Raw genomic sequence first — 57,671 nt, forward strand, 5'->3', positions numbered from 1 at the left:
AAAACCCAATCTCCCGGTTTTATCACGCTCATGATCTTCTCCAGCCTGTTACTGCCAATAAAACTGCCCAGGGATAATCCCGACTCCGCATGATTGGCAATGGCCACCCCCGGCTTGAAAAAACGAGTGATCATCTGGCCCCACGAAGCCCATGGTTCCTCCTCCTGGTTTACCACGGTGGAGTTTCCTGCCAGGAAAACTGTGATCTGGTCATCGACTTTTTCAATCTCCAGGGCGCTGACAGCGGTTGCTAAATCAAACTCCAGGCTAAGCTTATTGTCCCAGTCAAGCTTGGTGAGTTCCCTTGTTTTGAGCCTTACCTCTTTCTCCCCGTCAATCCTTCTGTCTTTAATGTGGACGATAAAGGTTTTCGTTACAAACTGTCCCCGTTCCGTCTGCAGGTCTTCCACCATCAGGCGCCGCGATTCGGCTTTTATGGTTGTTCTTGTTTCTCCTTTTTGGTCACCCAGTGTAACGGTTACTTTGTAATTACCCTCCGGCACTTTGGCAGAAAAATAGAAAGGCTGATCACCGGTCACAAAATCGCTCTTAAGCGGATCGCTCCCGCCACGATCTACATGCTGTACACTGGTGCCAAAGTCAAATCCGTATCCGCTTTCTTCTGTGTAAACATCCCTTGAGGAAACCCCAGTGTATCCTTTTGCTACTCCTCCGGTACCAAAATCAAACTTATAGGATGTCTTCTGCGCAAAGGTTCCATTGACGGAAAGGGTTAGCGCCAGCACAAACACAACAAAATTTTTAACTCTTCTCATTCTATAGTAATAATGCTAAGGTGCAGGATTTGCATAGAGATTAACAGGATGAATGAAAGGGGTGCGACCTTAGACTGGTAGGCACAGAAGGCCCTGCTGGGAACGGTAATGCCTTCCGGTGGATTTTCAGTAGATATCACTTGCCCAAACAAAGGGGAACTAGGGTTAGTGGCTACAAACTCTCTCACAAAAATGTGATTGGCATTCCTGATTATCATTGTCCCAGTCACTTTCCCAGATTGTGTTACTGAAGTATTGTGTACATTCTCTGGGCTTTAGTGAGTAAATAATATTTTTTTAATGTATAAAACTATACAAACTTAGCTGTCCTGTACTGTCCTGCCACACCTTCATCAAGAACAGCAGAATACTATATTCATATATAAATACTTGTAAACAGCTTTTTTCTTCCACTCCAGACGAACGCAATTACACCTACAAGACCAAAGCGTGTGGTCTATCAAATCTACCTTTTAAGGTAAGTGCAGTATAGATTGTATAGGCAGAAATTGTGGCTAATTTTATTTAGATTAATTCTAAATAATTTCTCTTTCTCAATTTTCTGCTCTAGCTTTACGCCACTAAATAACTCTAAACGGCTTTAAAGCTTTGAATGCACCCTTAACATTAGTAATTGGTATTCTGGCATTTATCTGTTTCTCCAACAGACTCTGGAGCCAAGGTCTGGATGGGGCGAGTGTTTATGGAAAAGTAAGCGCTACCTCCGGCGATGCCCTGGTTGGCGTTACGGTAATGCTGAAGAATACAGGCATTGGTGCCGTAACCAATACAGAAGGCCGCTTCCAAATCAGCAATATACCGGCAGGTAGTTATGTGTTGCAGGTGTCGTTTGTAGGCTTTGAAGCGCAGGAAAAAACACTGCAGCTAAAGGCAGCACAAAAAGCAGAGGTAGATATAAACCTGAAGGAAGATATTGCTCTGCTCAATGAAGTAGAAGTGACGGGTAAATCCCTTGTTCGTGAGGTAAATGAACAGCCTTTTACAGTAACCGCAATTTCTGCCAAAGACCTTTACAACAGCACTTCCGATGCCAGGGATGTACTAAACCGGGTATCAGGCGTAAGGATTCTTGAAGAAGGTGGGCTGGGATCTAACCTGAGCTTTACCCTGAATGGCTTTTCCGGAGACCAGGTGAAATTTTTTCTGGATGGCATTCCGATGGATAATTTTGGTTCTTCGCTTAGCATTGGCAACCTTCCCATTAATACCATTGAGAGAATTGAGGTGTATAAGGGCGTGGTTCCGGTTTGGCTGGGTACCGATGCCCTGGGTGGCGCCGTAAACATCATTACCAACCAAAAGAACAATTTCCTGGATGCCTCCTATTCCTTTGGCTCCTTTAATACACACCGGGCATCGCTTGGTGGGGCATACACCAACCATAACAATGGCTTTACCTTCAGAGGCAGCCTTAATTACAACTACTCCGACAACAACTACAAAGTATGGGTACCCATTGTAGCTGGCAGCAATGTGGATGGATGGACGGAAGTGGAAAGATTTCATGACCGCTACCAATCCGGCTTTGTAAAGCTTGAAACCGGCTGGGTAGACCGGAAGTGGGCCGATAACCTCCTGATTGGCATTATAGCCTCTGCTAACGACCAACAGGTGCAAACAGGGACTACGATGGCTCGTGCTTATGGTGGCCTTACCCGCAACAGCCAAACCCTGGTGCCCACGCTGCGCTACAGCAAAGACAATCTTTTTATAAAAGGATTGAATGTTAGCCTTTACAGCGCCTATAACAATACTAAGTCTGTTATAGCAGATACACTGAAGGGCGTTACCTATAACTGGTTAGGAGAAGCTATCTATACTCCCGGCTCTACCAACGGAGAATACATCAGCGCCAGAACCTTTACTACCATGACGGATGACGAGTTCACCAGCCAGTTAAATACAGGCTATGTTATCACGCCCAAACATTCACTGGCGTTTAACTACTCCCTCTCCTATTTTAAAAGAGAAATCTTTGACAGGGAGCACCCCGACAAACCAGAAAATCAGTTCCCCAGGTCGCTTACCAAACAGGTTGTAGGGCTTGCCTATAAGTTTGACCCCAGTAAAAAGTGGAGCACTACCCTTTTTGGCAAGCTTTTTTTGCAGAAAGCAGAAACCAGCAAACAGTTTGATTTTGCGCTGCCCACCCAACGGACCGAAGCCATAGAAGTAACAAGAAACAATGTTGGTTATGGATTTGCCAGTACGTACTTCCTGCTCCCCAAGCTTCAGCTAAAAGCATCTTACGAGCATACGTATCGGATGCCCCTGGCTACTGAATTTTTTGGCAATGGTTTGTTTACCCAGGCAAATCCTGATCTGGGCCCTGAACAAAGCAACAACCTGAATATTGGGGCAGCCTATCAGTTTACCTTGCGGGGAGATCACCACATTAACCTGGAAAGCAGCTTTATTTACCGCAACTCAGAAGACCTGATTTACCAGGTGGTGCAGGTAGCCAGCCCTGAAACCTATTTCGATAATTTAGATGAAACCCGAACGTTGGGAGTGGAAGGCAGCATTCAGTATCTGTGGCGGGAAACCCTGCGCCTGGGCGGCAACATCACCTATCAGAATATTACAGACCAGGCCGACTTTATTTATAACGAGTCATATACCGGCACCGGGTACCAGAGAAATTTCCAAAAAGGCTACCGTCTACCTAATACACCTTATCTGTTTGCCAATGCCAACGCAGGCCTTAGTTTCAAAGATGTTGGGCTGCAGGAATCAGCCTTAAACCTCAATTATTACTACAATTTTGTAGAACAGTACTTCTTAAGCTGGGCTGAGCTGGGTTCCACTAACAACAAAAAAGTGATTCCCAGACAGGCATCGCATAACCTGGAGCTCTCTTACAGTTTAAACGAGGGCAAATACAATGTTGCCCTGGAGTGCCGTAACCTCACCGATGCCAGGCTTTACGATAGGTACTATTTACAGAAGCCCGGGCGTGCCTTTTATGTCAAGCTAAGATATGTTCTCTGATCATAAGTAAATATCAATACTCAACACACCCCTAATACAACCACTATGTTTTCAATAAATTTAAAGCAGCTGTCACTGCCCCTCCTGAGCCTCTTTGCTGCCACTGTTTTTACCTCCTGCGATAATGATGACGATACACCATCACCAGCTGCAGGCGAAAGTCCATTTGTACTATCCCTTGCCGTACAGGGAAGCGACAATACTTATACCTATTATACCGTACCCTTTGAGGATGTGATGAGTGGTACGCTCTCTGCCGTAGGCCAGGGCATAGAACAACCTGGTTATTTTGATTTCAGGCAAATTGACAACACTATTTACAGCCTTGGTGGTTTAGGCGATGTAAATGTGGTAGGAATTACCCAAAATGAAAGCGGTGACCTCACCCAAATAGGCGATGTGTCTTTTGCCAACAGCCTTGCCGACATTGTAAAAGCCGACGATAATACACTTGTAGCCCTCGAGTTGTCTTCCACTTCAGATGTGGTACGCTTCCACACCATCGACGCCAACACTGTAAGGGTTACCAGCACCAAACAGCATCCGGTTTCAGATATTACCGATCTTAGCGCTCCCTCTTACTCAGGCATGCAGGTCAGTGGCGACCACTTATTTGTAAGCTACTACATCAGCGATCCCACCACTTATGATACCCCTTATACCGATGAAGCAGTGGTGGCGGTTTATTCTTATCCTGAGCTGGAATTTCTGCAGGTGATAGAAGATACCCGTACCGGACCTATCGGTGGCTTCAACACAAAAACAGGTCTCATCCAAGATGAGCAGGGCGATGTTTATGCCGTTTCACATTCCAATCCTGCTAATGGTTACAGCCAGACAACCAAAGACGGTGGTATTCTGCGTATTAACAGCGGTGAAATGGAGTTCGATCAGGACTATTTCTTTGATGTGGAAGAAGTTACCGGCGGAAAAAATATCTCCCACCTGATGTATTTAGGCAATGGAAAAGCTTTTGCGGAAATCAATACGGCTGACAATGCCAACCAGGCCAGGTGGAGTGACGGCCCCCTGCGTTCAGCTATCGTAGATCTTTATGCCAAAACAGTGACCTATATCGATGGGCTCCCTGAGCATTCTGGAAGCGGTCGCAGACTGGCAGCGCTTCATGATGGAAACTACGTGTACATTACTGTTCCGGAAGCTACGGCCACTTATGTATATAGAATAGATGTGGCGAACCACACAGCTACTAAAGGTGCAGAAGTAGAAGCCAATTTTGTAGCAGGGTTCTTTAAATTGTAATAACCTCCTCCAGACCTTCACTACCAGCCATATCTTCATAAGATATCGCTGGTAGTGCTTCTGTTTAAACTACCTCCCAGAATCCTATGAAAAGCAAAGACAGGAACAGGAAGAGCACTTTAAGACGATTGAATGACTGGCTACACCTCTGGTTGGGCCTGGTTTCAGGAATAGTGGTATTTATTGTCAGCATCACAGGCTGTTTTTATGCTTTTCAACAGGAAATTAGTGATGCCTTAGAGCCCTGGCGCTTTGTGGAAGTGCAGGACAAACCCTTTGTACCCCCCAGCCAGCTGCTGGATACTGCGCAGTTGTACATGCCGGGCAAAACACCTACCGGCCTTACCTACAGCAATGCAGAAGGTGCCGCCGCCGTTGGCTTTAGCTCCTTCGAAAATGGCAAGCGCAGCTTTACAGCCATATTCATGAATCCTTATACTGGAGAATTCCTGTATAAACAGCAAATGCTCGGGAATGGCGAGTTTAACTTTTTCCGCTTTATCATTGATGGGCACCGTGCCCTGTGGTTACCTTACGATATTGGCCGTCCTGTTGTAGGCGTGTGTACGCTTATATTTGTGGTGTTGCTGATCACAGGCCTGGTAATGTGGTGGCCCGAAAAGTGGAACAAAGCCAACTATAAGAAAAGCTTTAAAATTAAGTGGAACGGCAGTTTTAAGCGCATTAACTATGACCTGCACAATGTACTGGGCTTTTACAGCCTGATACTGGCTTTTGTACTTGCTGTTACCGGCCTGGTATGGAGCTTTGAGTGGTTTGCCGATTCTCTGTATTATGTTACTTCAGGTGGCGAGCTTAAACCAGGGCATCACCATCCGCATTCCGATACAACAAAAGCAGGGGGGCTGGCAAATAGTACTGTACCGGTGCTCGATCAGGCCTGGTACAAAACCCTGGCACAGGAACCCAACGCACAGGGCATGTACATGACACCCACACTGGAAGATAAAGAGGATGCCATTGAAATAATCGCCTACCAGGATATGGGATCCTGGTATAACCACAATACCTACTACTACGATCAGTATACCCTGGAGCTATACCGTGCACAGGGAGACAGGTTTTCAGAAGCCAGTTTTGCCGACCAGTTGGACATGCTCAATTACGACATCCACATTGGCGCTGCCTTAGGCTTCCCGGGCAAAGTGCTCGCTTTCTTTATCAGCCTTATTTGTGCCAGCCTGCCTGTTACAGGATTTTTGGTATGGTGGAATAAAAAGAAAAAGTCAAAGAAAGAGAAGGCCACACCTGCGCGCAGCCAGACCCCATTTAACAAGCAGACAACAGAAGCCAAGAAAGTGTATCTCAAAGTTTAGTGAGTAGGTGCTTTCAAGCTGCTTTACTGTTCCTCATTCTTTCCATGCTTCTTTTGTAAAATACGATCAGGAAAAAGCATAAAAAAAGTCCATGAAGCTGAGTTGTTCACTACAGCTTCATGGACATAAAACATCTCAACATTCCTGTTTTTAGCTAACAAATTCCATGAATACTTTTGGATCTAAAAATGATGAATTTTGCACCCGACAAAGGTTCTTTTAGGCGGGGGGTATTCGTCAGACACAGCCTAATGCAACTGAAAAGCCGGATTCAAAATAACTCACTAAACACTTTTAAATAGTCCCTGACCTGGCCGTTATGGACTTGCGCTGACAAGGCCTTGGCAGGCTTACGGCTAATTTTTCGGGCAAGGGAAGTACTGATTTCTGCGATCAGGTGTTCCGGCAGATCTGTTTTATACTTATGCAGCAGAAAGCCTCTGATTTCATCTTCCATTCCGGAACGAAACTGCCTGAGCGCCTGGTGAACAGGAATATTATTTACCCACTCTGTAAAAAGGTCAACTTCTTCTAATAACAGCTTTTCAGCTTCTGTTCGGGCAAGTAACCTGTTTTCTTCGTTGGTATCTTTTACTTCTGCAAGCGTATCGAGGTCGAACAGCTGCACCTCTGCCAGGGGAGCAGCGGGCTTTTGGAGGTTGGCTGGCATGGCCAAGTCTATTAAAACAACTTTTTTCCCCAGTCCCTGAAAGTACCCACTCTTAATTAAATGACTGCGGTTGCTCACACAGGAAATAATGGCATCAAAGTTTTCCAGCCTATGGCTTTCAAGCAGTTCCCATGCTGTTGTCTGAAGGTTGTATTTTTTGGCCAGCTCGGCTGCCCTTGCTTCTGTTCTGTTGGCTATCACTACTTCTTTAAAAGCAAACCTGCCAGAGTATTTAGCCACTTCCTCGGCTATTTCTCCTGCCCCGGCAATAAGCAGGCGTTTCTGCCTAAGGGCCTCTTTGCCAAATACTGCCTGAATGTTCTTCAGACTCAAATAAGCGAAGGATACGGTGCCTGAACGAAATGCGGTTTGGTTCGAAATTTTTTTGTGTAGCCTGAATGCAGCCTGAATGCTTCGTTCCAGCAATTTTCCCTGCATATTTAGCTGCACGGCCTGCATAAATGCGCTCTTTACCTGCTGAATAATCTGGGCATCGCCTGAAATGCGGGAGTCCAGCCCGTTAGTTACCTTTAACAGATGGTAGGCTGTACTAATGGTGTTTTCGGATTGAAAGAAATAGCTGCTTAGCTCATCCGCTCGCTCTGTTAAACCCTTTCGGCTAAGAAGAAAGGAAAGCATGGAGCTACTACAGGTATCCTGTGATTCAAAGTAAACTTCCATCCGATTACAGGTACACACTACCATCAGGCTCCGGATATCTTGAAAGCTCAGTTGTACAGCCCGAAAGAAGTCCAGCTGCTCCGCATCTGAAAGATGGAAAAGTTGCCGGATGGCTATGGAAGCATTTTGGTGAGAAATGGAAATGTAACGTAACTGTAACTGCATAATATAGAATCCTTAGCTTAGCTTAAAGAGGGAGAGCCCCTAAATTGCTCTCCCCTTGTGAATCATCAGTTTGTATCGTCCGGCTGCCTACACTCTAAAATCTGCCATTTTAAAGCCAGGCCTCCTGGCCAGATGGCTCCCAAAATCTTGGTCTGCCCGATATAAGTGAACAATCATCTTCTTCCGGACTTCCCTCTCTGTTTCTGTTACCTGCGCATGCCGGCCAGCAGGTTTTTCATTGAGTTATTTTGTTCCTACCTGTTCAGCGAATGCAAATAATCGTTTAAAGCAACAGTATTAAAGAGTTTGTTCATGTTCCAGGCTTATTGGTTGTGATTACTCTGGACAAAAGTAGCTGCCTTACCTTCATCGATAAAATCGATTAAACTTATGCACCTATAGATTTTAGCTAAATCAACAAAGTTTCTGAAGCTACAACTGTTCATCTAAAGGGTGGAGGCTTAGTAAGAATTCATGAAACGAAGCAGGGTACAGCCCTAGCAGCTGTGTCAGTCAATAGGGTAATCGTGCTACAAAATTCACCTTCCCCTGTATCTGCCTGATCATCCATGGCAGGGCCCCACAGCTGCGAAAACTGCACCAGGAGCACAAATCGCCTTTACCAGGATGTACGGCTTAGCAGCATGCGCCCGGAAATGGTAAGGAACTGATGAGCAACTGCATGAGCTTAACCAGTAGGTGCACCACATACATGCCAGTTGCAGAAGTTTAAAGAATAGCAGGCTCCTTTTTAATTGTATGAATATTTACGCATAAATTTTAGTATTTTGAACAGCGGCGGTGAACGATGCAAAAGATGGCTCCCCACTCTTGGCTCCTTCCCTGATACATTTACCAGTGCACCGGCATTTTTATAAACCTCTTTTTTATGAGCGAAATCAGCAAAGCCGATATCAAACAGGAAGTGTTTGACCTCTACGACGACTACGCCCACAGTAGAATAGACAGGCGTGATTTTTTACAAAAGCTTTCTGCCTATGCAGTTGGGGGTCTTACTGTTGCCTCGCTGCTTAGTTTTATCATGCCCGACTACAAGGGTGCCATCCAAATCAAGGAAGGGGATCCCAGAATAAAATCTGAGTACATAGAATACCAGTCTCCTAAAGGGGGTGGAACCATAAAGGCGCTCTTGTCAAAACCGGCAGATACAACAGGACAGCTGGGAGGCATTGTAGTAGTGCATGAAAACAGGGGGCTGAATCCTCACATTGAAGACGTAGCGAGAAGAGCTGCCTTGGCAGGTTTTATCACCCTGGCGCCAGATGCCTTAACACCACTGGGTGGCTATCCTGGTAATGATGACGACGGCCGGGCACTGCAAAGCAAGCGTGATCGCAATGAAATGCTCGAAGATTTTATCGCTGCCCATGACTATTTAAAAAGCCACCAGCACTGCAATGGCAAAGTGGGCGTAGTTGGCTTCTGCTTTGGTGGCTGGATATCAAACATGATGGCCGTCCGTATTCCTGATCTGGCAGCGGCAGTGCCTTTTTATGGCGGCCAGCCGGCACCAGAAGATGTTCCAGAAATACAGGCCCCTCTCCTGCTCCATTTTGCAGAACTTGATACCCGGGTGAACGAAGGCTGGCCTGCCTATGAGGCAGCCCTGAAAGAGTACAACAAAGCTTATACCGCTTATATGTACCCGAATGCCAACCATGGCTTTCATAACGACACCACCCCTCGCTATGATCAGGCTGCTGCAGCCCTAGCCTGGAAGCGTACGATAGACTTTTTTAAGGAGCATCTGGAGTAAGTGTATTAGCAGAATTCGGGAGCAAGTATCCTTACAGTAAACCAACTATACTTCCAATCCTCATACTCCCTACTTTGGTAAGCAGGCATGATGTCTTTTCATTTTTGGCCTGGGAACAAGCCACTTCCATGCCTGCCCCAAAACTAGGGTAAGCTGCTGAAGCTGGGTTAAACAAAAGTATATTCTGGTGTTCAGTATAATACACAGGCATTTTGTTACTAAGGGAACTCCTGATGCTACTTTCTGTAGCGCTATAGTATGGCACGGCGGCTCGAAACATTCCAGTAGTAATTTTTATTTTATACTCATATTTTATAATCATGAGATACAAAGGCCGCAGATCCAGTTCAAATGTTGAAGACCGCAGAGGCATGTCCAGGGGTAAATTGGCAGTCGGGGGTGGTATTGGTGGAGCTATCATGATCGTGCTGTACCTTCTGTTGGGTGGAGACCCGAGTGCTGTAATAGACCAGGCAGGACAGGATCAGAATAGCGCATCTGGTACTTACGAGCCAACTGCTGAAGAACAAGAATTGTATGAGCTGGTAACGGTTACCCTTGCAGATACAGAGGATGTCTGGCAGGAAATATTCAGAGAGAGGGGCTCAACCTACGAAGAGCCGAATATGGTGGTATTTACAGATGCTGTGCAGTCGGCGTGCGGTACTGCAGAGTCTGCTACCGGACCATTTTATTGCCCTGCCGATCGCAAAATCTACATCGACCTGAGCTTCTACAATCAACTCAGGCAGCTGGAAGCCCCTGGAGATTTTGCCATGGCCTATGTAGTAGCTCATGAGGTAGGTCATCATGTGCAAAACCTGCTGGGAATCTCAGAACAGGTACAGTCACAGCGAAGGAGCCTCTCAGAACAGGAATACAACCAATTATCTGTGAGGCTGGAATTGCAGGCCGATTATTTTGCGGGTTTGTGGGCCCACCATGCCCAGGACAAATTCAATATTTTGCAGGAAGGCGATATAGAAGAAGCCCTCAATGCCGCTAACGCTATTGGCGATGACCGGCTTCAAAGACGTTCGCAGGGATATGTAGTGCCTGATGCCTTTACCCATGGCACCTCAGCGCAGCGCGTACGCTGGTTCCGTAAAGGCTTTGAGTCGGGTAAGCTGGAGGAGGGTGATACCTTCAATACCACGAATCTGTAGCAAGCCGGAGGCAGGATGCAGGCGTACCAGGCTGGTGCTTCCATGATTCAGAAAGCTTAAAAAACATATAAGTCTGACTGGCATCAGATTTGCAGTTTATTGTGGCTGAAAAAGATCACAGACAGTAGCCCTGCTGTCTGCCAACCCCCAATATAGCTGACATTGGCCATTAGCAATTAAATCGAAATAAGAGAATCAATACTGTTTACAATACGGCTGTGCCAACATCTTCATTGAACACAGCCCCCCTCCTTACACCTCACATCATGTTGATGAGGCGCAGTATTAATGTAATGTACCAGATATTGGAAGCCCGATTAGCTTAAACGCTTTTGTGCTTTAAACGGATTCTGGACAAAGCTATACATATAGGCGTCAAAGCTTTTTTTGATGATAGCTGCAGCTTTTTTGTTCGCAAAGTCTTCTCCATCTTCAACTTTACACAGCGTTACCACCTGACTGTTCTTTGAATATTCATCCTTTATTTTGTAGAAACCATTATCTAAAAACACTTTTTCGGAGGTAAGAATCGATAGCTTGTAATCCTTTTGTTTTGGTTTTGTTCTTGTAAAAAAGTCAAGAACAGGAGTTAGTACATTCATGGTTAAAAAAGGGCTGTAGTGTAAAAAATCACCTATACTATAACGGGAAAATCCACATTGGGTAAACATCTTGTACCGCTTTTTAGCAGTTATTTTTGCATACTGCACTATGCCTGTTTATACTTTGCTGGTGCTGGTGAGGCAAACACCTATGAAGTTATACTCTTCTACAATAGATAGATTTACTGCTGTTTGCACCGACTGCAGTTAGGTGGTTCTGGTTTTGCAGGAAATTAAGCTGATAGTTTCACCCCAGGAATCATAAGGGAATAGCATAGTTTGTATCAATTTTGCTTTCTTTGTCATGCTGAATAAGGCTGTAATTCACTCCTGGCTTCTGGGGGTAAATTACAGCACCGGTCTACAGGAAAATATGTCTGATTTAACATACTAAACAAATAATGGCTTCTGGACTTCTCGCTCTTTTAGATGACGTATCCGCCCTGGTGAAGGTCAGCGCGGCAAGCCTGGATGATGTTCCCACGCAGGTTGCAAGAACTACGGGAAAAGTATCAGGCATTGTTATTGATGATGCGGCAGTAACACCAAAATATGTAGTGGGCCTCGATCCCTCCCGCGAGTTGTCGATCATCTTCCAGATCGCAAAAAAATCATTGATCAATAAGCTGCTAATTTTAAGCCCGGCGGCCCTGATCCTGGGCTTGTTTGCTCCCTGGGCAATAACTCCAATATTGATGCTGGGGGGTGCCTATCTATGCTTTGAGGGCTATGAAAAAGTCCACTCCATGTTCAGCAAACATCATACTGATGCAGCTCATATCCCTGGGGATAACCTGAAAGTAATCACCCCTGAAGAACTGGAAAAGGAAAGAATAAGTAGTGCAGTTCGTACAGATATGATTCTTTCCGGTGAAATAGTGGCCATTACCTATGCAACAGTAGCTGAGCAAACTTTGGTAAGCCAGATTGTGATTATGATTTGCGTGGCTGTTTTCATCACAATAGCCGTTTATGGGTTTGTAGGTTTGATCGTTAAAGCCGACGATATTGGGCTGCACATGGCAAAAGAAAACAACCGCCCACAGGTCAGAAAAATCGGGAGCGGTATTGTAAAATTCATGCCCCACTTCTTAAAGATTCTCGGCTATATCGGAACTGCCGCCATGTTATGGGTGGGTGCAGAAATTATTGCCCACGGCATCCCTTTTACCAGTCATGCCCTGGATGATCTGGAGCATTCCCTGTCTCACATCCCCATCCTTGCCTGGTTGGCCAAGGCCCTGGTATGTGCACTGGGAGGATTAATTTTGGGTGCCATCATCGAAAAAGTTTTGGTGCTGGTCCGGAAAGTCTTTGCAGGATTTCGGGGCAACAAAGCAAGTGCATGATGCTAAGCATTTGCCTGTTTTAGAAGAAGGCCTCTCGTAGCTTTACTTTCTGAAGATACAGGCACTATTTCTCCAGGGCAATCAGTATATCTGCTAACTCTGTTAGAGAGGGTACTGTTATTTCCGGACTTTCCGATAGCGGGTAAAGGGTCTGGCCAGGCCTGTCAATAAAGGCGGCCTGCCACCCTGCCCATTTAGCACCTGCTATGTCCCAGCCATGGGCAGCGACCATCAGGCTTTCTTCTGGGCGTACTCCTATTTTACGGGCTGCCCAACTGTACACACGGCTATGAGGTTTGTAGATGCCTGTATCTTCCACACTTAGCAAGCGCTGAAAATACTGCTTCAGACCTGAATTAGTCATTTGCTCCTCCAGCGCCTGATTGGCTGAGTTGGTAAGGGTTACCAGGGTATAGCCTGCTTCCTGAAGCCTGGAAAGTGCACCGGGCACCTCCTGATGGGCAGGCAGCGATCGCATGGGTTTAAGCGTTTCCTTTGCCTTTTCTTCCGTGATGGAAATGTTGTTCTTACTTGCTACCATTTGCAGGGCTGCTGCTCCTATCTCATCAAATTCATGGTATTGGCCTCCTACCGTATCCACCAGCGCGTACTGGAGCATGGTTGTTACCCATAGGGAGGCCAGTTCTTTGCGGCCATCCAGGGCCTGACTTACTTTTTCCTTAAGGGGCTGCATGTCCAGCAGCGTTTCATTTACATCAAAAAAGATAACTGCTGGTCGTTTAAGTGCTTTTGTTTCCATGGGGCCTGCGTTGAAATACAGGCAGCACTACAAGTCCGCCTGCGAAAAAATTACATATCAAGCAGCCAGTGTACTCCACCTCACAACTTTATCAGCAGGCTGATTTGGCTAAAAGTACATTCGCCATACTGATGACTTCAGAAGGTTTGGATTTGTTTACTTAGTGAAAAGATTCTGAAAGAAATTTACTAAGGTTAAGATAATTAGGGAAAAGAGTTGGAAGGAGGTGGGCTGTTATTGAGTTTTTTTTCCACTATGATTGGACTTTCCCCAGAAAACTGTACAAAAGTTAACACAGCTAAAGATTTTGAGTGATTTGCTGGCCCACCTTCTTTAATGGGAAAGTTAGAAAAGATTATGCATCTGCTGCATAGCATTTTATATTTTCCTCTCATGGCTACACATAAAAAAAAGATAGCCGCCTCCAGCCTGTTATTCCAGGTTCTCGGGCGGCCCCTCCACAATATCCTGCTTTGCTTCCCCTTAGCGGATTTTGACTGAACTCCTCGTTGCTGCGTCATATTAAGGATCCAGCGGCTCGTATGGGTTTACGCGCAATGATTCCGCTACAGGGAAAAATGAGTTTGTCTCGTCACTTATCTTTTTCATATCCCGGAACGGCAGGTAGGTTAATTCTTGCATGCACCTGTCCTTAATGTTCAGGGTATATTTACTATGAGCAGGATTGGTCAGTGTCAGTACAGGCTTATGATCAGGAATATTAAAACGGTATATCATGCGGCTTACGTTTCTCAGATTGGTAGTGGTGTGGCGGGCATGTGGTTCAATAAAAACAGCCTCGTCGGGAATACCCAGCGCCTGTACCAAATATTTCTTCATTTCCTCCGCTTCGTTGTAGGGTGTTTTATAGGGATGCACATTGCCGCCGGATACTACGATAAAAGGCGCAACGCCTTCCCTGTACATGCTGGCGGCAACCTCACAGTAATGTGCTGCGCCTGCATCCAGGGCGATGGCAGGGTCCTCCGGGCCGTGGCCAAGTACCAGAATCATGCTATAAGGATAGCTGTCCCAGTCAGTCTGCTTTATCGCCTGATAAGGCTTTTTGTTATATCCTTCCGCCAGTGGCTCATAACGGGCTGCTTCATCTCTCCCATTCAGCTCCAGTGCCTTTAAGGCTGCATATACAGGCAGATCATAAAATACTGCTTTCTTATCCCGCCCTGTTACTTTTGCCGCTATGCCCTGCCTGATTAGCTGTACAAATTTTTGGTCAGTGGTTTTGAAACTAATAGAATCTATGGCCGGATACCTGGCGCCCTTTCCTCCCATATACACATCCAGGATATGATTCAGGCCTAATGCGGTATCTCTCCAGGCTTTTCTAATCATCACCGTATCCACTGTTCCGCCATATTTTAATCCATAAGCTTCTTCCTGAAGTGCCCTGGTAAGTGCTGTTTTGAAAAGAGAGCCCTTAGAGAACATGCTCTGGAGTTCCTGATTAATAGCCTCAATTTCAGTTTCGCTCCACTTGAGGGCGGTGGCTAAACAGCCAGCTTCCTTACAGCCACCTAAAGTGCCTTCTACCCTTTCTGAATACTGCTTTGCAATACTTTTCAACACTTCGTTTTGCGCTACTTCCTGCTTTAGCACTTTAGACTTATCTATCACTTCCAGCAAGTTAAATGTCTTATAGAGTACTGTTTGATGTGGAAAGGCTGCCGGAGCACTTTCCGACATGGACTTCTCCTGGGCAAGTGCGCTGTCTACTATCCCGAGTAAGCCTATGATAGCAATCACCAAAAATCTGAATAATCGTTTCTTGTAGTTCATATAATTCTGACTGTGCGCTTTACTGTTTTTATATGTGTTGATTGTTCTGATGTGTATCTTTAGTCAATCCCCTGCTCATGAACAAGTCGGGATTAGGGGATTATGGTGTGAAAACCAGGCCGGGGATCCACTGATTGTTTATGCCCCAGTCTTTATTAGGTTTACCCGAGGCGGTAATAACTAACTCACCACCCTGCACAATCTCCTGATGCGTTAGCCAGTTACGCTCCAGTTTTTTGCCATTTAGCGTTACTTGCTGGATGTAGTAGTTTTCTTCGGCATAATTTTCCACCTCGATGGTAAAGGTTTTACCGGCTGGCAATTGTATTGCTACTGATTCAAATAGCGGAACATTGAGGTAATATACCGGCCAGCCTACACAGGCAGGATGAACCCCCAGGGCGGTTAAGACAAACCAGGAAGACATTGCCCCGGCATCATCATCCATGGTGCGCAAGTAAGCCTGTGGCTCATTTTTATAAATAGGGCCGATATAAGAGCCAATACCGCGGCTGTTGTCGTTGAAGTAGTGCTGTACCACGGTATCTACAGCCAGCTGGTGCAGCAGTGCCTGTGATTTCCATGGGGCTGATGTGGTATTATACAGTAGCGGCACCTGAAGGTCGGGCTCATTGGCGCGGTTATGGTAGTCATTCCCAAAGAACTCGTCGAGCTGCCTGATAAAGACCTGCTCCCCTCCGGCCAGTTCCTTCAGTCCTTTTATATCGAAGGGAACAGACCACCTGTATTGCCAGATCGTGCCCTGGTACATGCCCCGGGCCGACATCTTATTTACATCGTCACGGCTTAGGTCTTTGAAGTCTTTCTCCCAATGCCCCTTATACGCCAGGGCCTTTTGCATGTACTGCTCACTAAGCTCATCCTGCTTCAGCTCCTGCAAAATCTGGCCTAATGCCCAGGCATCATAAGAAGACTCCAGTGCTTTGTCAGGATGTGCATAATCCAGCCTGTCCACCTCCTGTCTGAGGGAGTCCAGGATAGGTGTAAAATCTATTTTGTAGCCCTTGCGGTAGGCATCCAGCAGCACTACAATTGCATGTTCTGTACGAACAGTGTTAGAAGGTTCATGGGCTGTTGCAAAATCTTTCTTGCCATAGGGATACAGGTTAGCGATGGAGGTAGCAATGTCCTGAAACCTATCCGTGTAAGCGAAGGATAGCAGGGGCAGTTGCGTTTTATAATTGTCCCAGATGGCCCAGCCGTTGTACATGGTGTTACCGGCGGTTTGCAGGGAACCATCAATGGCCCTGTATTTTCCATCCGCTTCCGAAACCACGTAGGGTGATTGTATGGCACGGTAAAGCAGTGAGTAAAAAAGCTTTTCTCTTACCGGATTCCCCTTCACGGCAATGCGGCCCAACAGCTGATTCCAGTCGCTCGTGCTTTTCTGTTTAAGCGCCTCAAACGAGCCTGTTGCAATAGCTGCCTTCGCATAAGCGGTATCTACGGAAGAGAAGGCAATATCAAGCTCTACTACCTGCTGCTCCTGATCAGGCGAGGCAATCAGCTTATGCGCATCCAGCGTGATCCAGTTTACGGGTTGCCGGAACTGCATATAGTAGTAGAGCCGGTAAGTGCCTGCGCTACAGGTGGTTTCCGATTCAATCCAGCCGCTGATGGCATTCCCGCTCAGCTTGTGTGCTTCCCCCACAAAGCGGTTTACGAAAGCATGGCTTAAATCTATGTAAACTCCTTTTCTGCCTACAGGAAAGCTATAGCGGTGCATGCCCGTGTTTTTGAAAACAGCAAAATCAGCTTTGATCTTATTTTCAAAACCTACACTGTAAAAACCTGGACCTGCAGTTTCCCCTGCTTTGATGAGCTGCGATGCAGCAGGATCATCGCCAAGAAATGGTTTCACCAGGATATTACCCCCGCTGCCCAGGCAGCCTACGCCTTCAAAGCGATTATGGGTAAAGCCTAAAAACTGCTTCGCCAGGTGCTCATAACCAGTGTGTGTGGAGGGATAGGTTTGGGGGCCTACGCTCAGCATGCTAAAAGGATAGGAAGCCGCTGGAGAGAGCTGCCCATGGTCTCCTGAGGAGCCCAGGAAAACATTCACCTTTTCTGCAGGGGAGCTGCTGCTATCAGACGGCAGCACTTGGTTTGAAACCTGATTAGGCCCCTGGCAGCTAAATAAAATTGCAACAGCTAAAATTGCAACAGCTAAGATTGACAGGATTCGCATGAAGTGTGGTAGGTGAAAACAAGAAAATGACAGGCGGCCTCTGCAAACAGCCACCTGTCATAGTTGAAATTATCAAAACAGTCGTTTTACTTCTGCATGCTTTGCATTACATCAAAATACTTTTGTGGGATGGGGAAGTATTCATGGGTGCCTTCCACAAAATTAGCATTGGTCAGGTGGGTTCTTCTTGTTTTCTCCACCGCCAGATAGCTGTTGATCGTCTCGGCTGCCACTCCCCAGCGAACCAGATCAAAAAAACGATGACCTTCCATGGCTAATTCCAGCCTGCGCTCTGTACGTACTGCCTCACGGGCAGCGGCCTGTTCGGTCCATGGGGTATTATATACCTCAATATTGTAGTTGCCAGCGGGTGCCGTGCCCTCCAGATTCATCACATACTGGCTGTCACGGGCTCTTTCTCTTACCTGGTTTACAACAGCTCTGGCGCCTTCCAGATCACCCAGCTCTACCAGGGCTTCGGCTTTCCAGAGTAGCAGGTCGGCATAGCGGATAATGTAGTAGTTAAGGGCGCTGATGTAGGGCCAGGTGTCGATCTGGTAGGGAGAGTTTGCAGATACTATCCGCTTTTTGGGTGCAAAAGGACCATAGGTAGCCAGATCGCGTGCCCAGTTTGCCTCATATAAGATGCCCAGGTCCAGGTAAGGAATGCCCGGCCTGCCAACGGTATGGTCCAGCCGTGGATCTACAAAGTCTGTTTCGGCAAGATTAATATTGTCTAATACCGGTATACCATTTTGGTTGGTCTTGTAGGCGTTGATCAGGTTCTGGGAAGGACGGTGAAAACCGTACTGTGAATAAAAAGGACCACCCGGCGCAGACAAACGATCTCCTATGCTGCCATTATAGTTATCAGGAGCGCCATCCAGCACAGAGTGTTGTACGGCAAAGATAATTTCGGCGCTGTTATCATTTTCCGGCAGAAAAACATCTCTGAAATTCGGCAGCAGGCTATACCTGCCACTATTGATCACCTCATTAGCAGCATCCAGAGCATCCTGCCACTGCGCCTGAAAAATATAGGTTTTTGCCAGGTATGCCTGGGCCGTCATTTTAACGGGCCGGCCGGTCTCCTCCTGGTTGTCAGGCAGCCTTTCATAGGCATTTGCAAAGTCTTCTTCTATTTTATCCCACAGCTCCTCTGAGGTATACTGGGTATGCGATACCGCATAATCATTTACGGTGGCAGCTGTTTCATCTATATAGGGAATCCTGTTATAGATCTTTTTCAGCTCAAAGTAGTAATGCCCTCTAAGGAAGTACAGCTCCCCCATCCTGACTTCTTTCAGTGCCGGATCGAAGGTTTCCGAACGTTGCAACAGCCGCATGGCTTCATTAGCCCTTTTTACCCCTTCGTAAAGCGCCACCCATTTTCGCTCAATATCTATAATGGTTGGGTTTGTACTGAATATTTCCATCAGGTGAATGTTATTCTGGTCGCCGGTGCCCCCTCCTCCTTTATAGGCATCATCAGAAACAACATCTCCAAAGCTCCAGTTTGAGGCTGGCGAGTTAAAGGCGCTGCTGGAGCCATCGTACTGGCCATTCAGAGAGCTGTAAACCGCAATGATGGCCTTTTCCACGTTTTCCGGGCTGGTCATTTCCGTAGGAGCAATTTCTCCGTAGGTCACTTCGTCCAGATAATCATCGGAGCAGGAAGAAAAGCATACCACAAGGGCTACAGCAATTGATTTTAAAGTATAGGTAGGTTTAAAAAGATTCATCTTCAGGATTGATTAAAGTTTGACATTAGCACCCAGTACAAAGGTTCTGGCGGGAGGATAGATCCCGCGGTCCACACCTATATCTAAATTCCGGTTGCTCGAAGAGTAATTTTGCAGGCCAATTTCAGGGGTCATGCCACTGTAGTTGGTAATGGTAAACAGGTTGGAAGCCTGCAGGTACACTCTAATATTCATGCCTCCAATACTGCCTTCAGGGATATTGTAGCCCAGCTGCATGTTATTCAGCTTAAAATAGGAGCCATCTTCCAGGTAGTAAGACGACGGTCTGATGTTGTTATTGGGATCATCCAGGGTTACGCGGGGAATGGTGGCATCTGGGTTTTCTGGAGTCCAGGCACCCAGCACCGCAGCGCTTTTATTGTAGGAGGCCTGGTTAAAGAATTCAGTTTTATACTTTGTCAGGTTATAAATGTCGTTCCCTAAACTTCCATTAAAGAACATGCTCAGGTCGAAGCCTTTATAGTGGAGGTCAACATTTAAGCCCATTGTAAGGTCAGGGTGAGGAGAACCGATAAAGGTACGGTCGTCACCGTTCAGCACACCATCGCCATTTACATCCCGGAACTTCAGGTCACCAGGCTGGGCATTAGGCTGCATGCCATAAGCTGCCACTTCTTCTGCATTCTTAAAGATGCCATCGGCCTGGTAGCCAAAAAAGGATCCGATTGGCTGATCTACGGTACTTCTGGTAATTTCCTGCCCAAAGTTTACGCTATGCAGCGAAGAGGTAGGAATGCCTAAATAAGAAATACCATTTAATTCCGTAAGCCTGTTCCGATAGGTTGCCGCATTCAGACCTAAGGTATAATCAAGTTCTCCTGCTTTGCCAATGTAGTTCAGGGCTACTTCCAGGCCGGTATTTTTCATCTGGCCACCATTGATCCAGGTACCATCGTTTGTACCGCCGTAGGTTGGTGGTATGGGAGAATACACCAGCACATCATCAGTTACCTTATGATAAAAGTCTGCTGTGAAAGCGAGCATATGGTCAAACAGGCCCAGGTCTATTCCTACATTAGATTGTTGTGTAACTTCCCAGGCCAGGTCTGTATTAGGAACCCTGGTCTGGATTAAACCCTGCGATACTGAGCCCTGGCCGCCGCCGATGGCGTAATCTGAATACCTGGCGTTGTTATAGTAACTATCAACAGTAGAATAAGAAGGCACCTGCTGGTTACCTGTTTGCCCCCAGCTGGCACGCAGCATTAAGGAGCTCAGAAAAGAACCTGTGTTAAAGAAGGCTTCATCGCTGATGCGCCATCCGGCAGATACTGCCGGAAAGGTGCCCCATTTATTCTCGCTTAGGCGGGAGGTACCATCCCTTCTCAGCGTAAGGCCCAGCAGGTATTTCTGGTCAAAATTGTAATTGATCCTACCAAAATAAGAAAGCAAAGACCACTGGCTTGCGCTTCCTGTATTCAGCTGGTTATCTGCGCCATAGGTAAGATAACGGAAGTTCAGGTCTTCATACAAGAAGTTTTGGCGGGAGGCAGAAAAGCCCTCGTAATAATACTGAATAGCCTCCTGGCCTAATAAGGCATCCAGGTTGTGCCTGCCAAATTTCCGCTGATAGTTAAGGGTGTTTGACCAGGTAAGCTGATAGTTAAAGCTGTTGTTGGTACTTAAAGAATTTACATTATTCTGGGAAAGGATCTCATCGTACACCGGTGAAAAGCCCCTGTAACTATAGTTCTGGTAATCAAGGCCCAGGTTAGTTTTGAATTCAAGATCTCCCAGCTCCACACCTGCATATATATTTCCCAGGGCAGAAAGCCTTTTCTTAACATTGTCTTTTGCACGGTCAAGTGTGCCCAGCGGGTTAGCTATGTCGTTAAGGGGGTTGCCTGCATAATTGCCGTTTATATCTCTTACCGGAACAATAGAAGGAAACTGGAACGCATTGTACACGATACTTCCCAGAGAGCTGTTGGTACCTACGTCAACCGTGCGTGTTAAAGAAGCGGTAAAGTTTTCACCAACGGTTATAATATCTCTTATTTTATAACTGGAGTTAAATCGGGCAGAGAATCTTTCAAAGCCGGTGTATTTAATAGTACCTTCCTCATTGAAATAACCGAGCGAAAGTGCATGACTAGCTTTCTCATCTCCCTTTGATATTGCTATATCATAAGACTGCACAGCCGCGGGCCTGAATATTTCCTTCACCCAGTCTACATCTGATCCAGGTATCGTCTGTTCATCATTCAACCAGGCAGGGATTACTGCACCGGCAGGATCTGTTCCATAAATGTCGTTTCCGGGTATGCCTCCGTCGTTTCTGGCTGCCTGCCAAAGCATATCGCCATATTGCTGTGCATTTAGCATACGGGGCAGATTAAATGCCTGCTGAACCCCTGCATAAGCATTTACATTGAAAACAGTACGATCGGAATTTCCCTTCTTCGTGGTAATAACCACCACGCCATTTGCTGCTCTGGACCCATAAATAGAAGCTGAAGCAGCATCCTTTAGTACCTGCAAAGTTTCTATGTCTGCCGGATTGATGACATTCAAGCCACTGGTAACAGGCACACCATCAATTACATAGAGCGGGTCGTTGTTGTTGATGGTGCCAAAGCCACGAACGCGAAGGGTAACACCACCACCAGGACTGTTATCGCTTAATACCTGCACCCCGGGCACTCTGCCATCCAGCATCTTCTCAACACTGGCGGTGGGCAAAGAGCTTATCTCGCCAGGATTAACCGAAGAAACAGCCCCTGTAATTTCTTTTCTGCTTTGCGCACCATAGCCCACCACCACCAGCTCATCAAGCTGTTCTAAATCCGGGCTAAGTGAAATGTTAAGGTTTGTCTGGTTTTCAATGTTAACCTCCACCTTCTGGTATCCAATAAAGGAAACACTAAGCGAGGTAGATCCATCTGGCACCGAAAGCATAAATTCTCCATTTGCGTCCGATACCGTACCAACAGAAGTACCCACTACAACAACAGTAGCTCCTGGCAGGGGCACGCCTTTTTCGTCAGTAATCACACCTCTGATTACCTGAGCCTGCTGCGCTACTTCCTTTTTTATTGTGCCCGGAATTGCTTCCGCAACGACTGGCATAGTACCCAGTACAGTTACAACACAGATACCATGAAGGACAGGTCGTAAAAAATCAAGCTTAATACACATAATGATATTTATGGAAGTTACTTTGAAAGATTGTTTGATTGAGCACATACCTCCGCTGCTTGCTCTTTAGCACTGGCAGATCAGAAAGCAGCTTTATTTTCACCGGCTGTGAACGTGACTGTTTGAAAGCGTCTATCGCTTCATCTTTTACAGAAAGGTTAAAGCCTAAGGCTGTTATCTCATCGTTATTCAAATGCTGAATCGTGTGGAAAAATGATCGTCAGAGAAAAAGTTTATGATGCTTCTACCGTTATTCAACCTGGGGCAAAGGTATTTTAATGGTATTAAGTGAAAGAGACGATGATGTTAAATGAAAGTAACCAAAGTGGAAGCACCATGAAGAAATGGTTACTGACATTATGCTGTTCAATTAGAATGTTTTGACTTACAGCATTAAAAAAAAGTAACTGCCCATGACAGAACTGGCCGGAAAACCGGCATGCGCTGCACTTTCTGTTTCATACCAGTCTGATGTGGGTACTCTGGCCGGGGTGTCGATAACGTAGCTGTACAGCGATCCCCTCTTGCTGATCGTGATGTAGATTGTAGGGAGTGGCTATATCTGGCAAAAATTGATGAATATAGTTTGGGTGCCTGCAGCCCTCCTATCCTCTGCCAGCTATCTGTTCGAGCACTAGCTGCATGTAGCTTACCTGCCTTTTGAAGTTAAAGGGCCAGCTCTCCATTTAATATAACGTGAGTTAAGGATGATCATCAGCGTCAGTTGCTCCTTAATCGTCATTCCCACGTAGGCTGGTATCTGTCAGCTAAAAACAGGAATGGTGATTCTACCTGTAAAAGCAAACAGATCTCCCTCTTCAGGGGAATGACGGCTTGTTTTTGACTGTAGAAGATGATAATAGGCAGATTATCAGTAGCTGCAATCCTTAACTCACGTTACTATATCTAAATTCCTCTCGATGCTCCATCTGGTGAAGCATTGTCTTTTGTCGCAAATTTTATTGCTCAGGCGCTTAAGGTGTTACTTTTCGTCTTTAACAGTTTATTAAACTAGTCGTCTTCTAATTTATCTGTTTCAGAGAAGCTGATATTCTTTAGCATCACCACTTATAGCTATAGTTCCTTAAATAGATTTTTATTGGGTTCCTTCCCCATTTCTATTTCCAGTTCGGCTCCATTTCTTAATATATCCAGATCAACCTGCCGATTTCTGTAGTCCTGACCATTTAACTTTATTGATTGTATATAATAATTGCCAGGTGCATTGTTGGTTGTATTCACTATAAGCGATTTCCCATTGTCCACTGCAATTTCAACTTTATCAAATAAAGGGCTGCCAAATTGAAAGGAAGGATCTATTTCAACCAATCCCTTCACATCAAATAAACCTATAGAAGACATAACATACCAGGCGCCGAGCTGCCCCTGATCTTCATCCTGGCCATAGCCATACCCGTGCACCTCATCAATCCCGTAGAATTCATTACATATTTCTCTAACCCATTTCTGGGTTAACCAAGGATGATCGGTAAAATTGAACAGCCAGGCAATGTGTAAATTGGGTTGATTTCCCTGGTTATATAAATAGGTTAATCCAGCAAAGGCATCTATGTCTTCTCCACCAAATTTAGTTTTTTCAGATACAGTAAAAATAGAATCCAACCTATGCACAAACTTATCTTCTCCCATTTTTGCTATAAGCTCAGTAGGCGTATGGGGTACATAAAAGGTATATTGCCATGCATTTCCTTCCTGAAAACCTACCCAGGGAGCAAAAGGGTCAAAATCTTCCAAAAACTCCCCAGACACCATTTTCGGTCTTACAAAATCGGTTTGTTCGTCATATAGATTTTTCCAGTTTTCAGAAAGCGCCATCAATTGTTCATACTCCCTTTGCTTGCCTATTGCTTTCGCAAACTGTGCTACAGCATAGCTGCTGTAGCTATACTCCAAGGTATGTGAAACCGAGAATCCTGAACCTTCAGGGGTGGTGTTCCAGCCCGGCACATACGCAACGTAGCCTTTTTCAACAAAGCCTTCAAGATCCATTTTTCCAGCTCCTTCAATCCTGTCCTTGTACCTCATCTCATTTTCATACGCAGCTTTGAAAGCAAGTTCAACATCATAATCCCTGATGCCGGCTTGGTATGCCGATGCTATGATCAAGCCTACAAAGTTTGTTCCCACACCCGATACAAACTTCGAATTTGCCAGACCATCACCGAGCCAGCCTGAGTTCCTGTAAACAGCCAGATGACTTTGTACAAAATCGTTATAATATTCAGGCCAGGCCAGGCTCCACAGCTGGGTTAGGTTCCAGAATGCACCCCATACAGAATCAGTGTTATAAAAATCATACACTGGCTTGCCCTCATTATTAAGGGGAATTTGTCCGGTGGTGCCATCATTCTCAGGAAACTGGCCATTTACATCACTAGCCAGGCCTCTTCCTAAAAGTGCATGATACAAAGAAGTATAAAATTTTATCTTGTTGTGGCTGGAAGTATCTGTAACCTTTATCTTGTTTAGTTCGGCCACCCACACCTTTTGCGCATTTACTTTTGCCTGATCAAAATCTAAATCTTTCGCTTCCTCTATCAGATTGTTTCTAGCATTTTCTACAGAGGTGTAGGAGAAACCGGCTTTAATCTCAATGGACTCACCCGGATTTGTTTTGAATTTCATGTAAAGTCCGGAGCCAGTGCCAGTTATGCGCGTATGGCCTTCGTGCTTTTCCTTACCTTTGAAGGTGCCTACTGCAACTGGCTTTTTGTTCACGACACCGGCAAAATACATGCGAACTTCTCCTCCAGGCTGATACTTTTTCACATATTCCGGATAAGTAATAACCCATCCTTCTATGGTATTATCTTCATGAAACGTAACTGAGGCATCTTTTACCTTTCCACTTTCCCCCAACTGATTTCCAATATCGAGCAGAATATAACCATTATCGGTCTCAGGAAATGTATATCTCTGAAATCCTACTCTTTTAGTAGCTGTTAGTTCAGCAGTCACATCATAATCCTTGAGTTTAACTTTGTAATAACCGGGGGAAGCATATTCGTCTTCTTTATCGAATCTGGAGCGGTATCCATCATCCGGATTTTCCAAAGTGCCCGGAACAGTTTTCAAATCACCAGTCATGGCAGCAAACAAAAACCCTCCTATCTGAAACTCATGCAGGTTGGCGAATCCTTCAATACTGGTATGCCTGGAATCGTACCCTACTGCTTCCCATCCCTGCTCATTACCATAACTTCCATTGGTAGATGGTCCTAGTTTAGCCATGCCGAACGGAACAGCGGCAGGTGTATAAAAGAACCAGCGACTATGGGCAGTTCCGATATTCGGATCAACATATTCAAGCACAGATGCAGATGCATCTTCGCTTCCATCAATCTGTGTTGTACTACAGGAACTAACCAACATTATAACAAGCCCTAAAATACTCGCAACTTTACGCATAACTTTAATTTGATTTCTTTTAAACATTTTCCCCCTGTATACCCTATTGGTGTAAAGGATGAGTTTGGCCGAATGGCAGCTTGTACACTTGCAACAGACCAGGAGATTGATCACCACCTCACGGAATTATTTAGTGCGAACGATGATGAGAATGACCTCTTCCACGCAATTCGTATTGGTCATATTTAGCGATAAGTCCCCTTGGCTGTCAGTAAGCATCCTTCAAATAGATCAATGCCTGTCATTGTCATAAAGAAAAGCACTGAAAGCACAACAGGCCCCAAAGTAGAACCAGCTTGCGACTTACTGCTTTTTAGCCTCCAGCATTTTGGTAAAGTATCCGCCCACCACAGACCTGGCCTGAAATCCTGCCTGCTCTGCACTTTCTGTCTCATACCAGTCCGACATGGGCACTCTGTCAGGGGTGTTGATGTCGTAGCTGTGCAGCGGGTCGATAAACTTTTGAAAAGTATTCTGATCATCTGCCAGAGTTGTCGTCCATACAATCCATTCTGACTTAGTATAGGTGCGGCGGTTATCTTAAGGCAAACCGTACTCATTCTGCTGAGTCAGATAAAACGCAATCTCCTTCTGCTCCAGGGCATCGGGAAAAAACAAGGATTCCTCCGGAGTTCCAGCTGATAGTGTAAACTCTCTTCGTACCCAAATCTCATCGGTATCCTCCTCCCAAACAGTGCCCACGGCAGTCATCCCCGGTGAACCAAAAGCCGATTTGCCAGACCGAAAGGACTTTGGATCAAAATCTGGCTGCTCCCAACACTTAGCAGGCGCTTCTGTTGTGTAAAGCCCTCCCACAGCTCATCTTTTGCAGTGGTAGCACCATTTCCATCGGAATTTCCTCTTTGCCCATGAAACGATATACCTTACCATCTACCCTAACTGCACCGATGAGAGAATGTACCCGGCCCGTCCAGTGCCTGACGGGATCATCGTACAGTTTATCTGCCATTGACCAGGCACTTGTATACGGATCGATCGTTACCAGCGGATAGGCAGGTGCTCTGAAAGTGGTGGTATAATCCTGCTCAACCACATTTTGCTGATACTCTTCATTTGCAGTTCTGCAGGATGCAAAGGGCTGTACCAACAACAAAATCAAAAGAAGTCTACTGTATACCTGTTTCATGTGTACGTTTTTTGTCAATACTTTACTGATTTAAAAGCAGAACCTAAATCCAATTCTATTTGCCTAAGCATTCGCCCCTGGTTGCCTAAGCCAACGACTGGCGGCCCCAACGAGGCAAGCATTTTCCAACTAACATACCTGTGGTTACTGTAATCTCAGTGCATTTTTAAATGGATAGATGGCGGGCAAGAAGTTCTTTGATGTTCAGTCCAACCAGTTCATCAAAATGTTATGGTCCTTTATCTGGGAAAAGCTGTAGACCCAATGAGGAGCATGAAAAACAATGGTGAAATCTTTGATGGCTAATTTATATATACCCACTCCTGATTTCCCCGAGAAGGAATCAGGAGTGGGTGCATTTTTCATCAGGAATTGTTAATTATAATTATACTAATCAACTATTATTCGTTTAGTTTCTATGTGATTTCCTTGTTTGATATACAGCACATAAGCACCTCTACTTAGGCCATTTAGTGGCATCTGAAGCATATTACTTCCTGCTTGAACTTGCTTTTTACTCTCCAGCCGTTTTTGCCCAAAAATGTCTACTATTTGAAGGTCTACCTCCGCTGGCTGTTCAGCTTGTAGCGTTACATTCAGTTTATCTCCGCTCTGAACAGGGTTAGGATAAACCTGCAGGTTCGCCGTTGGGTCTGCTGTCAGAAGCGCAAAAGGAACAGGCGAAAGCATTAAATGATCAAGGTTTAGCCAGTTTGCGTTGTGGTTTACCTGAATGGTGCTGGTGCCGGCGGGGAAATTGTACGTAAAACTGGTGGTGGAAAATTGATTCCAGCCGCCTGTGCCGGGGAAGTTCAGAATTGTTGCAGGGGCTCCGTTAACCAGTATTATCCGGGACGCATCACCTGCGGCGGCGGCGTATCTCAGCGTTACCGTTTTATTTCCAGCGGTGCTGTTGTTTACAGTAAATTTAATATACTGCTCATGGTTGTTCCAGCCTCCTACAAAGCCCCAACCCGTATAGCCCGGTTGGTTAGACTCAAGTAAAATTCCTTTAATTGTGGCGTTCTCTGCTTCATACTGTCCTTCTGGCGCCTCTGGTTCAGGATAAGGTCCATTTTGCTTTGCGAATAAGCTCATTGCCATCGCCGCTGCATTTTGGGTTTGATCGTTATAAAGCCAGGAAGAAACAGGCCCTGACCAATCAACGCTAACAGAATTTTCAGTGTTTCTGGCAAGATTCCAAAGCGCATCTACACTCCCTTTCAGCACACGCTGATAAAGGTTCTTCTGTTTGTCCTGCAGATAGAGTTTCATCAGATACTTATAGCCCGGTGCTTTAAATTGCCAGCAGTCACCGGAGCACTGGTTGCTATTTCCATCCGACAAAACTGGTCCGTATGCTGTTTCAACAGTCTCGTTATTAACCATAAATTCAGCTATGTTACGGGCATATGACAGGTAGGATGTTTTATCAAATGTATTATACATCTCCATACTGGCACCAATCATCAGACCTTCATTGTATGTGAACTTCCACCATACTTTTGTTCCGTCTGTGTTGATATGGTCAGCAACCTGATAGGTTGTCTTATCAACCATATTTGTCCACCAGAAATCGTACACTTTCTTAGCAAACGCACGATACTCTTCCCTGTTGGTACGCTTATAAAGCTGCAGGCCCGAGATCACCGCACCCGCATTGGCAGCAGTTGCCTTTTGTGTCTTGGCTTTATTCCACCATAAGCCTCCGTTTGTTTCTCCACAACAGGAATCATCCCAGGCATTTTCCAGAATGTCTTTATAAATCTCCTCAGCCTTCCGGAGGTATTTCTCCTCAGCTGTCACATCATAGGCATGGATAAGCGTTAGCACAAACCAGTTTTCGTCATCATAGTAGTCATTCAGCCACCCATGCCTCCTGTCCTGGGCCTCGTAAAAAGTCTCTATCAGGCCATGATACTTTTGCTTGTTTGTTCGCTCTGCACCATCAATAACAGCGTCCATTCCATGAATGTAGGTCCATTCACCAGTGTTACGGATGTAATTACCGTCCCAATACTTTGTTAAATAGTTCTCCAGTAAAAGATCTGCCCGCTGGTGGTAGTCAGAAACAGTCTGGGATAGTACGCGATTAGCTTGGAGAATCCCGAACACAGCCAGTAAGGCAATTATCCAGCAGCGGTAAGAAGATCTCAGTTGTGATAGAATTTTTTGCATAGTTTTAAAAATAACATGTTAAACATTTATGAACTTACATGACTATCAGTCTGAATAGACTTCTACCGCAGGGGCTTCCCCTTCCTTTGCCACCACTTTGTTGGTAAGATGGTTTACTGGCCTGAATAAAAGTTTTCCCGCAGCGCCACCAAAAGCCTCTCCACCCGGAAAACAGGCAGCATAGTTTATCAGATATGCATGCCTTCAATGTCTACCCCTGCTACCGTAGCATGAGTAGCATTATTTTGTGACAACATCTATGCTGCCTCCATTTTTGAATAAATCATGAGAGACAAAATATCCATCTACCCGTTCATCATTTACTTCTACATACTGCATGTCTCTGCCTGGTCCGGATTTGTTAATGATCAATTCCTTCCCATTCTGCAGTTTCCATCGTACCTGATCAAAAATGGGCACTGTCACAATATATTCAGGATCCGCTGGTGAGAAAGGATACAAACCCATTGCACTGAATACATACCAGGATGACATTTCACCGGCATCATCCATACCCGACAGGGCCAGCCCATGCTCCCCTACGCCATAATAATTCTCCAGAATGTTGTCTATTACCTGCTGCGACTTTTCCGGTTTGCCGATGAAATGGTATGAGAATGGAGCTTCATGATTCGGTTGATTGCCATGCACGTACTGCCCGATAAAGCTTGATACATTCCGGGCAATGTAATTGGGGTTCCAGGGCACCGTAAAAAGAGAATCAAGTTTTGCCTCAAAAGCATTATTTCCGCCATAAAGTGCAATCAACCCTTCCATATCATGGGGAGCGAAGAAAGAAACCTGCCAGGCATTGGCTTCCCGATACATGTATTCGTAATAGGGATATTGCGGATTGAAGTTTTTCACCCAGCTACCATCTTCAAGCCTGCCCCTCATAAAATTGGTAGTGGTGTCGAATACATTTTGATAGTTTTTTGCTCTTGCCATGAGCACACGGTAGTTTTCAGTATCATTCAAGGCCTTCGCCAGCTGTGCCAGAGAATAATCATCATAAGCATACTCCAGGGTTTTGGATACTCCTGCTTTGGCCTTCGTCTCTACATGCGGAGAATCAATATGGGGCTCTGAAATATATCCTTTCTCGATGTACTCTCTGATGTGTGGACGTGTACCTCCCTCTTCCTCTTTATTGGCATTGTTCAGGAGCAGCTGGTAAACTTTATTAACATCATAGCCTTCAATACCACGCGCATACGAACCGGCAATAAAGGGTGCGGCATGGTCGCCGTGAAAGAATGTAGGAATGAAGCCTGTTTTCTCACCAATATCCTGCAGCGACCTGATGACATCACCTGTAACCTTGGGAGAGATATTACCCAGCAGCACAAGCTTGTTCCGATAAGTATCCCACAAGGAAGGAATGGTGTAGTGCTGATAATCAGCTTTTACAACAGCACCCTTCACATCTTTGAATTCACCGTTTACATCACTGCGCAATGCTGGCCAGAGAAAGGCTCTGTACAGAGAGGTATAAAACAGCTCTTTCTGTTTTTGTGTACCTCCTTCAACCTGTATGTTCGAGAGGAGATCTTCCCATCTCTCAACAGCCTCCGCTTTTACCTGGTCAAAAGACTTCTCTCCTACTTCAGCGTCGAGATTCTGTTTAGCATTTTCGCCACTCACAAAGGATAAACCTATTTTCATTTCTACCGGATTGGTCTTGCCATTGGCCAGGTGCAGAACTGCATAGCCATTACGCTGGCCTTCCTGCTCAATTTCAAGCCGTTCAAGTTCTTCATTCAGCCTTGCATAAAAATGAATAACCTGGTTTCCGTTTCGCTGAAAACCCCGAACGGCACTATTTCCGTCTTTTTCGATTTTCCAATCAGAAACCCGGTTGTTGGCTTTGGCAAGGTCAAAGAGAATTTTGCGGCCTTCCGGATTTGTGTACTGGTACTGATGATAGCCACTTCTTAGTGTAGAGGTAAGCTTTACGTCTACCCCATAGTCATCAAGATATACCTGATAAAAACCTGCCTGTGCTGTTTCCTTGTCATGAGAAAAGTGCGAACCAGGTTTGCCTGGATCTACCGCACCCGATAAGGGAAGAACAGGTATGTTCACATAATTCCAGTGCCCTTTATTGGTGTGTGCAAAAGCATGAATAACAGTATCCTCATACTCATATCCAGCACCTGTACCATATTCTGTTACTGGGCTAAGCTGCACCATAGCGTTTGGCAGCGACACCCCCGGATACACCAGTCCTGCCCATACACGCCATCCTTCCGGCGGTGTGTATCCGATAAACTCGGGATCGGTCAGGGGTGCGGTTCCTATCAGGGGGTTAACATATTGGGTTAATCCTTCATTGCTGGCAGGCAGGGGGTCATTTGCCTCAGTACTGGTAATTTCCGTTTTGCAGGAAGCTGCCAGTACCATGACCACCATAATGAGGAGATTTATTTTAGCATTCATAAGTTTGTTTAGGCTGTAAAGAATCGATTGTTATATTGACAGGGGATGCTACCGTTCAGAATACATGATAGATATCTGCAGCATTTATACCAGGAGCTCTGGGTGTTCCTGATAGGTTTTCCACAGAAATTCACCGAAGAGGGTATTGGCCCAGGCAAACCAGGCACGTGAGAAATTCTTCGGATCATCCTTATGAAACGATTCATGCATAAAGCCGGTACCACCGTGGGTTGCCTTCAGGGTCTGGATGCAGTTTTTAATCTCCTGCTTATCTGTACTGGTAAGCCCTTTCATGGTAATACTCATGGGCCAGATCATATCCATGCCTACATGAGGTCCACCAATGCCTTCTGCTGCTTTTCCCTTGAAGAAGAAAGGATTATCCAGCGACCATACAAAATTTCTGGTGTTTTGATAGATCGGATCAGAAACCGGTACTGCATCCAGGTAAGGCAATGACAATAGGCTTGGAATATTGGCATCGTCCATCAGGAGCCTCCCCCCGAAACCATCTACCTCGTAGGCATAGATCTTGCCATACTCCGGATGTTCAACAACAGCATATTGCTTTAGCGCCCCTTCCACCTCGTTGCTAAGGTCACGCAATGCTTTAGCGGTAGTCTGATCTTTTCGTATTTCTTCCATCATGGTGGCCGCCTGCTTCAGGCTCACCACTGCAAAAAAGTTGGATGGGATCAAGAAAGGGAAAACAGTAGCATCATCGCTTGGTCTGAAGGCCGAGCTGATCAAGCCAACCGGCTTCACGGGGTACCCCATTCCTTTCAGGGGCAGGGTATCGGTGGCATGGGGTGTAGTACGCTGGAACCTGTACTCTCCTGCATCATCCTTTCTCTGCTGGTCTTTGAAAACAGTCAGAATGGATTTTACGGCTGATTCCCATTGTTTGTCGAAGGGAGCTGTATCGCCGGTATTTTTCCAGTAATGGTATGCCAGGCGGATGGGGTAACATAAGGAATCAATTTCCCATTTGCGTTCATGAACGCCAGGTTTCATATCGGTGGCATCAGTGGCCCATTCCCCTCTTTTAGCAGGATCATCATAAAAAGCATTGGCATACGGGTCTTTCAGGATGTAGAACGTCTGCCTGTTGATAACGCCGGCAATCAGCTGCTGAAGCTTCTTATCTTTTTGTACAAACTCCATGTAGGGCCACACCTGTGCGGTGCTGTCCCGAAGCCACATGGCATCAATATCGCCGGTAATAATGTAGGTATCAGGTTTGCCCTCCTTCATGCCAAAGGTTACCGTAGTATCCAGCGTATTGGGAAAGCAGTTCTCGAACAACCAGCCGAGTTCTTTGCTGTCTACCTTTTTCTTAAATTCTTTGATGGCATTCTCGATTGCCTCACTACGGAAGTTTCTTTCCCCTTCGGCAACTCTCACAATGGGAAAATCAGGGGCTCCGGCAAATGAAAACAGAGGGTGCATGAATGCACCGGCTCCTACCAGTGCTGAATTTTGTATAAAAGTTCTTCTGTTCATGTATGGATTTATCAAAATGCTTATTTTAAGATTATTTGTCCGCTTAACGCGATCTGTTTCTTACTTTTCTATGATTCTGGCTACCCAACCTCCGCCTGGTGCAAGCTCCGCGTTTATGCTGGTCTGACTGCTGACGCTTTTGGTTTCTTTCTTATAATCCTGCGCATTCCTGTCGGCATTAATGCCATCTTTCCAGAGGTACATGGTGTACTCTTTCCCCTGCTCCAGGAAAGAAAGATCAAACGCCAGCGTACGGGCATTCCAGTCTGTCATGCCACCAACATACCAGTCTCCGTTTGCGGATTTTCTTGCCATGAGCACATACTCCCCTATTTGGCCTTTCAGCGGAATTGTTTTTTCCCAGACCACCGGTACTGCCTCTAAGAATTCCATACTTTCCGGTTCCTCATAATAGTGGGTAGGGCTATCGGCCAGCATCTGAAGCGGACTTTCGTACACTACAAACATTGCCAGCTGATGGGCCCTGGTTCCCATGCTCATGGGCTTGGACCATACAGGCTTCCATTCCTCTTTTTGCGCATTGAGCATGGCGCCCGGAGTATAATCCATGGGGCCAGCTACCATTCTGATAAAGGGAATGGTTACATTATGCTCCGGATCCACAACATTGCTGCCTTTGTTCTGCTCAAGGCCCAGTACGCCTTCATAAGACATAACATTCGGGTAGGTTCTGTACAGGCCTGCCGGTTTATGAGCACCATGAAAGTCTACTAATAGTTTTCGCGCTGCAGCCGCCTTCGCTACTCTTTCATAGAAGTTTACCATCTCCTGGTCATCACGCTGCATAAAGTCTACCTTGATGCCTTTCACCTTCCACTTCACAAACTGATCGAGCGTCTCTTCCAGCTGCTTGTCCAGGGGGAGCCAGTTGGCCCATAAAATAAGATCTACGCCTTTTTCTGCGGCATAGGACGACAGCTCCTCCATATCAATATCCGGGTTTACCTTCATCAGGTTTCTGGTGTCACTCCACCCCTCATCCATTATTACATACTCGATATTATGCTTAGACGCAAAATCGATGTAGTATTTATAAGTTTTAGTATTTATGCCAGCACGAAAATCTACGTTATAGACATTATTTGCATTCCACCAGTCCCAGGAAACTTTCCCAGGTTTTACCCAGCTATAATCTCCCTCTGTCTGGCTTGCCAGCTGGTACACTAGCTGGTTATTCAGCAGCTCAGTATCTTCATCCGAAATAGCAAGAATTCTCCAGGGCAGGGACTGCGGTCCGGTTAGCTTTGCAATGTAATTTTCGCGCTCCACTACCACTTCGTTTCTGTCGCCCTGGACCTCCTTTGTTTTAGGATAGAATGGAAATACAGCTTTTATTTTCCCGTTTCCTGTACCCCTAAGCCACATACCGGCATAATTACGCAGGTCCGACTCAGTAACAAGTATTTTAGTTTCCGCACTGGCTGATTGAAAAAGGGCAGGAAGACTGGCCAGCTGATCAGGACCGATGCTGTCTACGCCTAACTGGTGGTAGTGGCGTTCGTTATGAGAAAAGAAACCATCTTCTAAGGGATACCATGCCTGATCCTCTTTATGGAAGGAAAACTGAGCGGTCTCGTTTAGTACCGTGTAGGCACCGTTTTTATGGATAAGCCATCTCCATGCGACGCCATCATTGTATGCCCGCCACTCCAGTGCGATATCATTGGTGAAGGAAAGACGCAGTTCCTGATAATAATCGCGTATATTTTTATTCTTCTGCCACACGACCGGCTGCAGCTCCTGATCCCTTGTGCTTCTTTTTACAGCTGATACTTTCCAGCCCTTTTGCTTTATGGAACTGGTGTTAAGGGAAACGGCAGACTTGTTGATGATCTGTTTGTTTTTTGCCTTGATGGAATAGTAGATGCTATCAGTAAGCTCAAGGTTAACCTCTATACTTTTATCGGGAGAAAACAGACTGTACTGCTTTTGTCCGTACCCCTTATAACAGAGAACCAGTAACAGAAAAACGACCACTATCTTTTTGCCTGCTTTCATTGATTTGAATTATGGTTTAGTACAGGCTGTACTTTTCCACATTTGCTGCTTTTACAGCCAATACGGTGATTAAAAAGTGCTGCACCAGCAGTTCTGGAAGAACCCTTGTATCAAAGCAGCTCTTCAGCTTTCAGTCGTGCTGCAGCCTCGATTAGCATGATGCCGCTTAGTTGTGTGGACAAATCTGTATTCGACCCGGGCTGCTGTCTCCAGTCGGGGCTACTTAACATAGATGGCCTTCCAATTCCCTTGCTGTAGAAGGTCTCTGCATTAAATTTCATGAATCTCACCAGCTCATTCCGGGTCGCCTCATTCAGGCCAGGCTGTAGAATCAGGTCGGTAAAGTACCTGACAAAAATGCCCTTGAACAAACCGCCATCTCCCTGATTCTCACTCCTTAAAAGCCCTTCAGAGGTAACTTTAGGGCTTGTCATGGAAGATCTGGCTGTTTGCACCGCATCGCTTAGATATGCCTGTTCCCCTGTTATTTCATAAAGCAGGTTAGCTGCACCTATGTAGGTACCCAGGTTATAGGTAAAGATCCAATCTTTATTGATAACAACTTCACCATTTTGCATAGAGATGTTGTCCCATACCAAACCTGTTGCAGGATCTACCAGGGTTGCTTTTTGCCAGTTGTAAATATCTTTAGCCCATTGCAGGTCTTCCGGATTTTGGTCAACCTGATACAACCTTAGGGCCAGAATTGCGGCAGGCGCATTAGAACATGCGTTCTTTCCAAAAGGTGTATCTGTTCTCCAGGTAATACCCCCATCAAACACATCGCTCCAGCTCTTTTTTATTTCAGTCCACAAGTCCCGGGCAACAGTTAAATATGCTTCATCACCTGTAGCCTCATAAGCGCGCAGACATGCCATTCCCAGCCACTCCATGTCATCATTAAACACATTGTGATAAGTCCCTCCGTTCATCACTTTGATTCCCTGGAGCAGCGACTTCATTCTGGCTTTATATTGTTCATTATCAGTTCTGATGTAACCGTCAATTAATACATCCAGCATATGCGCATTCCACCAGTAATTGAAGAAGTTATTTCCGGCATTATCCTGCCTGAAGGTTCCGTTGGTAGATAAATATGTATTATAAGTAGCTTCCTGTAAAGAATCGGCCGTTTCAGACCAGGTATAAACCACTTCGGTAACGCCTCCCTGGCCATCATTCAGGGGCTTGGGGTCGTCACCGGAACATGAGTTTATGCTTAGCACCAACAGGATTGCTGCCATAAGCCTTACAGGTTTTAAAGTATAATGCTTCATTTGTATATCGCTTTTCTATAAATATCTACACGAATCTTCAGATCTCTTTGGCCAAAAACAGCCGCTCCTCCGGTGGTTTGAAAGTTTTACTTACCCCACCCTGAATACCAGGGCAGGGTAAGTATAACCAACCAACCAACCAACTAATTAATTAGGTGTAACTGTATGCGTGTAGTCCGGTACGGTACTGTTGAAGATCACCGCAATATCCGATTGAGTATTATCAACCTCGGTGGCAAACTTAAAAGAGTGGTTCCAGCGGTCATTTGTTATTATTGGTACCATAAACCAATATGAATCATTCGTAGACTCATCTGGCCTGGAGTTATCGGCATTAACACTGCCATACCATTCTTCCGCAGTTCCACTGCCATCATCAACCAAAAACCGGAATTTATACCGTTCATCTCTGCCCCAGCTTTCCTGCCTAAACTCAATGGGAGCATCCTCAATTTTCCAGGTGCCATTGCCAGCATAGGGCAGGTCGAACAGGAATTCATCATTTGGTGCAAACCAAAGACTTACAGCCTCTATTTCGGCAATTTCAGTAGTAGCGGTAGGAAAATCTAAACGGATTCTATAAACACCTTCTTCTGTTACCGTAGTTGTTGTTTCCCCTTGCTTTAGCTTTCCGTTTTCTATGAAATAAGTTTCGGGCGTACCCGTTTTTCTGCTGGCAAAATAGTATTCTCCAGGGGTCAGCTTGGTGTATACTTCAAAGGTAGAAGCATCGACTTTTTTCATCAGGATGGCATTTTCCAACCCCTCACCCCCTTCGGTGGCAGAGCCTGCAATGTATAACTCATCGGGCGCCGGGAAACCTGCAGGCCGCTCTACCTCAATCATTCGGGAAGTCATGGGTTCCTGCACGTTTATTCCTTTAGAGGAAAGCACAGTCCATTTCAGCTTACCAGTTTCTTCGGGCTGTATACCTGCAATCCGGGCAATTTCATTTAACCTGGCAAACGGAAGGGTAAGTCTGCGCTGCAGGCCATTTCCATCGGAAGGAAGCGTGTACAATGGTTCACTGAAATCTCCGTCTTCTGTGTCGAAAACAACTTCATACAGCACTACACCATTATCTTCGGCTTTTGCTGCTTCCCATTCGAAAACCGCTGTGCTCTGCGCACCCAGGTTCATGTAAGCATTATCATCTGGTGCGAATAGGTTGGTAACTGGCGTTACCTGCGTGTGGCTCAGTTCTTCATCCTCACAGGCAACCATGGCTATAACCATAGCCAAAAGGGTAAGCAATAGGTATATATTTATCTTTTTCATATAATTATGGTCAACTACTTTTTTCAAATGATTAATTCCAGCCTGGGTTCTGAGACAAATTACTGTTCTGCAAGCGCTCATCTCGCGGTATTGGCCACAGGTAATGCTTGCCTGGATCGAAGGTTCTAGATTGTGCCCTAATGTAGCCGTTATCGGGGCTGCTAGGCTCAAACTGGGCGCCATGTGCCCAGCCATTTAATACATCTTCTGCGATTTGCCATCTGCGAATATCAAATATCCGGAGACCTTCCATGGCCAGTTCCACCCGCCGTTCATTGCGGATCGTTTGTCGCAGGGCTTCTCCCGTTAGCGAGGGATCATAGGCTAAGGCAGCTTCATCCGTAAAACCGGCACGTTCGCGCAGAGGCCTGATGGTCTGGTTCCACACCTCTTCGTTAAATTCGCCCAACTCCATTTTGGCTTCGGCATACATCAGCAACACATCAGCATAACGAATCAGGATCAGGTTTAAGCCTGAAGCCAGACCTGCAGTATGATCCGGATCAAAATACTTGCGCGTATAGTAGCCTGTTGTTGTTTTAGAGGAGCCTGTTTCGTACTCATCCAACGCCTCATCTGGGTCTGTGCCTGGCTCAATATAAATGGTGTGGATGCTGCCATCCGGGTTCTCCCACTGGTAGTTGTGGTAGACTATGGTGTTTGTAAGCCGTGGGTCACGGTTCACATAAGGATTCCCTTCATCATAGCCCGAAGCTGCTGCATCGATGGGTTCTCCATTGAGCATCAGGTAGCTATCGACCAGTTCCTGGGTGGGCGCCAGGTTATTCAGGCGCGCGCCTGCAGACAAGGGAGCCATATCGAAAAATTCTGACCAGGTTCTGTCTATAGGCACATATTGCAAGCTAAGAATTACCTCCTCGTTGTATTCGTTCTCTGGCAGGAACAAGCCTTCATAGGATGGAAATAATGAATAGCTGCCATATTCGGTTGAATTAATGAGCTTCGCAGTTTCTGTCACCACATCTGCCCAACGGCCTTCGTACAGTAACACCCTGGCCTTTAGCGCAATGGCCGCACCACTGGTTATTTTCCCCTGTTCTGCATCAGCAAGTTCTGTATTGGCGGGCAGTATAGCAGCCACCTCATCCAGCTCATTCAGGATAAAGGCAAGTACTTCAGCTCTGGGTGTACGTTCTATCGTCTGAGCCTCTTCAATAGTTGGATCATGATCTAGCAAGGGAATATCGCCAAACCAGGTCATGAGCTGAAAATGCTGAAACGCCCGGATAAAACGAGCCTCTGCTTTCATCATGTTACGTTCTTCTTCACTCATGTCCGTAACGCGATCAATATTCTCTATCAAGATATTGGTCGTTTTGATCCCACCATACCGTGTGTCCCACTCCTCGTTTAATCTTGCAAGCGAAGCATCATAGGCGCCGCTTGAGATTGAGGCAGCCCCTGCAGCATCTCCGCGGCCATTGACAGCATTGTCGGAGAGCGCTTCATTCAGGAAGAAGTACGAGCTGCTAAACATCTGGGAATAGGCGGTGTTGAGTACGGCCTGTGCCCGGGCCTCTGAGCTCCAGTAGTTTAAATCTGTAAAGGTATTTTCGGGTGCAAGGTCTAAATCTTTGCATGCTGTGAATAGTAGTACCAGCATGGTGAGCAAGCTGGCCTTGTACCTGATATTGCTATGTTTCATATTCATGAGTTAAAAAGTAACGTCTAAACCAAATCCGTAATAAATAAGGGTAGGATAGGCCCTGGCACTGTTTGCTCCTGACTGTTCCAGGTTACTGTTAAATTCTGTAAGCTCTGGATCTACAAAATCTACTTTTGCCAGCGTAAACAGGTTCTGGCCCGACAGGTACACTCTCAGCTTTTCCATGCCTGCTTTACTGGCAATGCGGCCGGGCAGGGTGTAACCCAACTGTACATTTTTCACCCTTAGATATGCGCCATCAAACAGGTACATGTCTGATCCTCTCCGGAAGTTGTTGGTATTAGAATGGCTACCATTATCAGCCAGTCGCGGATACCGGGCATCGGGATTTTGTGGTGTCCAATAATCCAGCTGGTGGGTGTACATGGTCATGCCGTAGTTATAGTGAAAAGGTTCAACCGTTTCTCCACGGATCATCATGGTTCTTTTACCTACGCCCTGTATTAGTACCCCCAGGTCGAATCCTTTTGCAGCAACAGTATAGTTAAAACCATAGGTGTAACGGGGAAAAGGGTTTCCAAAAACCACCTTATCCTTATCATCAATTACACCATCTTTCACAACATCCACATAACGGTTGTCGCCAGGTTGTACTGTTAAACCTTCCGGCACAGCTGCACCCTCTATTTCTTCCATTGACTGGAAATAGCCATCGCGCTGCAGACCTACGTACGAATGATAGGGATAACCTTCCTGTCGTAAGATCTGCAGTTCCTCCAGGTTAGTTAATACACGGCCCCCTACCAACTCCAGTATCTCGTTTTGAGAGTCAGCAATGTTGAATGATAAATTGTGCGAGAACAGATTGCCCATATGCTGGTAAGTAGCAATAAACTCCCAGCCCTTGCTGCCTACTTTGGCTGCATTAAAGTCTGGAAGATCGGTGCCAAACACACCTGGTACGGCAGGCGGAAGTAAAATATCTGAGGTCACTTTGTTGAAGTAATCGACAGATACTGTAAGAGCGCCTTTGAAGAAATCAAGATCTGCACCCACGTTAAAGGTTGCAGCTCTTTCCCACCTTAATTCTGGATTGGCAAAATTGTAACCCGTGCCACTTACAGGAACATTATTAAATCCGTAAGCATTCTGAAAGGAGAAAAAGGTAGTTTGGTACTGGTAGTTATCAACATTCTGATTGCCCAGCACCCCATAAGAAGCACGTAACTTAACACCACCGACATTGTCCCTGTAGCTTCCTAAAAATGCTTCCTCCGAAATACGATACCCTGCCGAAACAGAGGGGAAGAAACCCCAGCGGTTTTTCTCACTAAACTTTGAAGAACCATCATAACGAAAATTGAACTCGCCAAATAACTTGTTGTTGAACGAGTAAGAAGCCCGGCCAAAAGCAGAATTCAGACTGTTTTCCGAAGAACTCTGGTTTGAAGTATAAGACCTCGCTTCTATTTCAGTTTCAGAAGTGGGTGTTCCCAAATCGGGATCGGTATTTATTAGATAGATTCCCGTACCTCTGTCCGCATGATTTTCGTTAGAAACGCCCAGAAGCAACGTTACATTATGCTCATCGTTGAATGTTTTATTGAACTCCGCCATGATTTGCGAGTTCAGCTCAAGAGTTTTGCGGCTTTCGTCATAGGTATTGCTGTTATCTCCGTAAACACCTTTTGGAAAAAAGTCTACCTGTATGGTGCGGCCAAACTGATGATTTGAATAAAGGTTCGCCCCAAATACGCCTCTTACTTTCAGAAAATCCGTAAGCTTTAATTCTCCTGATACACTGCCGAATATGTTATCATCATCGTATCTTCTAAACCCGCCTTTTTCCAGAATACCAAGGGAGTTGAACTGTTGCAGCACATCATTGGTCAGGTATCGTCCAAGCGAATCTTTTTGTGCATAAATGAGAGGCACCCTACCTGCATCCACAATCAAGGTAGAGGTAGAAGAAGAGTGGTCCGTCACCTCACGGCGCATGTACGACAACATGGTGGTAAGTTTGAATCGCCCTATCTGGTTGGTAAGGTTCAGCCGGAAATTATACCGTGTCAACCCTTTATCCGGGCCAACAAAATTGCTACGCTGATTCATATAGCCTCCCGAGGCATAATAGGAAGAATTTTCTCCACCGCCCGAAACAGAAAGGTTATGATTTTGCTGCCAGGCCGGCTGGGTTATTTCATCGATAAACCATTGCTCGTCGCCATTTTCCTGAAACTGTCTGATTTGTTCAGGAGTATAAATGACAGATTCTTTACCAGCGTTAAAAGCAGATTCATTACGGAGCATTGCATTCTGGTAGCCACTTACAGGTTCTAAAAAGAAATGAGGACTGTTTACACCAGCCAGTCCATTATAGGTTACACTGGGGCGATTATTAAGTCTTCCCTTCTTGGTAGTAACCAGAATTACACCATTATTTGCCCGCGACCCATAAATGGCTGCACTTCCCGCATCCTTCAAGATAGATACAGTTTCAATGTCGGCAGGATTGAGCATATTGATGTCTCCACCAACAATCCCATCGATGACCACCAGCGGGCTATTATTTCCCAAAGTACTGATACCGCGGATGTTGAGGTTTACGCCGGCTCCAGGCTCTGAATTAGACTTTTGAATGATCAGGTTTGGTGAGGTACCCTGCAGAGCTTCAGTTAGGTTCACCACCGGACGGCCCTCCAGGTCTTCGGCAGTCACCTGGTCTACGGCGCCCGTTACATTTGATCTCATCTGGGTACCATAGCCCACTACCACCACTTCATCCAGCATCTTGTCATCTTCCGCAAGTTCTACATTGATAATAGTTTGGTTATTGATTGGTATTTCCCTGGTTTGAAAGCCAACAAAGCTGAATATCAGCACACCTTCAGGAGAGGGTACTTCCAGCGCATACTTTCCATCCACATCCGTAATGGTTCCGATGGTGGTGCCCTTAACCACAATGCTTACACCTGGCAGGCCTGCGGGTTCCAGCGGTGATGTAACAGTTCCCGTTACCCGATGGGCTTGCTCCTGTGCCTTTACTGGTACTACTGTTCCCGAACTACCCTCCTCACCATGTGTTTCTGAGTAGATAAAGTAGGTATTATCCGGTTTGCTGTATTTTTTATATTTAAGGCCATGCGTTTCAAAAAGCATATCAAGTGCCTTTTCCAGCCCTACGTCTGCAGGATCTACGCTCCTGACCTTGAGCCCCTTTATTAACCTGGGGTTATAGGTAAACCTGACCTTGTACTTCTTTTCAAGCCGCTCCAGGGCTTCGGTCAAGGACATTTCTGCCTCTTTAGCGCCATTCTGCTGCGGCACTATCAAAGCTCCTGCCGGCGACTTTGCCAAGGAGAACTGCTGCGAAAATCCCTTTTCAGAAAAGGTGACCAGTGCGAAAAATAAAGCCAGGAATGTTATCCTTGCTAGTAAGGGTATAGGTTGTCGCATTGAGTTGGGGTTTATGGTTTAATTTATTCTGTTATCACCTGGTAAAAACTACACGCTCGCCATTTCTTTGTATCTCTAGTTTGTTGATGGTTGCCAGCGCATCCAAAAGCTCATTCAGGTTAGCGGTAGAAACCACACCTGTCATCCGCTCCTGTGCAATATCCGGATTGGCAAAGCTTATCTCTATTCCAAAGGTTTCCTGCAGCTTTGCTGCTACTGCCCCGAATGTAGTATTGTCAAGAATCCATTCCTGGCGGGTCCAGTCATTGTATAAGGCAGGATTTACTTCCAGTATGAGGGGAGTTCGCTCAGAGGCATCAAGTTCCACAAGTTCCCCTGGCTTCATCATGATGGTTTGAATGCCTGTAGATTGTTTCAGTGCCAGCTTTACTTTTCCTGTGTTCAGGACCACCTGAGTTTTCCTGGGCCGGCTGAAGACATTAAACTGGGTACCAAGTACCTGCACATCAAGTTCTTTTGTATGCACGGTAAACTTTTTATCCCCTGCCCCTTTATTCTTAACCACCTTGAAAAAAGCCTCTCCTTCCAGACGCACTTTCCTGGAGGGACCCAGGCCCCAATAAGGCAGCACCTCCAGGCTGGAGTTTGCATTCAGCAGAACACTTGATCCATCCTCAAGCAACACCTGCCTGGATTCTCCAAAGCCTGTGGTGTAGCGTACAGGGTTATTAAACTGTACCAGAAAAAAAACTGTACAAATGGAGATAAGTGCTGCAACTGCCGCCGCCCATGCATACCACACCTGTCGCTTTTGTGGTGGTTCAAGCTTGCGTACTTTTGCTGAACTGCGTGTTTCAACTATTCTATTCCACACCTCCTCCTTTTCTTCGGCATTGGGCTGGTGTTCACGAAAGTTAGCCAGCAGGATCAGGTGGCGTGCACGCTCCACCTCTGCCGACTGCTCCGGATGTTCCAGCAGCCACTGTTGCCAAAACTGATCACGGGCAGGCGTAGGCTGTTGCACCCATTGCTGGAAATCTGTATCCAAGGCAAAAGCCTCAGCCGTATAGTCTTTGTATTGCATGCTTTAAGTTATAGCAGAAGGTCTAACCTATTTATGGAGAAGGATCATAGCCTTAGCAGCACTGGGCAGCAGACGTTAATAGCCTCTCATGTTGTCTTGTGAAAACTTTCATACGTTTTCGCAAACGTATGAAGTTACTTTCTATACCTAAGACAGTGCACCTGCTAGAATCTCATCAATGAAAATTATTTTTTTTAAAATTATTTTTTGAAAGCTGTACGGCCTGGCTTTCAAGGGCAGAAGTGAAAGATCAGAAAATGGCAGAAGCTAGAAACGGTAGTTATAAATCAGGTGGGTGTGCTTATAATGGCTGTTGGATATAAAGCCTCCCCTATCTTTGCAGAAGAAGGGATTACCGGTTACAACATAGTGGGGTTAAACAGTATCTTTCAGGAAAAAGTAGAGCTTTATTTCGTTTATCACCATAAGGCAGAGCCCCACCTTAACAATGTTCTTTTTTAACAAGCCTAACGCTTTAGATACCAGGTTATAGCAGGAATCAACATGTAAATCCATCACAGCAGCAATCTCTTCATAAGAAAGGTTGTTGTAGAATCTTAAAAAGATCACCTCTTTCTGTCTGTCCGTTAGGGTATTCAGAGCACGTACAATATGTTCCTGCTGTTCCTTGCTAATCTGGCGGGAGATAAGCAAGGATTCATGTGGCAGCACGAATTCAAACCTGTCTTCTGCCAGGTGTTCCTCATCATGAACCAATTTCTTTTTTTCCGCCAATGCATTGAAGATACTATGCCTCATTGCCTTGAGCAGGTAAAATTTAGGTGAAGTAACCTCTTTCGTTGTATCCCTTCGCTCCCAGAGCCTGATAAACAGATCATGGATACAGTCTTTGATCAAATCTTTGTCTGAAGTGAACTTACTGGCATAATTATACAGCAAATTAAAATAAGTATTATACAGCACCGAGAATGCCTGCTCACTCCCGTGCTGAAAATCGCTCCACAATTGCTCCTTCGACTTTAAATTTTCCAATGAATCCATCTCATGAGTTCAACTGCTAATTCATATATAGAACTGCCTCGTAACCCGCTCACTATATAAGGTAACTCTTTTTTATATTACGACTGCTGAAGACACAGGATTTACATCAAAATGCAGGCACTGGTTTAGGCTGTACACGCATGCTTATCGTATTTCTAATTGTTCGGAGTGGCTATAGCTGGCAAAGTAAAACCAACGAATGTTGATCATGCACCAATTGCCCTCCTATCCGCTGCAAGTTATCTATCCAGGCATCATTCCGTACGTACAGATGCTGGCTTTTGATTTTGAAGGTGCAAATCTACTTTCAATATAGCAAAATTCCTGTGGAGGCTTCAGTTGGTTGAGACAGATCGGTCATAAATCTTGAACTCTGGGGCGACATAGGCCGGAGTAGGGGGATTATAATAGTACCCGTAGCTCAAAATTAGCTTTACCTAGTTTATTAAGCGGTTCTTTAGACTTTTGAGCAAATTCTTCTGATCCTTTGAGGCTAACCATTTTACGCTGTTATGGATCTGATGCATATGCACAATGTAGTTCCGATCTTACCTTCCGCCCCGGAATGTACAGTGCTGTTAGCTTCTGCAAAGGCCTTCAGTTATCAGTGCTCTTTCCCCCCACACTGCTTTTCTTTTTGTGCTGACATTACCTTTTTAGAATTTCTTTTTTTTTATTTTGTCTCGGACAAACTGTGAATAAAACTCTTATGATTAGACTGGATGGAGATGTATGGAGTTTTTATCGGAATTTTAAGACTATGTGCTTATCCTTAAGATCACTTTGCTACATATTCCTTATTTCTAGTTTTGTGCCCCTGTATGCGTCTCCACATGGAGGCTTGAAATTTTATGGCAGTGAAAAGCCAATAAATCAGCGAACATCGTACGATGTTTTCGGGGATGAAACTGTCGTATTTTCTGACTACTTCAATATTGAATTTAACCTGTCTCTTTATCCAACAACTGAGTTTGGATACATACTTCGGATCAAAAATAAAGAAAGCAACAGAATCTATAATCTGTTCTACGATGGACAGGGTGATAACCTGACTTTTAAATTTAATGAGGAAGGAAATAACAGCCTGATCGTTGCCAGCATAAACAAGGATGAAATACTTGACATGCATTGGGTAAAGATGAAAATTTCATTCGATCTGAAAAGTGATTCAATAAAATTAACAATACACAATAGAATATTTGGTGCAAAAAACAAAGATCTTCCTACTACATATCACCCAGTTATTCTATTTGGCAAAAGCGATCACATCATAGATGTTCCCTCCTTCGCTATAAAAGATCTTTCCGTTGGCAACGAAGAGAAGTATTTTTTTAAGCTTAAAGAAAGTGAAGGTAATATCGTTCATGACATGAGTGGTAATGCTATTGGCAAAGTTTCTAATCCGGAGTGGCTGGTGAATGATGCTTATCACTGGAGGTATAAAGTTTCATTTCAGTCCCTATCAGTAGCCGGTGCCAATTATAATCCCGCAAAAAAGGAAATATATTACTTCAATAGAGACTCATTGCTTATATACAATGTTCGATCAGGTAATACGGACATAAAGGTTTTTAGAGAAAAGTGCCCTGTTAAACTGATATTGGGAACAAACTTTATTGATACCAGGGAAAATGAACTCTACACCTATGAGGTATACTATGCCACGCCTGACGACAACTATGCCGGGGCTACAGTAGCCAGTCTTGATCTGGACACTTATCAGTGGGTTGCCCGGGACTCTAGCCAGCTTCCGAGCCAGCTACATCATCATGGTTCTTACTTCAATCCAGATGCTGAGCAATATACCATCTTCGGAGGCTTTGGAAATATGCGCTACAGTAAGAATTTCTTTACCTACGATCTTAGCCAGAATGAATGGTATAGAATGGATGGTTTTACAGGAGATCCAATTTCACCCCGTTACTTCCCTTCAGTGGGATATTTAAAAGAAACAAACTCAGTCTACATATTTGGCGGAATGGGCAACGAATCGGGAGAACAGACCGTCGGAAGAAAATATTATTATGATCTGTACAAAGTAGATTTGGATGCAAAGCATATCACAAAGCTTTGGGAAATTGAATGGCAACAAGATAATGTAGTTCCGGTAAGAGGAATGGTTGTATTGAATGATTCCTACTTTTATACATTGTGCTATCCGGAGCATTTCTCTGAGTCGTTTCTCAAACTTTACCGATTTTCGATGAAGGATGGTAGTTATGAAATACTTGGGGATTCCATCCCAATATACTCCGATAAGATTACGACCAACGCCAACCTGTATTACGACAGCGGACTGAACAACCTGTATGCCGTCGTTCAGGAATTTGAGGATGATATTTCCTCTGACCTAAAAGTTTATTCCCTGGCCTTTCCTCCTATCACAGCCCAAGCGCTAACAAGTTATTCGGGAGCCAAAAGCAATAACATACTGGTTATAGTGCTTCTTTCGCTTTCACTGGCCTCGGTTGTTGGTTACATCGTCTTTAAAAAGCTGAAGCGAAACCACAGCATAGCTAATGCTGATGTTCATGCTGATGCTTTTGCTGATGATATTGGGAATACTCATGTGGTTGAGAACAAGACAAAAACGGCAACACAAGCTAATTCCATCTATCTTTTTGGAGATTTCACCGTCCGCGACCGAAACAATCGCGACATCACCTATATGTTCAGTGAACAACTGAAGCAGATATTTTGCCTTATATTACATTATAGCACGGCCAAGGAGGGCATCGCGTCACAGCGCCTCAGCAGCATACTGTGGCCGGATAAACCTGCAGATAAGGTAAAAAACTCCAGAGGAGTGACGATTAACCATTTGCGCAAAGCTTTGAGTGATCTTGATGGCATAGAGTTAATATATGACAAAGGGTATTTTAAGCTCGTGCAAACCGAAGCGTTCTACTGCGATTATACCCGTTGTATTCAAATCATCTCTTCAAATGAACTAGAAGCACACAGAGATGAGTTCTTTGAAATACTCGCCCGCGGCAAGTTCCTGCAGTTCTCTGACCATCCTTTATTTGATTCATTGAAAGAAGAACTGGAAAAGAAACTGGAACCGGTTCTTTTGGTGGAAATAGAAAAAAGTTTTATTGCAGAGTTTTATCAGACAACCATTGCTTTAGCAGAAGCATTGCTAAATATCGATCCATTGAATGAGGTTGCGTTTACATATCAGATCAAAGCCTTGCAAAGATTGAAGATGAATGATGAAGCCAAAATCAGATACCAGTCATTTGTTATTGAATATAAAAAAGCAATGGGAAATGAGTATCCTCAATCTTATAAAAGCGTAAGCTAGAGCAACCTTATAAATCAAATCATCAGGTGTAAAGCTAGTAGTAAATAAAGAACCCCTGAACAGGCTTAACCAGTCTTTTCAGGGGTTCCTTACTTGTTGAATTTTACTCTTCCAACAGTTTAATAAAGTAACCTCCCACTACAGAACGTGCCTGAAAACCAACCTGTGTGGCACCAGGAGTTTCATACCAGTCACTCATAGGTACACGATCGGGGGTTTCATTAACAAAAGCATAAAGAGGGTCGATAAACTTTTGAAATGTGGCTTTATCATTTGCCAGGGTAGCTGTCCAGACAATCCAATCGGCTTTGGTATACGTTCTCCGATTATCCAGCGGCAATCCATATTCATTTTGCTTGGTGAGATAATAGGCTACTTCTTTCTGTGCCACACCTTCCGGGAAAATGTCAAGGTCTAATAATTTATCCCACACCAGGTTATATTTCTGGCTCCATGTTCCCGGCTGATCAAATGTTAAGCGGAAATGGTCACCATCGTCAGCCATCTTTACCCATTCCTGTGCCATTTGCTTTGCTGCCGAGGTGTATTTTGCAGCTATATCTTTTTTGCCAAGCATTTCTGCCAGTTTTCCATAGCCCGCAACACCCATAATGGCTTTTGCCGAAAGATTAACATTATGGGCAAAGTGCCCTGCAAAATCGTCGGTACACAATTGATTTTCCGGATCAAGACCTTTTTCCAAAAGATAATTTGCCCAGGTGGTGAGCGCTCCCCAGTGTTTTTCTGCGTAATCAGCGTTTCCTTCCACCACGGCAATGGCCGTGGTAAGAATCAACATATTACCGGACTCTTCCACCGGCATATCGCCGCCATACGTTTGTCCGTTAGCTATGGGATAGGTGCCAATATCGTGAGCTGCAAAGGGTTTAGTCCATTTCCCGCTTTCGGTATAGTAAAAAATGGGGTTCAGCATTCCTTTCAGCAGTTCGGGGTTGTATTTCAGGAATAAAGGTGCAGATGGATAGGTAACATCCACGGTGCCAATAGACCCATTACTAAAATTCTCTTTTGAAAGGAAGAGTGTTGTGCCCTGGCTGTCTTTAACCAATTTGTGCGCTGCGATGGATTGGCGGTAAGCCAGCATACAAAGTCGGGCATAATTTTCACCTCCCGCTTCGAACGCTTCCCGGTAAACCTTACTGTCAAAAGCATCACACCGAGCTATGATGTTGCGGTGGTCAGCAGCAGCAGCAGTCAGAACCTCATCAAAACTTACCTTTCCGTCTTTTGTCCACCAGGCTTTTAGATTTTCACCGAAGTATTGTATAGATTCAATATCATTGTAACCCAGCATTAAATAAGCACTTACAGGATTTGTTGAAACTTCTCCGAGCTTGCCGGTGCTGGCAAGTACCGGCATTGTGTTAGATGGTATGGCAGTGATCTTATCTTTTGCAGCATTTATATTCCCACTTTCCAGAAAAGACTTTTTCATGGCTGAAAAATCACCAATACCCACAGTGCTATTCTCCGTTTCTTCGGAAGCAAGGTAAAGATACCCCCAGTCTATGCGCACATTATCCCCCTTCTTTTGCAATACGGGTTGCTCTGTAGTGCCCGCTTTAGCGAAAATTACGTTTCCTGTTTTGCCGGTTGTCACCTCAACTTTCTGGCTTAATTCATTAACAGCCCATTCCGGTGTAGCCTCAAAATACACCTCCACATCGTGCGATTGTCCATCGTTAGAGACCACCATATAATTGATGTAGTTAATTGGACGAGAAAGCAGATCAAGGTCATCCATCAACAGGGGAGAAACAAATTCGAGCTGTAGGTCTACCGGTCCACAGGTAAAATTATACTTGGTTTGTGTAGCGGTAATTTTTACGCTCTTTTGAATGGCAGTTTGCGCAAAAACGGGTTTTACATCACTTTCTTTGAAAATACCGAAATCGACATAAGCCAAGCCACCACGGTCCAGGCAATGTGCGGCAATAACATTCTTCCCATTGGTATTTAACAGTTTCCTGTCAAGCTTCACAATGATATTGCTTTTGGCGCGGTTGCCAGTGTTTACGATCTGAGTGCCGTTCAGGTATAGCTCAAAATCATCGTCGTGCGAATAAATGAGGTAAAGTTCACTATCCTGGTTTACTGCGGGCATGTTAAATTCCCTCCGTACCCATATTTCCTTTGTTTCCCACCCCGTATTGGTTTCGCCAGTATTGGGTGTGCCAAAAGCTGCTTTACCACTTTTCCATGAAGCATCATTGAAATCGGCTTTCTCCCAGCCCTTTGCAGGTTCGGTGGTTACCCACTTTCCTATCCAGGCTTCATGTTTAGCATTGGGCAAAACCGGCTGCAGCGGAATTTCCTCCTTTCCAAGAAAGCGATAGGTTTGTCCGTCAACACGAACGGCACCGATCAACGAATGATTCGTACCTGTCCAGTGTTTGACCGGTGTATCGAATAATTTGTCGGAGGTTGACCAGGCGCTTATATAGGGATCAATGGTGATCAATGGATAAGCCGGCGCACGAAATTCCAGACCTGCTTCTTCTTCTACCTGCGCAACTGACTGGCTGCAGGAACTTAATGAAGTTCCTGCAACGAACATGACCAGTATTGGAATTAAAAATCTTTTTAACATATAGCTTAATTGTTTTAACAATATATACAGACCACAAAATATGCTTAAAATTGTCCCTGCTACAAATCCGGGAAAAGGGATGCACCTTTGATTTCGAAATTATGAATGTCTCTACTGCTTTATTTCTGATTAGAGAAAGAATATGGAAAGTCTCTTTTATCTGTACCTCTGCTTTTATTCGGGGCTGAACTCATCTTAAAATTGATTTTCGCCCCTTTCATCAAATCTTCATGCGTCAGGTAATTTTTAGTATAGTTTTTCCCGTTTAGCTTCATTTCAGCCACATAGCGGTTTTCTTTTGAATTATTATCTGCCGTTATCTGTAGCTCTTTTCCGTTCTCTAATTTGATTTTTACAGACTTAAATAAAGGAGATCCCACGATGTACTCGTTACTACCCGGGCATACCGGATAGAAACCTAAAGCAGAGAAAACGTACCAGGCAGATGTTTGACCGTTATCCTCATCGCCACAATATCCATCAGGTGTTGCAGCATATAATTTGTCCATGATTTCACGGGCCCAAAACTGAGTTTTCCAGGGTTCGCCGGCATAATTATATAAATAAACCATGTGCTGAATCGGCTGATTGCCATGTGCATACTGCCCCATATCCATCACCTGCATTTCGCGCATTTCGTGAATCATAGAGCGGCTTTCCATGCCCCTTGAACCCGGAATGATAAAAACAGAGTCGAGCATGTTTACAAACTCTTTTTGGCCGCCCATCAGATCGATTAACCCCTGAGGATCATGAAAAACGGACCAGGAATAATGCCAGCTGTTTCCTTCGGTAAAATCACGGCCCCAGTCTGTAGGTTTAAATGCATCGGAGAAAGAACCACTGCTTGCCCTGCCAGCCATCAATTTTGCTTTAGGATTATAAAGGTTCTTATAATTGAGGGCTCTTTGCGCATACACATCAATTTCACTCTTCGGTTTATTAAGCGCTTTTCCCAGGCGATAAATCGTCCAGTCGTCGTAGGCGTATTCCAAAGAACGGGCAACATTCTGGTCAACATCTACATCGTTAGGAATATAGCCATTAGTATTGTAATAATCGTAGCCTTTTCTTCCCGTAGAGGAGACCTTGGGGTGCACACTGTTTGAGCCGTGCTTAAGCGCTTCCCACAATGTCTCAATATCATAGCCACGCAGGCCTTTCAGGTAAGCATCGGCAACAACAGAGGCTGAATTATTGCCCACCATAATATCCCGGTGCCCCGGGCTTGCCCATTCAGGAAGAAAACCACTTTCTTTATAGGCATTCACAAGGCCTTCCTGCATTTTTACATTTTCTGAAGGGTACAAGAAGTTCAGGAACGGGAACAGGCTGCGAAAAGTATCCCAGAATCCGGTATCCGTGAACATGTAGCCTGGCAAAACTTTGCCATTATACGGACTGTAATGGACAATTTTACCATTCTCACCAATTTCGCTAAAGTTTCTCGGGAACAGGACCGATCGATAAAAAGAGGAATAAAAAGTTCTGATGTTGTCAATATTATCATCCTCAACCTTAATCTTGCCTAACACCTCATTCCAACGCTGTTTCCCTTTACTTGCAACCTCATCAAATTTAGAGTTACCTAATTCTTTTAAGTTAATCAGTGCCTGCTCTTCACTGATGAAAGAAGAAGCCACACGTGCATGTACCTGCTCCTTATGTTTTGTTGCGAAACCGATGATGGCGCCGGCATGGTTTCCTTCAAATTCCTTTGCTCCTTCTTCTATTTTCCCATCTTTAACAATCGAATAACTGGAGAAAGGCTTATCGAACACAATGACAAAGTAGTTTTTGAAATTGTCTGGCACTCCTCCGCTATTTCTAGTTGTGTAGCCAACGATTTTATTTTCTTCCGGAATGATCTTTACAAAAGATCCTTTATCAAAAGCATCTGTAACGATAAATGAGCTTTTGCTGTCAGGAAACGTAAAGCGGAACATTGCCGCCCTTTCCGTCGGCGTTATTTCCGCGGTCACATCGTGGTCGGCTAAATGCACACGGTAGTAATAAGGTTTAGCAATTTCTGCTTTATGAGAAAACCAGCTTGCCCTTTCATCCTCATCAAAAACAGGCTTACCCGTAATAGGCATCAAAGAAAACTGACCGTAGTCGTTCATCCACGGGCTGGGCTGGTGCGTTTGTTTAAATCCCCTGATTTTATCTGCAGTATAGGTGTACATCCATCCGTCGCCCATCTTTCCGGTTTGGGGAGACCAAAAATTCATACCCCAGGGAAGGGCAACAGCCGGATAGGTATTTCCGGTTGAAAGCTCGTATTTAGAGTTTGTGCCCACAAGGGTGCTTACATAGCCGACAGGATCAGCAACTTGCGCATCTACTTTCAGGATAAAGCAACATAACAGAAGTGTATGCCCTAATAATCTAATTTTCCTTATCATCTTAATTTTTAATCTTTATTATTTTGATTCATTTCCTTCTTACCGCTCCCGATTGTGATTCACCAGCTTAGTTTCACATGAACGCCGTTCGGATCGTTTTCAAAACTTAGCATGCAGGTTTTACTTGATGCGTCCCAGCTGGTACTCGACTCCAACAGCTTGCCGGCAGCATCAGTAACAGCTACTTTGGCTGCTTTTTCAGGTAAAAGTATGCGCATCACGTTGGTGGTGTTCAGGGGACTTTTGGCCACAAAAGCATATTCATTCTTTGCTATTTTTTCGTCGTAGACTCTTGCCGCTGTGGCCAATACCTGAGGTGTTTCGGGATTTTTAACACTGCCAATATTGTATAAAAATGCCTGCTCTCCCGGATTGACCTTTTTTTCTGTCAGAACAGGAATTTCAGGATCAAATAAATCAATAAACATTCCTTTGATGGCATAGGGAGAATGATCCGGATTTTCATCTACTACTGAAATGATTTCGTAAGGTCCCCTTGTCAATGAGAAGTGGTTCTTGAATTGAAGCGCTCCTCCACTGGTTTCGGTTTCGTACAACCGCTTAATGGTATTTATAAACTCGATGTCGCTGTTTTCCTCTAATACAAACTCTTTCGGATCGTTGCGCATGATGTAAACCTTTCCCTTGCCAACGGTATATTCACCTGCTTGAAAGGGTTCATTCAAACCCAGTTTCAAAAACAAATGCTCGGATGGAATTTTAAAAGTATTCTCACCTGTATTCCACCACTCCTGCACATTTTGAAAGGCGTCATCATCAGTGCCACAGTACACGAGCGCACCCCCTTTTTTTACCCATTCAGCAATGTGTTTATGTGCTGCCTTATCCATTGGTTTCATATTGGAATAAGACATGATCAGGAGTTTTATATCCTTCCAGGTTTGTGGGAATGAAGCATTCTCAATATGAACTGTTTTAACAGGAATGCCTCGTTTTAACAAAGGAAGCGCCTGTCCATAAAAATTGGACAGCTGTGGATCTTCGTAGCCCTGGTGAACGGGGAAACGCTGAAACATCAATGAATTGGCCATGAGCACACCAATTCCCTGCGAGCCACTAACCTTATTTTCTGATAAGGGCATGTTATTAAGGGTATTGATCATGACCTGCATCTGGGTTGAATAAAAGCGTGGGATGCGTTCCTTGTTATCGCTGTTCGCACTAGTGCGATAGTAGCCTTCATAGATCCGGTCTGGCCAGGGCATCACTTCATAATCGGCAATCATCGGATAAAGTAGTTGTGCTGTGAAGGTGGCCTCGTAATTTTTCTTGTAGTCTGCCCAATCGCGGGGCCAGTCTTCTATTGGGTCGGTGAGGAAGAACATCTTTCTTCCTGTAGGTGCCGTCATGGACTCCATGGAACCGTATTCCAGAAAAGCAGTTTCAAATACGCGTTCTTTTGCCTGGCCGTTAAAATAGTTTGGTTCACGCGAGGTGCCTGTCCAGACTTGGGCAATGTAACCATCTACGCAGGGCAAAGATGCCAGACTGGCTTCGGGACTAACGATCATCCACTGCGAGTAATTTACCAGCGAGTGCGTGGGAACGTAACAACGAATGTTCATTCCCTTGCTTTTACCGTACTCCTTTGCATAGGTAAAGCACTCGTTTACAGCACGGTAATAGAGGTGGTATTTTAACTTATTTGATAAATAAGTATTTTCAGGAGATTCGTGGGGAGGTCTCCAGTCGAATCCATAATATGCTTTCCATTCCCTTTTAAAAGCTTCGCTGTAACCGGCACGGGCCCAGAATTCAGGTTCTTCAAGATAAATAGCATCAATGCCTGCATCAATAACCCGTTTAATAACCCTCTCCTTTAAATAGTTTGTGAAATTCATGGAAGGCACAATGTACGGCACCATGCGTCCGTGCCACAGGGTATCTCCCTTTTGGGTTACCTGTCCCTCATCGAGATGCATTTTTCCATCCCAGCCGCCGGTGAAATAATCCTGGTACTCACCCCAGGCAATTCCGGTCATGAAATGCGTTGTATAACCTCTGTCGCGCCAGGTTTGAACGCGCTCCTCAAATGTCAGATTTCCTTTTCCGTGATGATCTTTCACGCTGTAAACAATCGCTACATCTGCGCGTACGTCAGTTACAGGTTTCCAGGGATTGGAAGTTTGAAAAGCTGTTTTTTCTCCGGACAGGTTTTGTGACTCTTTCTCTATTTGTGAAGGCCGGGAACAGGCATGAATGAAAAGCGCCAGCAGAAGATAAAGTATAACAGGTTTTTTCATTGGTATGAATATCCTTTGTTGAAGCGAAGCAAATCATTACCCTTAGCAGCAAAGCAAATCATGTACGGTGCATCTACACCGAACGCGTATTGATACAATGATCATGCTGCTTAAAGAAGGTAAAACTTAAAGCCACCTTAAGGGGGAGATGGCTTTAAGCCTTGGATGTAATTCAGGGGATCATCACCTGCATAGGTGCATTATAATTCCATCTTCTGATGCCGCTGCCTTTTGGTGTATCGTAGTTGATACGTGCCGCTGCCCGGATAAAGACTACTCTTCCGGAAGGAATAGTGCCGTTGGATTCAATGATGATCGTTTCTCCCAACAATGAATTAAACGCTGATCCGGAATACTCGATTTGATTTGACCAGCGCTCATCGCGTGCACGATAACCTACTGTGGAAGAGTAACTAACAAACAACTGGATATCAGTGACATTCAAAAAACTGTTGCTATACCCACCCATCGGTTCAATCTTCGAGCGAAAACCCTCTTCAGAAACACCACGTGTAACGCGCACCTGAGCTCTTATTTTACCATTGATCACCTGAGGTTCTCCTACCCATCCCACTTTAAGGAACGGCTGCACCTCAAACCTTACTTTGGTAAGGCCATTGATCTCTACCGTATGGGTTTCGTCGGCAAGTGGAACACCACGATCGTCTTCACGCAGTAAGGGAATGAAAGGCCCGTCAATCCGCACGTTATACGTTCCTTTAAACAATTTTGTATTCTGGAATGTGCCGTCGGGCTTCGCAAAGAAATCAGGATTAGGAGTGACATTTTCACCCCAGCTTAGTTCAGTCAAACGCACGCGAATGCCCTCACTTCCCTGGTCTGTAAGCACAGGTTCGCCAGTTTCCGCATCCACCACTTCGCCCTGCAGGGTTTCAGCAGGTGCATCAATGTTATCCATTTCAAATAGGCTGCAGGAAGTGAAAGAAAACAGCGCCAGTGATAGTATATATAATAATTTTCGCTTCATCTTCGGTAATTCTTAATGATTAATAATTCATCACGCTTTAGCGGTTTGGCTGCTGGTCAATGACCTGGCTCTTTGACACTTCGTTGCCGGGTATGGCAAAATAGTAATCAATAACATTGTACTCGAAGGTCTTTAAGCTTACCCATTGAAAACGTGCATCGAAGAAATATTTGCCGCTCTCTGTGGAAAAGAACGGATACAGTCCCCGGAAGCGATAGCGGGCATTGCTGCTGAAGGTGTCTTTGTCCCTGAACTCACCCCAGAAACCGTCACGCCCCTCGTAGTGTTGTACTCTCCACCGGCGTAAATCCCATTTTGTTTTATGCTCCAGTGCAAGCTCTTTGCGGCGTTCCTTACGAATAAGATTGCGTCCTGTGATGTCGGGTGTAATGATGCCCTGCACCAGCGTTGCCCCGGCTCTCTCACGTATTTCGTTTACAGCCGTGGTTGCTACCTGCATTAGATCAGATCCATCAGGAGATGCTTCTCCGGCCAGTGCGAGTTCTACCGCAGCTTCTGCTGCATTCAGCAGTACATCAGCATAGCGCATCAAAATAAAATGTTGCGACGATCTGCCTTCACCTGCTTCAAAAGACGGATCGGGATTCAGCCATTTACGACCATACAGGCCGGTAAGACAGGACTCTCCATTATCGTAGAATGGGCCGTTGGCGCCTGCAGCCGTGATAACACCGCCCTCGTAAGGAACAACCTCCTGACCATTACCTTCCCTTGGGCTGAGGTAAAGCAGTTTGGGTGCCTGGGTGTAGAGATCTAAATGCTGATAACGGGTTTCAGCTGTAGAATACGAGTAGTTTTCAAACAGGGGGCTAATGGGCGTAGGGCCGGTGTATACACCTGCACGAATTTCAATTTCCCTGCCCTTGAACATATCGCTTGGGAAAATCACATAAGCACGAAGCCGCGGCTCAGCATTCTCAAAGAAATCCAATGGAGAATCGAACATAAGGTAATCTCCTTCTGTGTTCGAAGCTCCCGTAGTAACTTTTACTGTTCCATCAGGGTAGCGCTCAAAACCCTCGTATAACTCCAGAAAATCCAGTGTTGGGCATGTGCCTGATGCTAGTGGTGCTTTGAAGATGAACGGAGCGCTGTAGGCGTCATAACCATGGGTAAAAGTTGGATAGCCAAACTGCTTAACATATATATTCTCTGGACTTGATGGATCGCTGAACATGTCTACCATATTCTGGTACTGTGCTTCACGGTC

Annotated in this window: 34 protein-coding genes and 1 pseudogene (2 of these 35 cut by a window edge); 7 read left to right on the forward strand and 28 right to left on the reverse strand. The window is 45.2% G+C overall.

The window, feature by feature from the left end:
• A protein-coding gene (locus KWJ01_RS09735; protein ID WP_224996243.1) for a rhamnogalacturonan acetylesterase crosses the window boundary here: on the reverse strand, positions 1 to 776 show its 5' portion. 529 nt of this gene lie to the left of the window's left edge; the window shows 776 of its 1,305 coding nt (coding positions 1-776); the start codon lies at positions 774 to 776; the stop codon falls past the left edge of the window.
• A gap of 609 nt (positions 777 to 1,385) precedes the next feature.
• Between KWJ01_RS09735 and KWJ01_RS09740 the strand changes: the two genes are divergently transcribed.
• From KWJ01_RS09740 to KWJ01_RS09750, 3 genes are all read left to right on the forward strand, one after another.
• Complete coding sequence (locus KWJ01_RS09740) at positions 1,386 to 3,788, forward strand: TonB-dependent receptor (protein ID WP_224996244.1); 2,403 nt, start codon at positions 1,386 to 1,388, stop codon at positions 3,786 to 3,788.
• 45 nt (positions 3,789 to 3,833) lie between these two features.
• Positions 3,834 to 5,051: a DUF4374 domain-containing protein gene (locus KWJ01_RS09745; protein ID WP_224996245.1), complete on the forward strand. Its 1,218-nt coding sequence runs from the start codon at positions 3,834 to 3,836 to the stop codon at positions 5,049 to 5,051.
• 86 nt (positions 5,052 to 5,137) lie between these two features.
• Entirely contained in the window at positions 5,138 to 6,388 is a 1,251-nt protein-coding gene (locus KWJ01_RS09750) for a PepSY domain-containing protein (RefSeq protein ID WP_224996246.1), read from the forward strand.
• Between the two features lie 271 nt (positions 6,389 to 6,659).
• Here KWJ01_RS09750 and hemA read toward each other — a convergent pair whose 3' ends face one another.
• Entirely contained in the window at positions 6,660 to 7,904 is a 1,245-nt protein-coding gene (hemA, locus tag KWJ01_RS09755; protein ID WP_224996247.1) for a glutamyl-tRNA reductase, read from the reverse strand.
• Positions 7,905 to 8,793: 889 nt separating this feature from the next.
• Here hemA and KWJ01_RS09760 point away from each other — a divergent pair.
• Positions 8,794 to 9,681 carry a dienelactone hydrolase family protein gene (locus KWJ01_RS09760; protein ID WP_224996248.1) on the forward strand — a complete coding sequence of 296 codons (888 nt, stop codon included), beginning with the start codon at positions 8,794 to 8,796 and terminating at the stop codon, positions 9,679 to 9,681.
• 320 nt (positions 9,682 to 10,001) lie between these two features.
• Positions 10,002 to 10,847, forward strand: coding sequence for a neutral zinc metallopeptidase (locus tag KWJ01_RS09765; protein ID WP_224996249.1), 846 nt, complete (start codon positions 10,002 to 10,004; stop codon positions 10,845 to 10,847).
• A gap of 317 nt (positions 10,848 to 11,164) precedes the next feature.
• Here the strand turns inward: KWJ01_RS09765 and KWJ01_RS09770 are convergent, their stop codons facing one another.
• On the reverse strand, positions 11,165 to 11,449 hold the full coding sequence (locus KWJ01_RS09770; RefSeq protein WP_224996250.1) for a hypothetical protein: 285 nt from the start codon (positions 11,447 to 11,449) through the stop codon (positions 11,165 to 11,167).
• A gap of 401 nt (positions 11,450 to 11,850) precedes the next feature.
• Between KWJ01_RS09770 and KWJ01_RS09775 the strand changes: the two genes are divergently transcribed.
• Positions 11,851 to 12,798, forward strand: coding sequence for a DUF808 domain-containing protein (locus tag KWJ01_RS09775; protein ID WP_224996251.1), 948 nt, complete (start codon positions 11,851 to 11,853; stop codon positions 12,796 to 12,798).
• A 64-nt stretch (positions 12,799 to 12,862) separates the two neighbouring features.
• Here the strand turns inward: KWJ01_RS09775 and KWJ01_RS09780 are convergent, their stop codons facing one another.
• From KWJ01_RS09780 to KWJ01_RS09875, 20 genes and pseudogenes are all read right to left on the reverse strand, one after another.
• A complete protein-coding gene (locus KWJ01_RS09780) occupies positions 12,863 to 13,558 on the reverse strand; it encodes a haloacid dehalogenase type II (protein WP_224996252.1) in 696 nt (231 codons plus the stop codon).
• A gap of 522 nt (positions 13,559 to 14,080) precedes the next feature.
• The gene (locus KWJ01_RS09785; protein WP_224996253.1) at positions 14,081 to 15,355 is read right to left on the reverse strand and encodes a YdcF family protein; all 1,275 of its coding nucleotides are present in this window, start codon (positions 15,353 to 15,355) and stop codon (positions 14,081 to 14,083) included.
• A 100-nt stretch (positions 15,356 to 15,455) separates the two neighbouring features.
• A complete protein-coding gene (locus KWJ01_RS09790) occupies positions 15,456 to 17,477 on the reverse strand; it encodes a glycoside hydrolase domain-containing protein (RefSeq protein ID WP_224996254.1) in 2,022 nt (673 codons plus the stop codon).
• 173 nt (positions 17,478 to 17,650) lie between these two features.
• A complete protein-coding gene (locus KWJ01_RS09795) occupies positions 17,651 to 19,306 on the reverse strand; it encodes a RagB/SusD family nutrient uptake outer membrane protein (protein ID WP_224996255.1) in 1,656 nt (551 codons plus the stop codon).
• A gap of 12 nt (positions 19,307 to 19,318) precedes the next feature.
• Complete coding sequence (locus KWJ01_RS09800; RefSeq protein ID WP_224996256.1) at positions 19,319 to 22,396, reverse strand: TonB-dependent receptor; 3,078 nt, start codon at positions 22,394 to 22,396, stop codon at positions 19,319 to 19,321.
• 454 nt (positions 22,397 to 22,850) lie between these two features.
• On the reverse strand, positions 22,851 to 23,009 hold the full coding sequence (locus tag KWJ01_RS28295; RefSeq protein WP_370634701.1) for a DUF1793 domain-containing protein: 159 nt from the start codon (positions 23,007 to 23,009) through the stop codon (positions 22,851 to 22,853).
• A gap of 530 nt (positions 23,010 to 23,539) precedes the next feature.
• Positions 23,540 to 25,894 (reverse strand): GH92 family glycosyl hydrolase, encoded by a 2,355-nt coding sequence (locus KWJ01_RS09810; RefSeq protein ID WP_255651051.1) that lies wholly within the window; start codon positions 25,892 to 25,894, stop codon positions 23,540 to 23,542.
• A 303-nt stretch (positions 25,895 to 26,197) separates the two neighbouring features.
• Positions 26,198 to 26,422, reverse strand: a pseudogene (locus KWJ01_RS09815) (DUF1793 domain-containing protein); the annotation flags it as partial.
• A gap of 12 nt (positions 26,423 to 26,434) precedes the next feature.
• On the reverse strand, positions 26,435 to 26,605 hold the full coding sequence (locus tag KWJ01_RS09820; protein WP_224996258.1) for a DUF1793 domain-containing protein: 171 nt from the start codon (positions 26,603 to 26,605) through the stop codon (positions 26,435 to 26,437).
• Positions 26,606 to 26,675: 70 nt separating this feature from the next.
• The gene (locus tag KWJ01_RS09825; RefSeq protein WP_224996259.1) at positions 26,676 to 27,041 is read right to left on the reverse strand and encodes a DUF4964 domain-containing protein; all 366 of its coding nucleotides are present in this window, start codon (positions 27,039 to 27,041) and stop codon (positions 26,676 to 26,678) included.
• A gap of 390 nt (positions 27,042 to 27,431) precedes the next feature.
• The gene (locus KWJ01_RS09830; RefSeq protein WP_224996260.1) at positions 27,432 to 29,219 is read right to left on the reverse strand and encodes a glycoside hydrolase family 76 protein; all 1,788 of its coding nucleotides are present in this window, start codon (positions 29,217 to 29,219) and stop codon (positions 27,432 to 27,434) included.
• A 240-nt stretch (positions 29,220 to 29,459) separates the two neighbouring features.
• Positions 29,460 to 31,658: a GH92 family glycosyl hydrolase gene (locus KWJ01_RS09835; RefSeq protein ID WP_224996261.1), complete on the reverse strand. Its 2,199-nt coding sequence runs from the start codon at positions 31,656 to 31,658 to the stop codon at positions 29,460 to 29,462.
• Between the two features lie 84 nt (positions 31,659 to 31,742).
• Entirely contained in the window at positions 31,743 to 33,161 is a 1,419-nt protein-coding gene (locus KWJ01_RS09840) for a glycoside hydrolase family 125 protein (protein ID WP_224996262.1), read from the reverse strand.
• 60 nt (positions 33,162 to 33,221) lie between these two features.
• Entirely contained in the window at positions 33,222 to 35,180 is a 1,959-nt protein-coding gene (locus KWJ01_RS09845; protein WP_224996263.1) for a glycoside hydrolase family 97 protein, read from the reverse strand.
• Positions 35,181 to 35,290: 110 nt separating this feature from the next.
• Positions 35,291 to 36,424, reverse strand: coding sequence for a glycoside hydrolase family 76 protein (locus KWJ01_RS09850; RefSeq protein ID WP_224996264.1), 1,134 nt, complete (start codon positions 36,422 to 36,424; stop codon positions 35,291 to 35,293).
• 180 nt (positions 36,425 to 36,604) lie between these two features.
• Complete coding sequence (locus KWJ01_RS09855) at positions 36,605 to 37,735, reverse strand: SusE domain-containing protein (protein WP_224996265.1); 1,131 nt, start codon at positions 37,733 to 37,735, stop codon at positions 36,605 to 36,607.
• Positions 37,736 to 37,766: 31 nt separating this feature from the next.
• Entirely contained in the window at positions 37,767 to 39,401 is a 1,635-nt protein-coding gene (locus KWJ01_RS09860; RefSeq protein ID WP_224996266.1) for a RagB/SusD family nutrient uptake outer membrane protein, read from the reverse strand.
• 9 nt (positions 39,402 to 39,410) lie between these two features.
• The gene (locus KWJ01_RS09865) at positions 39,411 to 42,818 is read right to left on the reverse strand and encodes a TonB-dependent receptor (RefSeq protein ID WP_224996267.1); all 3,408 of its coding nucleotides are present in this window, start codon (positions 42,816 to 42,818) and stop codon (positions 39,411 to 39,413) included.
• Between the two features lie 34 nt (positions 42,819 to 42,852).
• Positions 42,853 to 43,863 (reverse strand): FecR family protein, encoded by a 1,011-nt coding sequence (locus KWJ01_RS09870; RefSeq protein ID WP_224996268.1) that lies wholly within the window; start codon positions 43,861 to 43,863, stop codon positions 42,853 to 42,855.
• Positions 43,864 to 44,238: 375 nt separating this feature from the next.
• The gene (locus tag KWJ01_RS09875; RefSeq protein ID WP_224996269.1) at positions 44,239 to 44,856 is read right to left on the reverse strand and encodes an RNA polymerase sigma factor; all 618 of its coding nucleotides are present in this window, start codon (positions 44,854 to 44,856) and stop codon (positions 44,239 to 44,241) included.
• Between the two features lie 820 nt (positions 44,857 to 45,676).
• Here KWJ01_RS09875 and KWJ01_RS09880 point away from each other — a divergent pair.
• Positions 45,677 to 48,172, forward strand: a complete 2,496-nt coding sequence (locus tag KWJ01_RS09880; RefSeq protein ID WP_224996270.1) for a DNA-binding transcriptional activator — start codon at positions 45,677 to 45,679, stop codon at positions 48,170 to 48,172.
• Positions 48,173 to 48,275: 103 nt separating this feature from the next.
• Here the strand turns inward: KWJ01_RS09880 and KWJ01_RS09885 are convergent, their stop codons facing one another.
• The 5 genes from KWJ01_RS09885 to KWJ01_RS09905 form a co-directional block, all read right to left on the reverse strand.
• Positions 48,276 to 50,783, reverse strand: coding sequence for a glutaminase domain-containing protein (locus KWJ01_RS09885; RefSeq protein WP_224996271.1), 2,508 nt, complete (start codon positions 50,781 to 50,783; stop codon positions 48,276 to 48,278).
• A 119-nt stretch (positions 50,784 to 50,902) separates the two neighbouring features.
• Positions 50,903 to 53,188, reverse strand: coding sequence for a GH92 family glycosyl hydrolase (locus KWJ01_RS09890; protein ID WP_224996272.1), 2,286 nt, complete (start codon positions 53,186 to 53,188; stop codon positions 50,903 to 50,905).
• A gap of 59 nt (positions 53,189 to 53,247) precedes the next feature.
• Positions 53,248 to 55,452, reverse strand: coding sequence for a hypothetical protein (locus tag KWJ01_RS09895; RefSeq protein WP_224996273.1), 2,205 nt, complete (start codon positions 55,450 to 55,452; stop codon positions 53,248 to 53,250).
• Positions 55,453 to 55,624: 172 nt separating this feature from the next.
• Positions 55,625 to 56,440 carry a DUF3823 domain-containing protein gene (locus KWJ01_RS09900; protein WP_224996274.1) on the reverse strand — a complete coding sequence of 272 codons (816 nt, stop codon included), beginning with the start codon at positions 56,438 to 56,440 and terminating at the stop codon, positions 55,625 to 55,627.
• A 37-nt stretch (positions 56,441 to 56,477) separates the two neighbouring features.
• On the reverse strand, positions 56,478 to 57,671 hold the 3' portion of the coding sequence (locus tag KWJ01_RS09905; RefSeq protein WP_224996275.1) for a RagB/SusD family nutrient uptake outer membrane protein. It continues 864 nt past the right edge of the window; only the last 1,194 of its 2,058 coding nucleotides appear in the window; its start codon lies off the right edge, out of view; the stop codon is at positions 56,478 to 56,480.

Origin of the sequence: Cesiribacter sp. SM1, assembly GCF_020178975.1 — a bacterium.
Classification (GTDB): domain Bacteria; phylum Bacteroidota; class Bacteroidia; order Cytophagales; family Cyclobacteriaceae; genus Cesiribacter.

Bases quoted from the DNA above. Each gene is read 5' to 3' on its own strand.
- KWJ01_RS09745 (WP_224996245.1), top strand. From the start codon at position 3,834: ATGTTTTCAATAAATTTAAAGCAGCTGTCACTGCCCCTCCTGAGCCTC.
- KWJ01_RS09750 (WP_224996246.1), top strand. From the start codon at position 5,138: ATGAAAAGCAAAGACAGGAACAGGAAGAGCACTTTAAGACGATTGAAT.
- hemA (WP_224996247.1), bottom strand. From the start codon at position 7,904: ATGCAGTTACAGTTACGTTACATTTCCATTTCTCACCAAAATGCTTCC.
- KWJ01_RS09760 (WP_224996248.1), top strand. From the start codon at position 8,794: ATGAGCGAAATCAGCAAAGCCGATATCAAACAGGAAGTGTTTGACCTC.
- KWJ01_RS09765 (WP_224996249.1), top strand. From the start codon at position 10,002: ATGAGATACAAAGGCCGCAGATCCAGTTCAAATGTTGAAGACCGCAGA.
- KWJ01_RS09770 (WP_224996250.1), bottom strand. From the start codon at position 11,449: ATGAATGTACTAACTCCTGTTCTTGACTTTTTTACAAGAACAAAACCA.
- KWJ01_RS09775 (WP_224996251.1), top strand. From the start codon at position 11,851: ATGGCTTCTGGACTTCTCGCTCTTTTAGATGACGTATCCGCCCTGGTG.
- KWJ01_RS09780 (WP_224996252.1), bottom strand. From the start codon at position 13,558: ATGGAAACAAAAGCACTTAAACGACCAGCAGTTATCTTTTTTGATGTA.
- KWJ01_RS09785 (WP_224996253.1), bottom strand. From the start codon at position 15,355: ATGAACTACAAGAAACGATTATTCAGATTTTTGGTGATTGCTATCATA.
- KWJ01_RS09795 (WP_224996255.1), bottom strand. From the start codon at position 19,306: ATGAATCTTTTTAAACCTACCTATACTTTAAAATCAATTGCTGTAGCC.
- KWJ01_RS09800 (WP_224996256.1), bottom strand. From the start codon at position 22,396: ATGCCAGTCGTTGCGGAAGCAATTCCGGGCACAATAAAAAAGGAAGTA.
- KWJ01_RS09810 (WP_255651051.1), bottom strand. From the start codon at position 25,894: ATGCGTAAAGTTGCGAGTATTTTAGGGCTTGTTATAATGTTGGTTAGT.
- KWJ01_RS09820 (WP_224996258.1), bottom strand. From the start codon at position 26,605: ATGACTGCCGTGGGCACTGTTTGGGAGGAGGATACCGATGAGATTTGG.
- KWJ01_RS09825 (WP_224996259.1), bottom strand. From the start codon at position 27,041: ATGAAACAGGTATACAGTAGACTTCTTTTGATTTTGTTGTTGGTACAG.
- KWJ01_RS09830 (WP_224996260.1), bottom strand. From the start codon at position 29,219: ATGCAAAAAATTCTATCACAACTGAGATCTTCTTACCGCTGCTGGATA.
- KWJ01_RS09835 (WP_224996261.1), bottom strand. From the start codon at position 31,658: ATGAATGCTAAAATAAATCTCCTCATTATGGTGGTCATGGTACTGGCA.
- KWJ01_RS09840 (WP_224996262.1), bottom strand. From the start codon at position 33,161: ATGAACAGAAGAACTTTTATACAAAATTCAGCACTGGTAGGAGCCGGT.
- KWJ01_RS09845 (WP_224996263.1), bottom strand. From the start codon at position 35,180: ATGAAAGCAGGCAAAAAGATAGTGGTCGTTTTTCTGTTACTGGTTCTC.
- KWJ01_RS09850 (WP_224996264.1), bottom strand. From the start codon at position 36,424: ATGGCAGCAATCCTGTTGGTGCTAAGCATAAACTCATGTTCCGGTGAC.
- KWJ01_RS09855 (WP_224996265.1), bottom strand. From the start codon at position 37,735: ATGAAAAAGATAAATATATACCTATTGCTTACCCTTTTGGCTATGGTT.
- KWJ01_RS09860 (WP_224996266.1), bottom strand. From the start codon at position 39,401: ATGAAACATAGCAATATCAGGTACAAGGCCAGCTTGCTCACCATGCTG.
- KWJ01_RS09865 (WP_224996267.1), bottom strand. From the start codon at position 42,818: ATGCGACAACCTATACCCTTACTAGCAAGGATAACATTCCTGGCTTTA.
- KWJ01_RS09870 (WP_224996268.1), bottom strand. From the start codon at position 43,863: ATGCAATACAAAGACTATACGGCTGAGGCTTTTGCCTTGGATACAGAT.
- KWJ01_RS09885 (WP_224996271.1), bottom strand. From the start codon at position 50,783: ATGTTAAAAAGATTTTTAATTCCAATACTGGTCATGTTCGTTGCAGGA.
- KWJ01_RS09890 (WP_224996272.1), bottom strand. From the start codon at position 53,188: ATGATAAGGAAAATTAGATTATTAGGGCATACACTTCTGTTATGTTGC.
- KWJ01_RS09895 (WP_224996273.1), bottom strand. From the start codon at position 55,452: ATGAAAAAACCTGTTATACTTTATCTTCTGCTGGCGCTTTTCATTCAT.
- KWJ01_RS09900 (WP_224996274.1), bottom strand. From the start codon at position 56,440: ATGAAGCGAAAATTATTATATATACTATCACTGGCGCTGTTTTCTTTC.